Genomic DNA, 56,948 nt, shown 5'->3' with positions numbered 1-56,948 from the left:
ACCTACGGCTAGTAGCCTGCCCGGTGGGCCGCCGGTCCACCGGCGTCGCCCACGAGCGGCCGATCGTCGCAGAGATCTCCCGGCAGCTATCCACGGCTCTCAGATGGTGGATTGATTCGAGTTCTTCGCTCTGTGAGCAAGTCAGGGGTGTCCTTGCCCCACTTCTGCGACGGGGGACCAGTAGAATCAAGTGAGGGTACGGCCGATGCGCTCGCAACATGCGCCGCCAGGCGCGGGCGTCGGCACGCACCGGGTGCGACACCGACAGCTGAGTCGCCCCGAAGTGGTCTGCGGTGCGGCACCGGGAGCGTTCGAACCGGCACCAACCGATCACCCTGACAGCACAGTCGGCTCAAGGAGAAATCGAGGCCCCGTGGCACCGAAGAAGAGCGATTACAACGCGTCATCCATCACCGTTCTCGAGGGCCTTGAGGCCGTCCGCAAGCGTCCGGGCATGTACATCGGATCGACCGGGGAACGCGGTCTGCACCACCTGGTGTGGGAAGTCGTGGACAACTCCGTCGACGAAGCGATGGCCGGGTACGCATCCAAGGTGGAGGTCACCCTGCTCGCCGACGGCGGCGTGCGCGTCGTCGACGACGGCCGAGGCATCCCGGTCGACATGCACCCGGTGGAGAAGAAACCCACCCTCGAAGTCGTCCTGACCGTGCTGCACGCGGGTGGGAAGTTCGGCGGCGAGGCATACGCAGTCTCCGGTGGTCTGCACGGCGTCGGCGTCTCGGTCGTCAACGCGCTTTCCTCGGCGCTGGAGGCCGAGATCCACTACAACGGCTACGTGTGGCGGCAGCGCTACGAGGACTCCAAGCCGGTCGCCGACGTCGAGCGCGGCGAACGCACCAACAAGACCGGCACCACCATCACCTTTTGGGCCGACCCGAAGGTCTTCGAGACCACCCGCTACAACGCCGAGACCGTTTCCCGCCGCCTGCAGGAAATGGCGTTCCTGAACAAAGGCCTGACGATCGTGCTCCGCGACGAGCGCGCGGCCGAAGAGGACGAGGCCGGTGAGGACGCCAGCGGCACCGCCGCACGCGCCACCGAACGCACCTTCCACTACCCGGGAGGTCTGGAGGACTTCGTCCGGCACATCAACGCCACCAAGGAACCGATCCACAAGAAGGTGGTGTCCTTCAGCGCGTCCGGCAAGGGCCACGAGCTGGAGATCGCGATGCAGTGGAACTCCGGCTACAACCAGTCGGTGTACACCTTCGCCAACACCATCAACACCCACGAGGGCGGCACCCACGAGGAAGGCTTCCGGTCCGCGCTGACCCGCGTGGTCAACGTCTACGCCAAGGACAAGAAGCTGATCAAGGACAAGGACGGCAGCCTCACCGGCGACGACGTCCGCGAGGGCCTGGCCGCGATCGTGTCGGTGAAGGTCTCCGAGCCGCAGTTCGAGGGGCAGACCAAGACCAAGCTGGGCAACACCGAGGTCAAGTCGTTCGTGCAGACCACCGCGTTCGAGTGGCTCACCGACTGGTTCGAGCGCAACCCCGCCGAGGCCAAGGTGATCGTCAACAAGGCGGTGTCCTCGGCGCAGGCCCGAGTGGCCGCGCGCAAGGCCAAGGAGCTGGTGCGCCGCAAGAGCGCGATGGACATCGGCGGCTTGCCGGGCAAGCTCAAGGACTGCCAGTCCAACAACCCGGACGAATGCGAGCTCTACGTCGTGGAGGGCGACTCCGCGGGCGGCTCGGCCAAGGAAGGCCGCGAGTCGCGGTTCCAGGCGATCCTGCCGCTGCGCGGCAAGATCATCAACGTGGAGAAGTCGCGGATCGACAAGGTCCTCAAGAACAACGAGGTCCAGGCGATCATCACCGCCCTGGGCACCGGCATCCACGACGAGTTCGACCTGTCGAAGCTCCGTTACCACAAGATCGTGCTGATGGCCGACGCCGACGTCGACGGTCAGCACATCCGCACCCTGCTGCTGACCCTGCTGTTCCGGTTCATGCGACCGCTGATCGAGAACGGCCACGTCTTCCTCGCGCAGCCACCGCTGTACAAGATCAAGTGGCCGCGTTCCGAGCCGGAGTACGCCTACAGCGACCGGGAGCGCGACGCGCTGCTGGAGCAGGGGGCCGCGGCCGGTCGCAAGCTGCCCAAGGACGACGGCATCCAGCGCTACAAGGGTCTCGGCGAGATGAACGCCGACGAGCTGTGGGAAACCACGATGAACCCGGAGTCCCGACTGCTGTTGCAGGTCTCGCTGGACGACGCGGCCACCGCGGACGAGTTGTTCAGCGTGCTGATGGGCGAGGACGTCGAGGCCCGCCGCTCGTTCATCACCCGCAACGCCAAGGGCGTCCGGTTCCTCGACGTGTGATCGCGACTAACCCACCGAACTTCTCCAGTCCCGAAAGCGAAGGAAGAGCATGACGGACATCCTGCCGCCGGAACACGGCCGGATCGAACCGGTCGACATCCAGCAGGAGATGCAGAACTCCTACATCGACTACGCGATGAGCGTCATCGTCGCGCGGGCGCTGCCGGACGTGCGCGACGGCCTCAAGCCGGTGCACCGACGCGTGATGTACGCGATGTACGACTCGGGCTTCCGCCCGGATCGCGGCTACGTGAAGTGCTCCCGCGTGGTCGGCGACGTGATGGGCAACTACCACCCGCACGGCGACTCGGCGATCTACGACGCCCTGGTCCGCCTGGCCCAACCGTGGTCGATGCGCCACCCCCTGATCGACGGCCAAGGCAACTTCGGCTCCCCGGGCAACGACCCAGCAGCCGCTATGCGCTACACCGAGTCGCGGTTGGATCCGTTGGCGATGCACATGCTCGCCGACATCGAAGAGGACACCGTCGACTTCGCCGACAACTACGACGGCCGCACCCAGGAACCCACCGTGCTGCCGTCGCGGTTCCCGAACCTGTTGGTCAACGGTGGTGGCGGGATCGCGGTCGGGATGGCCACCAACATCCCGCCGCACAACCTGCGCGAAGTTTCCGAAGGCGTCGTCTGGGCGTTGGAGAACCCGGAGTGCACCGACGAGGAACTGCTCGACGCGCTGGTGGCGCGGATCAAGGGTCCGGACTTCCCGACCCACGGGCTCATCCTCGGCACCAACGCGATCGCGGACGCCTACCGCACCGGCCGCGGCTCCATCAAGATGCGGGCCGTCGTCACCATCGAAGAAGACACCAAGGGCCGCACCACGCTGGTCGTCACCGAGCTGCCCTACCAGGTCAACCCGGACAACCTGATCGAGAACATCGCCGCGATGCACCGGGAGGGCAAGCTCACCGGCATCTCGGACATCGCGGACGAGTCCAACAGCCGACGCGGCATGCGGATCGTGGTCACGCTGAAGCGCGACGCGATCCCGAAGGTGGTGCTGAACAACCTCTACAAGCACACGCAGCTGCAGACCACCTTCGGCGTGAACATGCTGGCGCTGGTCGACGGGGTGCCGCGCACCCTGCGGCTGGACCAGGTGATCCGGTACTACGTCAAGCACCAGATCGAGGTCATCGTCCGGCGGACCAGGTACCGGCTGCGCAAGGCCGAGGAGCGCGCCCACATCCTGCGCGGTCTGGTCAAGGCACTGGACATGCTCGACGAGGTCATCGCGCTGATCCGGCGCTCGCCCACGGTGGACGACGCGCGCACCGGTCTGATCGAGCTGCTCGACGTCGACGAGATCCAGGCCAACGCGATCCTGGAGATGCAGCTGCGCCGGTTGGCCGCCCTGGAGCGGCAGAAGATCATCGACCAGTTGGCCGAGATCGAGCGGGAGATCGAGGACCTCAAGGACATCCTCGACAAGCCGGAGCGGCAGCGGCAGATCATCCGCGACGAGCTGATGGAGATCGTCGACAAGTACGGTGACGACCGGCGCACCAAGATCATCCCGTTCGAGGGCGAGGTCTCCATGGAAGACCTCATCGCCGACGAGGACGTGGTCGTCACGATCACCCGCACCGGCTACGCCAAGCGGACCCGCACCGATCTGTACCGGGCGCAGAAGCGCGGCGGCAAGGGCGTGCAGGGCGCGCAGTTGAAGCAGGACGACATCGTGTCGCACTTCTTCGTGTGCTCCACGCACGACTGGATCCTGTTCTTCACCAACAAGGGGCGCGTCTACCGCGCCAAGGCGTACGAGCTGCCGGAGGCCAACCGCACCGCGCGCGGTCAGCACGTGGCGAACCTGCTGGCGTTCCAGCCGGACGAGCAGATCGCCCAGGTCATGCAGATCAAGGACTACACCGCGGCGCCGTACCTGGTGCTGGCGACTCGCAACGGGCTGGTCAAGAAGTCCCGGCTGACCGACTTCGATTCCAACCGATCGGGTGGTTTGATCGGGATCAACCTGAAGGACAGCGACGAGCTGGTCGGGGCGGTGCTGTGCTCCGCCGAGGACGATCTGCTGCTGGTGTCCGCGGAGGGCCAGTCGATCCGGTTCCACGCCACCGACGACGCGCTGCGGCCGATGGGCCGGGCCACCTCGGGTGTGCTGGGCATGCGGTTCAACGACGGTGACGAACTGCTGGCGATGGGCGTCGTCCGGCCCGACCGGTACGTGCTGGTCGCCACCGATGGCGGCTACGCCAAGCGCACCCCGATCGATGACTATCCGGTGCAGGGCCGGGGCGGAAAGGGAGTGCTGACTCTTCAGTACGACAACAGGCGTGGCAGGCTGGTGGGGGCGCTCATCGTCGAGCTCGACGACGAGCTCTACGCGATCACCTCGACCGGTGGGGTCATCCGGACCACCGCCAAGGAGGTGCGCAAGGCCGGTCGGCAGACGAAGGGGGTTCGTCTGATGAACCTCGACGAGGGGTCCACGCTGGTGGCCATCGCGCGCAATGCGGACGAGGCCGCCGACCCGGACGCTGCGGGGCCGGAGCAGCAGAAGTAAAACCGTGGGAGACCACGCCGCACACCGCCGACGATCATCGAAGGATCGCTCGTGACACCTTCCGAGAAGCCGGAGCAGTCGGGCCCGCAGCAGGATGCGGACCGGGCTTCGGTCAGCACCCAGACAGTCGACGACAGCGCCGGGACCACCGGCACCGAGTCCGGCTCGGAACCGACGCAGCCCGCCGACGGCGGCAGCGGGGATGCGCTGCACGGGACAGACGCGCCGCCCCCGTGGCAGCGTGCCTCGGCGACCGCGCCGGACACGCCGGTCGTACCGGCCGCCGTGGACCCGGAGGCCGATGACACCCAGAACATCCCGAAGCACGTGCAGGACCAGGAGACGGTGCGCACCAAGGTGCCGCAGGCCGCGCGGACGACCGTGTCGTTCACCGGCGGTGGCGCCACTGGAGTCGGCGCTGGTCGCACCACGCCGTCGGCGTCCGCCCGGCGGCCGAGCCGAGGGCCGCGGCGGGCCAGCCTGCAGGTCAAGCGGCTGGACCCGTGGTCGGTGCTGAAGCTCGCGCTGGTGTTGAGCGTGGCGTTGTTCTTCGTGTGGATGATCGCGGTCGCGGTGCTGTACGGCGTGCTCGACGGGATGGGCGTGTGGAACCAGCTCAACGGCACGTTCACCGAGCTGACCCAGCCCGACGACGCGGCCAGCGAACCGCTGATCAGCGCTGGCCGGGTGTTCGGGGTCGCCTCGATCATCGGTGCGATCAACATCGTGCTGGTGACCGCGCTGGCGACGGTTGCCGCGTTCATCTACAACGTGGCGGCCGACTTCGCCGGTGGCGTCGAGGTCACGCTGTCCGAGCGGGAGTGAGTCGCTGACGTGGCGATTCCGGATCGTGCGCCGGGATCGCCACGTCCACTCCGTCCCAACGACACCCCCTGTTCCGGGCGTTGGACGGTGTCCTGTAGTGTTTGAAGCACACCAAGGGCCTATAGCTCAGGCGGTTAGAGCGCTTCGCTGATAACGAAGAGGTCGAAGGTTCAAGTCCTTCTAGGCCCACTGGTCAATTTTTCTGTCAGATCCGAGAACTTCTCGGGCTGCACGCCGTGCTAGGAGGCGACCGGAAGTGAAGAAGCTGCTCGCACTCGCCGCAGTTGCTGGAGTCGTGCTGTTCGTCATCCGTCGCAACCGGGCAGCCAAGGCCGAAGCCGACCTGTGGCGCGAAGCCACCGCTGAGGTCTGATCGTTTTTCCAGGCGCTTGATTCCGGCTCGCTGAGCCGGTAGTCGTTGTGAGCGTCACCGGTCGGTAGACCTGCGTGGGGCTGCGACAGTCGGGGACGTAGCTCAATTGGCAGAGCACCGCCTTTGCAAGGCGGGGGTTAGGGGTTCGATTCCCCTCGTCTCCACACGAAGAGTGGGAGAGGTGTGTCCGCGGAAAGCGCGGACCTGGCTCTTCGCGTCATCACATGGGGGGCCGAGCCCCCCAAGCCCCCCACGGTGCGGTGGTCACTTTTCGCGGGCTCCCTGGTATTCGTGGGCTTCCGGGCCTGCTCATTGACCAGCATTTCGGTGGAGTTCCGTCGTCGGACCTGTGGTCAGTTTGCCCATCGAATTGGGTATTGCCCGGTATATCGGGGCTGCGCTGGTTGTTTGGGTGTTGTTCTGGTCGTTGGGTTCTGGGTGGGGAGTCGCTTCGTGTCCTGCCTTTGCTTCTCGCGGGTTTGGCGGGTTGGGTTTCGTTCAGTGGAAGGCTTTTTGTTCGGTCAGGTTCTTTGAAAGGGCAACATTTCCGGCATTCCGGTTCTGCGACGGGGCAGTGGAGGTGGCATGTCGGGTCGTTGGGTGTTGTCTTTGTGTTGGACGGCCGTGCTGTTGGACGGGTTCGACCTGGTTGTGCTCGGCACCGTGCTGCCGGTGCTGCTCGATACCGGGGAATGGGGACTCACCGCGGGCAGTGCTTCCGTGGTGTCCACCATCGGGTTGGTCGGCATGACCATCGGTGCGCTGGTCATCGGGACCGTCACGGACGTTGTTGGGCGTCGCAAGGCGCTGATCTTCTCCGTCGCGAGTTTCTCCTTGTTCACCTTGCTGTGTGCGGTCGCTCCTTCGGCTTTCGTTTTCGGACTGTTGCGCTTCCTCGCCGGGTTGGGCCTCGGCGGGTGCTTGCCCACCGCCATCGCGTTGGTCACCGAGTACGCCCGCGCGGGCAAGAGCGGTAGCGCTACCACCACGATCATGACCGGCTACCACGTCGGCGCTGTGCTCACCGCGTTGCTCGGCATCTTGGTGCTGCCGACGTTGGGGTGGCGCGCGATGTTCGTCATCGGCGCCGCGCCAGCTCTGGTGCTCGTTCCGCTGATGTTGCGCCACCTGCCCGAATCGGCCTCGTTCCTGCGCAACGCCGCCCCGGAACGGAAGCTCAGCGGCGGTGCGAGCGCGGTGGCTTCGTTGTTCCGAGGTGGGTTCGGTCGAGCCAGCATCGCTTTTTGGGTGACGTCGTTCATGGGTTTGCTGCTGGTTTACGGGCTCAACACCTGGTTGCCGCAGATCATGAAGACCGCCGGATACCCGCTGGGTGCCGCCTTGGGGTTGTTGTTGACCCTGAACATCGGCGCGGTGGTCGGGCTGGTCATCGCTGGTGCGGTGGCTGATCGAATCGGTCCGCGGTTGTCGACGATCGGTTGGTTCGTCGCCTCGGCGGTGTTCCTCGCCGCGTTGAGCATCCGGCTGCCGGGTATCGGTGTTTACGTCGCGGTCTTCCTGGCCGGTTGTTTCGTGTTCAGCTCGCAGGTGCTCGTCTACGCCTACATCGGCCGCGTGTACCCGGCGGTGAACCGAGCCACCGGGCTCGGCTGGTCGGCCGGGATCGGACGCATCGGGGCGATCTGCGGTCCGCTGCTCGGTGGGGCGTTGCTCACCGCCGGGCTGGCCTACCCGTGGGGCTTCTACGCGTTCGCGCTGGTCGGTGCGCTGGGCGCGGTCGGCGCCTCCGTCGTCCGGCGCCCGGCCGACGAGGCCCAAGCTGCACAACCCCAAGGAAGCGCGTCCTCGTAGGTCATGCCGCGTTGCGCATGGCTGCGCGCACGGTTTGGTAGGTCAGGCCGTGTGTTTCCAGTAGTTCCGCGGCGATTCCGTTGCCGTGCAGGAAGGCGAGCAGCAGGTGTTCGTTGCTGAGGTGGCGGTCGCGGAGCTCGATGGCTTCGCGCAGGGTCGCTTCCAGCAGGCGCTTTCCGGCCGCGCTGAACGGGGTGTGCGATTTGAAGAAGCGCCGCCGCTTTCGGGGTTGTTCGGCGAGCGCGTCCACACCGAGGGAGCGCTCGACGTTGGCGACGACGCTGTGCAGGTCGATGCCGAGTTCGCGGAGCATCTTCGCGTCGGATTCGCTCAGGCCGCCGAGTCGCCGGGCGCGTTCGTAGGCCGCCGTGACCGCGTCGCGGTGCACGTCGTGCTCGGACAGCAGGCGCCCCGCCGTGGTGGCTGGGTCGTCGACGAGCGCGAGCAGCAGGTGTTCTTCGGTGACCTCCGGGGCTTCGCGCTGCTCGGCTTCGCGAACCGCGCGGATCACCGCCTGCCGGGTCGCCGCGGTGAACTTCTCGAACATGATCACGACCTCCCGTGTTTCTTGTGCACGGCTTGCCTGGACACGCCGAGTTCGGTGGCGATCTCCTGCCACGACCAGCCCTGGTTGCGGGCGTTGCGGATCTGGACGGCTTCCAGCTGCTCAAGCAGCTTCCGCAGGGCCGCCACGGCGCGCAGGCCGACGCGTGGATCGCGGCTGCTCGCCGCCGAGGCGAGTTCCGTCGCTTCTGCCATGCTGTCAATCTAAGTTGACATCAGCAACTATGTCAACCCTGGTTGACATAGTGGAACCGTCCAGCACAGCCTCCGGTCAGTTCAAGGGGTCAGCGGGATCGTTCCGCCTCCACGGGGCTCTGCTGGCCGTCGGACTGCGCTGGCACGTCGGGGCGGTTCGCGCGGTGCCGAGCCTGGGTGTCGCGCCGGTTGAAGTCGCCGTTGGCGTCCGCGACCGGCATTTCCTCCGGGCGGCGGGAGAACGCCACCGCCGCGGCCGCCACCAGACCGGCCAGCGCCAGCAGCACCCACGGCCACTTGCGCCGCTTGGGCTTGCCCGGTTCGATGCGCGCGGCCAGCTCCTTGCGAGCCGCGATGGTGTTCTTGGCCAGCTGCTTGCGGGACTGCGCGGTCTTCTTCTCCCACTGCTTGCGTGCCTTGCGGCCGCGTTTGGCCAGTTCCTTGCGGGACATGCCGGTGGCCCGCTGGGCGATGCGCTCCTGCAGTTCGTCGGTGGAGATACCGCGGTTGGCGAGCTCCTGCTCGGCACGGGCTGCTGCATGTTTGGACAGCGCCATGCCCACCTCGCTGGCGCGTTTCGCGCCGTGGCGGGCGGACTTGAAGCCCGTCCCGACCGCTCTGCCCACGCTTTCGCCAGCTCGGGCCATCGCCTTCACCTCGTCCATCGTGTGCCTCCTTGGCCCGGCGTTCGCCGGTCGACCTCATCCGCCCACGCGCACCGCGTGGACACCGCCCGGCAGGCGGCGATCCGCCCATGGTGCACCCAGACACCTGGTTCGGCCTCTTCGATGGCAGGATGGTCGGGTGGCTGAAGACAACGGATCGCTCGTTGGGACGACGGTGACCGCGACCCTGCACACTTCGCAGGGCGACATCCGGATCAACCTGTTCCCCAACCAGGCGCCCAAGACCGTGGCCAATTTCGTGGGCCTCGCCGAAGGAACCAAGGAGTACACCCAACCGAACGCGAAGGGTGAGCGCTCCGGGCCGTTCTACGATGGGGTGATCTTCCACCGCATCATCGACGGCTTCATGATCCAGACCGGGGACCCGACCGGCACCGGACGAGGCGGCCCCGGCTACCAGTTCGGCGACGAGTTCCACCCCGAGCTGCAGTTCACCGAGCCCTACCTGCTGGCGATGGCCAACGCCGGGCCGAACACCAACGGCTCGCAGTTCTTCGTCACGGTGGCGGCCACGACCTGGCTGAACTACAAGCACACCATCTTCGGTGAGGTCGCCGACCAGGCGTCGCGTGATGTGGTCGACTCGATCGCACACGCCCCGACCGGCAAGAACGACCGCCCGGTCACCGACATCGTCATCGAGAAGGTCTCGATCGAACACGGCTGAAGAACCGGCCGACTAGCTGAAGAGCAGGTCCTGACGTGACTGTTCCGCCCGGATCCCAGCCTGGGGCGGACGGGGCGCCGCCGCAGCTGCCGACCTGCGTCCGGCACCCGGACCGCCCCACCGGGCTGCGTTGCACCCGGTGTGAGCGCCCGGCGTGTCCGGCGTGCCTGCGCGACGCCGCCGTCGGCCAGCAGTGCGTCGACTGCGTCGCGCAGGGACAGCGCAACTTCCGGAGGCCGGTGACGGTCGCGGGTGCGCGGCTGTCCGACAAGCCGATCTTGGTGCCGGTGCTGGTCGCGGCCAACGTGGCCATCTTCGTGCTCACCGCCGTGCAGGCGGGCAGCATCGGCGCCAACTACCAGTCGGCGTGGTTCGACGAGTTGGCGCTGTGGCCGATCCTGGTCGCAGGTGGCCAGTGGTGGCGGCTGATCACTTCGGGATTCCTGCACTTCGGCCTGCTCCACCTGCTGATGAACATGATCGCGTTGTGGGTGATCGGCCGGGACCTGGAGTTGGTGCTGGGACGGCTGCGCTTCGGCGCGGTGTACCTGCTGTCGCTGCTCGGCGGCAGTACCGCGGTGTTCCTGTTCGGCGACGAGGTCACCGCGGTGGCCGGTGCGTCCGGCGCGGTGTACGGGCTGATGGGCGGCATCGCGATCGCCGCGCTGCGGCTGAAGGTGAGCTTGCGGCCGGTGCTGGTGGTGATCGCGCTCAACATCGCGGCCAGCGTGCTGATCCCGGGGATCTCGCTGCTCGGGCACCTCGGTGGACTCGTGCTCGGCGTGGCCGCGACCGGTGCGCTGGTCTACGCGCCGCGCGACCGGCGGACGCTGGTCCAGGGGGCTGCACTGGCCGCTCTGCTGGTGGTGCTGATCGCGCTCTTGGTCACTCGCGACGTGCAGTTCGGCAACGTGGTGTGCATCGGCTCCGGGGCGAACACGCGCTGCGGGCTGGGCTCGTGAGTTCGCAGCCGCTGGCAGGAGGTCCTAGGGGCGCAGCGCGCTGAGCGCGTCCGCGACGTCCTGCGGGTCCGCGCCCAGGTCGAGCTTGGTCAGCACGACCAGGTCCGCCTCGGTGTCGAGTTCGAGTGTCTGCACCGAGCGGCCGAATCGGCGGTCGTGCCGGACTCGGACCGTTACCGCAGGCCAGGGCCAGTGTTGTGGACCGCGCAGGCCGCGCACGGTGATGCCGTCGCGGTTGGCCTGCAGCCGTGGTCGACAGATGCTCGCGTGCGCCGATACCGCGACGAGCGCCAGCAGGAGGACACCGATGAACAGGCGATCGACCGCGGCATCGGCGACCAGCCACCAGAGGGCTGCTGCGGCGGCGAGGACCCACCCGCACGTGACCAACCCGATCGGCGTTGTCCAGTGCTGGGAGCCGTTCGGTACATCCACCGTTATCCACTCGCTACGGATGAGTTATCCACAGGAGTTATCCCCACTGGGGATGAGTTACACCTGTGTCGTTCGCTGACCCAATGTCAAGACGTCAATGGGATGAGTGAGGCCCGAAGGGATTGACTCCTTCGGACCTCGACCACCAACCGCGTTCGTGGTATTGGCGGTCAGCGCCACTTCATCGTCATCAACAAGCCGATGATCATGAACCCGAAGCCGACGGCGAAGTTCCACCCGCCCAGGTCGGCCATGAACGGGATCTTGTCGCTCGCCAGGTAGTTGACCACCAGCCACAGCAGTCCGATCAGCATCATCGCCAACATCACGATTACGTAGATCGGGTGCGACGGACCGAGCGCCTTCGCCTTCACCGGCGTGCGGCGATCGGTCACCGGGGTGGAGGAGTCCTTCTTGCGGACCTTGGACTTCGGCATGGTGTCCTCGCCAGGTGGTGCGGCATCGTGCGCCGCGTGCTCGGGCGGTCGCCGTCCCGCAGGTCCCGGCCTCGCGGGACCGATGGCGACACGGCGTGTTTTCTACCTACCACGTTAACGTAATCACGGTGTCGATCTAGAGGCCGTCCTCGAAGTCGGTCGGGCGGAGCTGCCGCGCAACGTGCGAGGGGCGGCGAAAAGGAGATGCCGATCCGCGTACGCTGGCGGAATGCGCGTACTCGTCGTCGACAACTACGACAGCTTCGTCTACAACCTCGTGCAGTACCTCGCGCAGCTGGGCGCGGACTGCGTCGTGCGTCGCAACGACGTCGTCACCGACGACGAAGTGGCCGACGCCGACGGCGTGCTGCTCAGCCCCGGTCCGGGCACACCGGATCGCGCCGGGCGCTCGATGGAACTCATCGAGCAGTGCGCGGCGGAGCGCAAGCCGGTGTTCGGGGTGTGCCTCGGGCACCAGGCCATCGGCGCGGTGTGGGGCGGGATCGTCGAACGGGCACCGGAATTGCTGCACGGCAAGGTCAGCGAGATCCACCACGCCGGGGCCGGGGTGTTCGCCGGGCTGCCGGAGCCGTTCATCGCGACCCGCTACCACTCGCTGATCGTCCGCGCGAACACCATCCCGGACGATTTCGAGATCACCGCGCGGACCGCGTCGGGCATCGTGATGGGCATGCGGCACCGGGAGCTGCCGGTGGAGGGCGTGCAGTTCCACCCCGAGTCGGTGCTCACCGACGGCGGGCACCGGATGCTGGCGAACTGGATGGCCTCGGCCGGTCACCCGGTGGACGAGCACCTGGTCACCGAACTCGAACGCGGCATGCGCGAGGTCGCCGCGGCCGCCCACCGCTAGCCGAACGGTGGTATGAGGCCACCGTTCGACGGGGTGCTGGTGGGTGGGTTCCGGTCGTAGTCGCCGATGTACAGCGTCACCTGCTGGTCCTTGCCGACCTTCTGCCCCGCGCTCGGTGACGAGCCGACCACCCTGTCGCTCTGGCTCTGATCCGTGGTGGGCTGCGGGACCTCGACGATTTCGCCGTCCCAGCCGCGGGCCCGCAACGCCTGCTCGGCCTGGCTGGCCGACATGCCGACCAGCGACGGCACGGTGATCTGCTGTCCGTCGGAGACCACCAGGGTGATCTGGGAGCCCGGCCGGACCTTGCTCCCAGCGGCCGGGGTCTGGTCGATCACGTTTTCCGCTGGCTGGTCGGATGCGCGCACCTGCCGGTTGACCTTGAACCCGCCGCCTTCCAGGAACGCCTTCGCGGTTTCGTAGGGCTGGTTGCGGACGTCGGGGACCGGGACGGTCTCGACTTCCTTGCCGACCACCACGTTGATCGTGGTCCCCTGGGAAACGGTCTCGCCCCTGCTGTCCCATTCCATGACCTTGTCGAACGACCTGGGATCGTCGGTCTCCTGGACCTGGCTCTGCCCCAGCTTGAGCCCGACTTCCCCCAGCCGCTGCGCCGCCTCGCTGAGGGTCAGCCCGGACAGGTCCGGCACCTGCACGCTCGCCGGACCAGTTCCGGTGCAGAGCTCGATGTTCTGCTCCTCCTTGACGATCTGCCGCCCGGCCTGCGGGTTCTGCCCAACGACCCGGTCGACGTCGTCAGGGGAGGATGGGCACAACTTCCAGGAGACCTGCCACTGCTCGGCGGCGGCCTTGGACTGCGCCGCCGCACGGGTCATGCCGCGGAAGTCCGGCGCCGCCATCGTGCTCGGGTCGCTGTTGACCAAGCTGGTGACCAGCCACGCGGCGAGCGCGAAAACGGCCACGCAGGCCGTGGTGACGAGCGCGACCGCCCAGTGCTTGCGGCGCTTGCGCTCCTGCTCCGGGTTGGCCTGCTCCGGCTCCCGGTCCACCGACCGGTGGCGGCCCGGCGGAAGCAGCTCGGTCGACGAGGACTGCGTGAGCATCGCGGTCCGCTCGGCCTCCGACATGATCATCGGGGCCTTCGGGCGCTGCCCGGACAGCACCCGCACCAGGTCGGCGCGCATCTCCGCGGCCGACTGGTAGCGGTTCGCCGGGTTCTTGCTCAACGCCTTGAGCACCACCGCGTCCAGCGAGGCGGGCACCGTCGGGTTGACGTCGGAGGGCTTGCGCGGTTCCTCCCGGACGTGCTGGTAGGCCACCGCGACCGGCGAATCCCCGGTGAACGGCGGCTCCCCGGTGAGCAGCTCGAACAGCACGCAGCCGGAGGCGTAGACGTCGCTTCGCGCGTCCACCGCCTCGCCGCGCGCCTGCTCCGGCGAGAGGTACTGCGCGGTACCGATCACCGCGGCGGTCTGCGTCACCGCGGCCTGCCCGTCGGCCAGCGCGCGGGCGATGCCGAAGTCCATCACCTTCACCGCGCCGGAGCGGGTGATCATGATGTTCGCGGGCTTCACGTCCCGGTGCACGATGCCGTGCCGGTGGCTGAAGTCCAGCGCGGCCGACGCGTCCGCCATCACCTCCATGGCGCGGCGCGGCGGCAGCGGCCCCTCGGTCTTGACGATGTCGCGCAGCGTCCGGCCGTCGACGTACTCCATCACGATGTAGGGCAGCGGCCCGTTCTCGGACTCGGTCTCGCCGGTGTCGTAGACGGCCACGATGGCCGGGTGGTTCAACGCGGCCGCGTTCTGCGCCTCGCGGCGGAACCGCAGCTGGAACGTCGGGTCGCGGGCGAGGTCAGCGCGCAGGATCTTCACCGCGACGTCCCGGCTCAAGCGGGTGTCGCGACCCCGGTGCACCTCGGACATACCGCCGTAGCCGAGAGTCTCACCGAGCTCGTAGCGGTTGGACAGAAGTCGAGGTGAACTCATCGAAGCGTCGTTCCGATCCTTGTCAACGATCGTCCCATCATGCCGATTCGCCCCGTTCGGTCGGCGCCTGCGGGGCGACGTGCGGAATTCCCCCGACTGCGGTGTCCGGCCAACCCGCGAGGCTCGCCCCGATCATGGGCGCGTGCCGTAGCGAAGTTTGTCGTAAAGCCGCCGCGGAATCCAGATTTTGCGTTGGTGCGAGGCCGGATTCGCCCAAACCTTGATCGCGGTTGACGACCCAGTACGTGGTCAAGGCGATAACGACCAGCAAGGCTACCGCGAGCACGGCCAGCAGCACCCAGATGATCACCTTGTTGTTGCGCGGCCCCATCGACGGCTGCGGTGGCAGCTGCGGGGCCGGTGCCTGCGGCGGGATCAGCCCCGGCGGGTAGGTGTTGCTCATCGGCGGCAGCTGTCCGGGCATCTGGTGCACCCCGGTGCTCGACACGCTGACGTTCAGCTGCCGCTGCGGCGGCACGACCAGTGCGGACGGCGTCGGCAACGGCATGCCCGCGCGGACCGCCGCGACGGCGTTGGCGAACTCGCCACCGTCGGCGTAGCGCCGCCGCGGGTCCTTCGCCAGCGTCGCCTCGATCAGCGCCCGCACGCCCGGCGGCACGTCCGGCGGCAGCGGTGGCGCGATCTCGCGGATGTGCATCATCGCGACCGTCACCGCGTTCTCGGACAGGAACGGGCGGTGCCCCATCAGGCATTCGTAGCCGACCACCGCCAGCGAGTACACGTCGCTGGACGGTGTCGCGTCGTTGCCCAGCGCCTGCTCCGGGGCGATGTAGTGCGCGGTACCCATCACCATTCCAGAGCGGGTCACCGGCGCCGCGTCGGCCGCCTTCGCGATGCCGAAGTCGGTCAGCTTCACCTTGCCCTCGGGAGTGATCAGGATGTTGCCCGGCTTGACGTCGCGGTGCACCAAGCCCCGCTCGTGCGCGGCCTGCAACGCGCGCCCGGCCTGCTCCAGCATGTCCAGCGTGTGATCGGTGTTGATCCGGCCCTCGCGGGCCAGGATCGCGGCCAGCGGCTCGCCTTCGACCAGTTCCATCACCAGGTACGCGGTGTCCTCCGGCCCGTCCGGGATGGCAGCCGTCTCGCCGTAGTCGTGCACGGCGGCGATCCCCGGGTGGTTCAGCGATGCCGTGGTCCGGGCCTCGGTGCGGAAGCGGTGCAGGAACTCCGCGTCACCGCACAGCTCCGCCTTCAGCACCTTGATCGCCACGGTCCGGTCCAGCCGGACGTCCACCGCCTGCCACACCTCGCCCATCCCGCCAACGGCGATGCGCTGGCCGAGCCGGTAGCGGTCGGCGAGTAACTGGCCGGAGGTCAGCACGGATCAGCCACCCCCCTGCAGACCGGCACGGATGACCTCCCGGCCGATCGGGGCGGCGATCGAGCCACCGGTGGCCTCGGCGCCCTCGTCGCCACCGTTCTCCACGATCACCGCGACCGCGATGGTCGGGTTCTCCGCCGGGGCGAACGCGACGTACCAGCCGTGCGGCTGGTCCTTGGCGTCACCGTGCTGGGCGGTGCCGGTCTTCGAGGCGATCTCGATGCCGGAGATCTTGCCGGTGCCCTTGGTGTTCTTCTCCGACTGGATCATCATGTCGCGGATCATCCGCGCGATCTCCGGCGAGACGGCCTGGTTCAGCTCCTCCGGCCGGAAGGAATCCAGCTCGGCCATGTCCGGTGCGCGGGTCGCCTTCACCAACTGCGGCTTCATCAGCTTGCCGTCATTGGCGATCGCCGCGGCCACCATCGCGTTCTCCATCGGGGTGACCCGCACATCGCGCTGCCCGATGCCGCTCTGGTACAGCGACGCCGCGTCGGCCATCGGACCGAGGTCCGCCTTGGCGACGGTCATCGGGATCTCCACGTCCTGCCCGAAACCGAACGCGGCGGCGGTGTCCCGCAGCTTGTCCGGCCCGAGCTGCCCGGCGATCTCGGCGAACGCGGTGTTGCAGGAGTGCGCCAGCGCCTGCGTCAGGGTGTTGCCCGCGCACTGCGTGCTGCCGTAGTTCGGCAGTTGGGTGGTGGTGTTGGGCAGCGTGATCGTGGCGGCGTCCTGCACCCTGCTGTTCGGGTTGTAGCCGTTCTCCAAGGCGGCGGCCGCGGTGATCAGCTTGAACGTCGAACCCGGCGGGTACAGCTCGGACACCGAGCGGTTGGCCATCGGCTGGCGGGCGTCTTCGTTCAGCTTGTTCCACTGCTCGGCCACCGCGTTGTTGTCCACCGCGGCCAGCGGGTTCGGGTCGTAGGACGGCGCGTTGACCATGGCCAGGATCTCGCCGGTCGACGGGTTCAGCGCAACCACCGAACCCTGGAAGCCCTTGCTGGTCAGCTGGTCGTAGGCGACCTGCTGCATGGCCGGGTTGATGGTCAGCTCCACGCTGCCGCCGCGCGGCTCGCGACCGGTGACCATGTCGGAGAGCCGACCGAAGGCCATGCTGTCGTCGGTTCCGTTGAGGATCTTGTCCTCGGCGCGCTCGACGCCGTTGGAGCCGTAGTAGAAGGAGTAGAACCCGGTAACCGGCGCGTACAGCGGCCCGTTCGGGTAGGTGCGCAGGAACTTGTAGCGGTCGTCGTTGGTGGGCGTCGAACTCGCCAGCGATTGGCCACCGGCGATGATCTGCCCGCGCTCCCGGGCGAACTCCTCGTACATCGTCCGCTTGTTGAGCGGGTGCTCCCGGAGCTCGTCCGCCCGGATGACCTGGACGTAGGTCGCGTTGCCCATCAGCAGCACGACCATCACCATCATCGCCAGCGCCACTCGGCGCAGTGGCTTGTTCATCTGGGACGCTCCACCAACTCGGTATGTGCTTCCGCGATCGGCGCCTGCTGCTGCTTCGGCTTCGCGGGTGCTTGCGGACGACGTGCGGCATCGGAGATCCGCAGCAGCAGTGCGACCAGCACGTAGTTGGCCAGCATCGAAGAACCACCGGCGGCCAGGAACGGGGCGGTCAGACCGGTCATCGGGATCAGTCCGGTGACGCCGCCCGCGACCACGAACAGCTGCAGCGCGATGGTGAACGACAGACCGCCCGCGAACAGCTTGCCGAACGAGTCGCGCACCGCCAACGCGCTGCGCAGCCCGCGCATCATCAGCAGCAGGTACACCATCAGCAGCGCCATCAACCCGACCAGGCCGAGCTCCTCACCGATCGCGGAGATGATGAAGTCGCTGACCGCCCACGAGGTCAGGTTCGGCATGCCCGAACCCAGCCCGGAGCCGCCGATCCCGCCGTTGGCCATGCCGAACAGACCGGTGCGGAGCTGGTCGTTCTGCGAGCCCTCGGCCAACGGGTCCAGCCAGGTGTTCACCCGAGCCTGGACGTGCGAGAACAGGTTGAACGCCAGGACGCAGCCGAGCGCGAACATGGACAGGCCGAGGAACACCCACACCGCCCGCTCGGTGGCGATGTAGATCATCACCAGCACGATGCCGAAGAACAGCAGCGAGGTGCCCAGGTCCTTCTCCAGCACCACGATGCCGATGGACAGCAGCCAGGCCACGAGCACCGGTGCCAGGTCCCGCGGGCGCGGCCAGTCCACGCCGAGGAACCGCTTGCCCGCGGTGGTGAACAGCTCCCGCTTGGACACCAGGAACGATGCGAAGAAGACCAGCAGCAGGATCTTGGCGAACTCGCCCGGCTGGATGGACAGGAAGCCCAGGTTGATCCACAGCTTCGCGCCGTTGGCCTCGGAGATGCTCGACGGCAGCAGACCGGGCAGCGCCAGCAGCGCCAACCCGATGAAACCGCAGGTGTAGCCGTACTGGGCCAGCGTCCGGTGGTCCTTGACGAACGCCAGCACCAGGATGAACAGCACCACGCCCGCCGTGGTGAAGACGATCTGCTTGCCGGTGAACGGCGCGCCGACCACCGGGGCCAGGTCGAGCCGGTGCAGCATCACCAGGCCCAACCCGTTGATCAACGACACCAGCGGCAGGATCAGCGGGTCGGCGTACGGCGCCCACCGGCGCACCCCGAAGTGCGCCGCACCGTAGAGCGCCAGGAACGCCACCCCGTAGTAGAACAACTCCCGGGTGATCGTCTGCTCCTGCGACAGCTCCACGATGACCAGCGCGAACGTGACGATCACCGCCGAGCAGACCAGCATGAACAGCTCGGTGCCCCGCCGAGTGGCGATTCGGGGGGCCCTGCTGGCAGATCCGGTCGTGGTGGCCGGCTGTGCCATCAACTCACCATCCGGCAGGTCACGCCCGGTTTCTGCTCCTCCGTCTGCAGCGGGGTGGCGTCCGGCGTGGACTCGGGCGGTGGCGGCACGACCGAACCCGGGGGCGGGTTCAGGTTGGGAGTCGGCGTTGGTGTCGGCGTCGGCTCGGGCTGCTGGCATTCCGGCAGCAGCGCGGTCATCCGCAGCCGTCGCATCGCCTCGCGGGCTTCCTGCAGCCCGTTGACCTCGGTGATGCCGTTGCGCACGTCCGGCCGCTGGGCCTCTTGCAGATCAGCCAGCTTGATCGGCTTGCAGTCCGGTGCCGAACCACTCGGGCAGGACGTCTCGACCTGCCAGTTCAGCGAGACGCTGAGCACGCTGCCCTGCACGCCTTGGAAGATCACCACCTCGTCGGCGCCGTTCGCGCCGATGTAGTACTGGTTGAGCACCCACCAACGCCCGACCAGTGCAGCTCCAGCCAACACGATGAGCACGCCGCACGTCACCAGCAGCGGACGCAGCCAGCGGCGCTTGCGCGGCTGCTCCGGTGGGGGTGAGGTGGGCTCGAAACGCTGCGGCTGCGGCCGCGGCATGGTCACCGCGGACGCGCGCGCCGCCGACGAATCGGGTTGCGGGTGCTCATCGCCATTTCCCGCCGCGCCCCCGACTATCGGGGCGTCGTCGCCGAACTCGACGTCGACGACGTCGGCGATGATCACAGTCACGTTGTCCGGACCGCCGCCCTTGAGGGCGAGCTCGATCATCCGGTCCGCGCACTGCTGCGGGTCCGGGATGCGCAACGCCTCCGCCATCGTCTCGATGCTCACCGGCCCGGTCAGGCCGTCCGAGCAAAGCAGGTAGCGGTCACCGGCGCGGGCCTCCCGGATCGCCAGGCTCGGTTCCACCTCGTGGCCGGTCAACGCGTGCAGCAGCAGCGAGCGCTGCGGGTGGTTGGCGGCCTCCTCCTCGGTGATCCGGCCTTCGTCGATCAGCGACTGCACGAAGGTGTCGTCATGGGTTATCTGGGTCAGCTCGCCGTCGCGGACCAGATAGGCCCTGGAGTCACCGATGTGCACCAAACCCAGCTTGCTGCCCGCGAACAGCACAGCGGTGAGTGTGGTGCCCATCCCTTCCAGGTCCGGGTCGTTGGCCACCAGCTCAGCGATGGCGCCGTTGCCGGCCAGCACCGCGTTGCGGAGCTGACCCAACAGGTCGTCGCTGGGTTCGTCGTCGTCCAACGGCGCCAACGCCGCGATGACGACCTTGCTGGCGACCTCCCCGGCGGCATGTCCACCCATGCCGTCCGCGAGGGCGAGTAGTCGTGGGCCGGCATAGACCGAGTCCTGGTTGTTGGAGCGCACCAGGCCGCGGTCGCTGCGGGCTGCGTAGTGAAGGACGAGGGTCATGAGCGCAGCTCGATCACCGTCTTGCCGATTCTGATCGGAACGCCGAGCGGGACCTTCGTCGGTCCCGTGACCTTCGCCCGATCGAGGTATGTGCCGTTAGTGGAGCCTAGATCCTCCACGTACCAATCGGAGCCGCGAAGCGACAACCGCGCGTGCCGTGTCGACGCGTAGTCGTCATCGAGGACCAACGTGGAGTCGTCGGCGCGTCCGATCAGGATCGGACGGCCGTCCAGGGAGATTCGCGTACCGGCCAGAGCGCCGTGCGTCACCACCATCTGGCGGGGTGACTTGCTCTTGCCCCGGGACTTCTTGCCCGGGAGCCGACTCGCGCCTGGCATCGAGACCCGCATCCCGGACGCCGAGTAGAGGTCCGAGCGAACCACGCGAAGCGCAACCAGCACGAACAACCAGAGCAGGGCGAGAAACCCTGCTCTGGTCAGCTGCATCACCAGCTCTGGCACTTGTTGTGAACGCTCCTACTCGTGTCCGGACGCGGTTTCCGTCAGCTCAGCCCTGCTGAGCGCGGAAGATCAGGGACGAATGGCCGACCCTGATCACGTCGCCGTCTGCCAACTGCCAAGTTTGCACCGGCGTGCCGTTCACCGTGGTGCCATTCGTCGAACCGAGATCAGCCAACATCGCGCTCTGGCCGTCCCAGGTGATCTCGATGTGCTTGCGCGACACACCCGTGTCGGGCAGCCGGAACTGCCCCTCCTGGCCGCGGCCGATGATGTTCGAGCCGTGCTGCAACGTGTACGAGCGGTTCGAACCGTCGTCGAGGTGCAGCGTCGCGGTGAGCTGGCCGCGCGGACCGCCCGCGGGGTAACCACCGGGCGCGCTCTGCGGGTAAGCGCCGCCAGGTTGGCCGTAACCCTGGTCCGGGAAACCGCCGGACTGCGGGTACGCCCCGCCCGGCTGGCCGTAGCCCTGGTCATAACCGGGTTGCGGCTGGCCGTAGCCCTGGTCATAACCAGGCTGCGGCTGGCCATAGCCCTGGTCATAGCCCGGCTGCGGCTGGCCGTAACCCTGGTCATAACCGGCGGGGGGCTGGCCATAGCCCTGGTCATAGCCCGGCTGCGGCTGGCCGTAACCCTGGTCATAACCGGCGGGGGGCTGGCCATAGCCCTGGTCGTAACCGGGTTGCGGTTGGCCGTAACCGCCCTGCTGGTCGTAGCCGGGTTGCTGCTGACCGTAACCCTGGTCGTAGCCCGGCTGCGGCTGGCCGTAGCCCTGGTCGTAACCAGGCTGCTGACCGTAGCCGCCCTGCTGGTCGTAACCTGGCTGCTGGCCGTAGCCGCCCTGCTGGTCGTAGCCGGGTTGCTGCTGACCATAGCCGTAGTTGGGGTCTTGGCCTTGGCCGTAACCCTGGTCGTAGCCGTACTGACCCTGCTGGTTGTACGGGTCTCCCTGGGGGTAGTGGCCTGGTGGCTGGCTCATGGGTCGGTCTCCTGCGGTACGCGGTTGTGCCGGCCGTCGAGTCACGTCGGGGTCGACGGTCGAGCTGATTCGAAACTGTCCCGTGTGCAGCGTCTCAGAGCGCTCCAGGGAGACTACGACGTCACCATATGTGTCCCACCCCTGCTCGGTGAGATGCTCCTGAACGCAGTCGGCGAGGAGGTCGGTCACCCGGGCCTCATCACCGGTGAGCCGATCGTGATCGGACGGGCTCAGTTGCACAATGTAGTGGTTACAAGCGAGCAACCGTCCCCCGGCGAGCTCCCGGACCTGCAGCTCAGCTTCCCGCTGCAGAGCCTGGGCGACCTCCTGTGGGACGACCTTTCCGCCGAAAACGCGCGCAAAGCTGTTACCGACGATGCCTTCGAGTCGGCGCTCAAAGCGCTGCACGAGGCCCACGGCAAATTCCCTCCACGCGTACGACTCCTCCGGACCATCGTATCTGGGCCAACGGGTCAAGACACCGCCCAGTTCCCAACTGGCCCAACCCCCTGCCGAAGCCGCTCGTCAGCCCGTGCTAATCTGCTTCCGCCAACAAGGCAGCGGGAAAGTGCGAACGACCCCGCCGCCAACGGTTGGAAGCGAGCAAGATAAGCTTCTGACCAGCCACGGGCGAGTGGCGGAATGGCAGACGCGCACGGTTCAGGTCCGTGTGTCCGAAAGGACGTGAGGGTTCAACTCCCTCCTCGCCCACCGAGAAGAGTGGGAGAGCCCTGTCGACGGAGTGCGTCGACGGGGCTCTTCTCGTTATTGCGTTGGGGGGCCGAGCCCCCCAAGCCCCCCACGGTGCGGTGGTTGCCTTTCGTTGGCTCCTTGCTTTGGGGAGAGTTCCCGGCCTGTGCGCGAACCAGCTTCCTGGCTTCTGTCTGCTTCCTGGGTTTGCGGCTCTTGGTTGGTGTTTCTTCCTCTTTCGCTTGTCCGGCAACGGTTATTTCGGCGTGGCGGTCGCTTGGCGCTGGGGCTCTCGGTCCGTCCTTGTGTCGGTTCGGGGTGGTTTGGGGGGTTTGGTGGTTCGGGTTTGGATTTTTGTGGTTGGTTGTCCTTGTTCGTGCGCTTGCTCGGGTTTTGCGGTGGTTGTCGCTTCGGGTTGGTGGGGAGGGCGGCTTCGTGGTTGTTGGGGTGTTGATTGCTGCCGTTGTTTTCGCTGGGTTGATGGGTGGGTTGTTCGCCGGTTTCAGTTACGCCGTGATGCCTGGGCTTCGGGGCGTTGGGGATCAGGCTTTCGTCGCCGTCATGCAGCGGATCAACGTGGCCATCGTCAACTGGTTCTTCCTGCTGCTTTACCTCGGTGGGTTGGCTCTCAGCGCGCTGGCCGTCGGGTTGCTCTGGTTCGGCTCCGGCGGTGCGGCGTTGTTCTGGGCCATCGGCGGGTTCGTGCTCTACGTGGTGGTGTTCGTCGTCACCGCCGTGGTGAACGTCCCGTTGAACGACGAGCTCGCGGCTGCTGAGGACGTCGAGCAGATCGTCGACACCTCGGCGGTGCGGCGGCGGTTCGAGGATCCCTGGGTCCGGTGGAACCTCGTTCGGGCGTTCGCGTCCACCGGCGCCTTCGGATGCCTGGTGTTGGCCCTGGCCGTGGCCGTTCGGTGACGCCGGGCTTCGGGTTCTTGCTGGTATCGGTTGTGGCCGGAAGTTGTACGGTTCGGGTGTGATGGTTCGGGTGCTGGGGCTCGACGAGGTCGCGTCGCTTGCTGCGCGGGTTCATGGCCGCCAGGTCGACAAGGCCGGGCGGCCCTACGTCGAGCATCTCGCCGCCGTCGCTGATGGGGTGCGTGCTCGCGGCGGCAGTGCCGCCCAGATCAGCGCGGCCTGGTTGCACGATGCCGTCGAGGACGGGGCGGTGTCCGAGGAGTGGCTGCTCGGCGCCCCGCTACCGGCCGGAACCACGGACATCGTGCTCGCCGTGACCAAGCGGGTCGGTGAGCAACCCGCTGACTACGCCGCCCGGATCTTGGGGACTCCGGGGGCGTTGCTGGTCAAGGAGGCCGATCTGGCGCACAACGCTGATCCGGTGCGGTTGGGCGCCTTGGACGCGGCGACGCGGGAGCGGTTGGCTGGCAAGTACGCGCGGATGCGGGCGCTGCTCGGGTTGCCCGCCGATTAGCCGACCTGTGGAGGGCTTTTTTGAGTCGGTGGCAGGATTTCGGGTTGGAGTGGCACGAGTCCGGACACCCCGAGGCTCCGGTTCTGGTGCTGTCCAACGCGCTCGGCTGCACCTGGGAGATGTGGGATCCGCAGATCGACGCGCTCAACGCGGTTTACCGGGTGATCCGGTACAACCAGCCCGGACATGGCGGTTCGCCGGTGTTGCCCGGCCCCTACACGCTGGCAGGGCTTTCCGCCGTCGTTCTCGCCCTGCTGGACCACCTGGGTGTGCAGCGGGCGTCCGTCATGGGGTCTTCGCTGGGCGGGATGATCGGCCTGTGGTTGGGCGCGCATGCCGGTGGGCGCATCGACGGGCTGACCATCTGCTGCAGCTCCGCCTGCCTGGGGCAGGAGCAGGTCGAACTCGACCGGGCTGCGGCAGCTCGCGAGCACGGCACCAACGAATTGGTTTCGCCGACCATCGAGCGCTGGTTCACCCCGCACTTCCGGGAGTGGCACGCCGAGACCGCGGTGTACGCAGCGATGATCGCCAGCACCGACGACGAGGCGTACGCCTTGTGCTCGGAGCTGATCGGGCGCGTTGATCTGCGCCCCGACCTGCCCGCCATCACCGCGCCGACGCTGGTCGTCGCTGGTGCTGACGATCCCGCGACGCCGCCGGAGCACAGCGCGGCGATCGTTGCCGGGATCGGGGCAAATGCCCGGTTGGCGGTGCTGCCGCACGCCGCGCACCTGGCCAACGTCGAGCAGGCCGCGGAGTTCAACGAACTGCTCGGTCTCGACTAGCCAGAACTTCGGTCTTGGCGGAAGCGGTCGGCTGTGCTGGGCTTGGGCATCGTTCGGGTGAACACTGGAGGCGGCATGGGCGACAATTTCCGCTGCCTGTGCTGCCGACCGGGTGCGGGTGTCCCGCACGACACTGGAGGCGGCATGAGCGATCCCCGCTCCTGCCTTCGACCGGCATCCCGCGGTTTTGGACCGCGGTACGGGAGGCGACGATGGCGGGTAACAGCCGGGATCCTGGCCGATCGGTCACGGCACGGGCGCTCAGCGTCCTGACCGCCTTCGACATCGATCACGTCCGGCTCACGCTGACCGCCATCGCGCGCCGCGCGGAGATCCCGCTGGCCACCGCGCACCGGCTGGTCCGCGAGTTGGAGATGTGGGGTGCGCTGGAGCGCGACAGCGAGGGCCGCTACGCGATCGGCTTGCGGTTGTGGGAGATCGGCCTGCTGGCCCCGGTGAACAGCCGACTGCGCGAGGTCGCGCTGCCGTTCATGCAGGAGCTCTGCCAGAGCACCCACGACAACGTCCACCTTGCCGTGCGCGACGGGATGGAAGTGGTTTACGTCGAGAAGCTCACCACGCCGCGCGCTGTGCCGATCATCTCGCGCAGCGGCGGCCGACTGCCGCTGCACTCGACCGGGGTCGGCAAGGTGCTCCTCGCGCACGCACCGGCCGTGGTGATGCACCAGTACTGCGAGTGCGGGCTGTCCCGGTACACGCCCTACACGATCACCGAGCCGGGCCGCCTCGGCCGCGAGCTGCAGAGCGTGCGCAGCCGCGGCTTCGCCCAGGCCAACGAGGAGATGACGCTCGGGAACTGCTCTGTCGCGGTGCCGGTGCACGATGCGCACGGTGTCGTCGTCGCGGCTCTCGGGGTCGTGGCGCACAGCGTTCGCGCCGAGGTTTCGAAACTGGTCAAGCCGCTGTTACCGGCCGCCGAGGGGATCCGCCACCGGCTCGTCGAGCAGGAGCGGATCAACCTCGGGCTGCTGTCGCACTGATCCTGCCGCGCGGCAGGCACCCGCGGTGGTATTCGCGCCGGTCAGCCGCCTGGCTGGCGGCGCTTCCGGTGTCGTCGTCGCCGGCGCCGCAGCGGGATCACCTGAATGGCCGCATCGCTGGACTGAAGTCCTGTTGTCGTTCGTCGACCAGTCACCGACCGTTGCCCGCCGCCGGTCGCAGCACCCCCTGTTGAGCAGCGCGAGACCTGCGCGGACCTGTTTTAGTCAACGGTGGCGCCGCTGTGGGTGGCCGTGGAGTGCAAAGCGCAGTGCATGAGGGAGGCGGAACGCCGTGACCGGAATTCCGGGACGTGCCTGGACCGAGGAAGAGCTCCGAGCCTGCTCGACGACGCAGCTTCGGTCCCCGCTGGGGCTCGCCGACTCCATGGGACGGCTTGCCCAGCAGGCGGTGGACACGTTGGGTTGGGCGGGTAGCGTGCTGCCCCCGGTGAAACTGCTCGGGCGGCAGATCATCGCGATCGCCGAACTGCTCCCGGACGCGCACGCCGAGCGGCTGTGCTTCAGCAGCGGCCCGGTGCTCGACCGCGCCGAGATCGCCACCTGGGTGTGGCCCGAGATGGACGGTCGGGTGCCGCCGCCCGCCGCGCGGATCACCGGCGTGCTCGCTCCGGCCCGGCACTGGCGCAGCGCGCTGACCGCCGCCGTGCCGTTCTCCCGGTTCGCCAGCGCGGCGATCGTGGTGCCGCGCGACATCGCGGTGGCCCCCGATTTCACCTCGACGTGCCTGATCCGCGCTCGCCAGTTCGGCATCGCGGTGCTCAGCGCGGACGGCGACAACGTGCAGGTGGAGCTGGACGGGCGGTGTTTCGACGACGCGCCACCGGTGGAGCACACCGCGGTCTCGCGTTGGGTGAACGAGGTCGTCTACCAGCAGTTGCTCGCCACCGAAGCCCCGGCTCCGTCCCGCAGCTGATCCACGAGCCAGCCCCTGGGGATGGGTCGTGAGTGCGCAAGTGGGCTCCAACCCAACTACGCACTCACGACCGTATTTATTAGAGGGTGCACGGGTTGGTTTGCGTGGTGGTGCTGGTAGCGGTACCCCTGCGGGAGTTACTGCGGCTTTCTCGTCTCCGGGATCCCCGACATCATGTATGTACACCACGTCGGGGCTGTCCCCGCGGGGAGAACCCCAGGAGGGGTGGGCCACCGTGAACCTGCGGCGGTGCAAGCTGCGAGGGTGGGAGGAAGCGGCTCACGCCGCTTGCCTGACGATCCCCTCGCCACACCATCCGCGTATGTACTTATCCACAGGATTTGTGTAGTTGTCCACAGGTAGCGCGAGCGGCTGGGTGTCGCTGGGTGTCCTAGGTTTGACGGCATGCGAATCGTGATTGCCGGGGCCCACGGGAAGATCGCGCGGCAGCTCGGGGCGATGCTGGTCCAGCGCGGTGACTCCGCGCTCGGTCTGATCCGGAATCCGGACCACGCCGCGGACCTCCGGGCCGACGGCGTCGAGCCGCAGCTGGCCGACCTGGAGGACATCGACGTCGCCGTGCTCGCCGCGCTGTTGTCCGATGTGGATGCCGCGGTCTTCGCCGCCGGAGCGGGGCCGGGCAGCGGTGCGGCGCGGAAGGACACTGTGGACCGAGCGGCCTCGGCGTTGTTCGCGGATGCCTGCGAGCGGACCGGAATTCACCGCTTCGTGCAAGTCAGTTCGATGGGGACGACGCGGCCGAATCCGCCCGATGTGGACCCGGTGTTCGGCGCGTACCTGGACGCCAAGCGGGCCGCCGAGGAGGACCTGCGGCGGCGTGCGCTGGACTGGACGATCTTGCGTCCGGGGCGGCTGACCGACGATCCGCCGACCGGCCGCGTCACGCTCGCCGAGTCGGTCGGCCGGGCCGACGTCACCCGCGCCGACGTCGCGGCGGTGCTGCTCGCCTTGCTGGACGAACCCGCCTCGGCAGGGCGTGCGCTGGAGCTCGTCAACGGCGAAACGCCGATCCCCGAGGCACTCCGCGCCGCCCTCGGCTGAGCTTCGGCCGCCCCGAGTTATCCACAGGCACCGAGGACGCGATCGAGGTAGGCGTTGCGGAAGACGCCGTCCGGGTCGACGGCGGCGCGTACTCGGCGGAAGTCGTCGAATCGCGGGTAGCGCTCGCGCAGCGCCTCGGCGTCGAGCCGGTGCATCTTGCCCCAGTGCGGCCGACCGCCGACCGCACCGACGATGTCCTCGAAGGTGCCGAACCAGCGCCGGTACGGCATCCCCTGGAACTGGTGGATCGCGATGTAGGCGGTCGGCCGCTGGTAGGCGGTCGACAGCCACACGTCGTCGGCGGCCGCGACCCGGACCTCGATCGGGAACATCACCGGCTCGTCGAGCCGTCCCACCGCGACTCGCAGCTCGCCGAGCACGTCCCGCAACTCCTCCCGCGGGATGGCGTACTCGCTTTCGACGAACCGGACGTCGCGCGGTGTCGTGAACACCCGGTGCGAGCGGTCGCTGTACGAACGCGCGGACCAGGTCGCGCCGCAGAGCCGGTTCAGCGGCCGCACCAACGCCGGTGCCGCGCGCCCGAGTCGGCAGACCGCGCCGAACAACCGGTTCTCCAGCACCGAGTATTCGAGGAAGTGCCGGAGCGGGTGCAGCGGTCGCGGCGCTTGTCCGGCCGGAAGCCGGTTGTTCCGCTTTACCAGCGTGTTCGAGGCGTGCGGGAACCAGTAGAACTCGACGTGGTCGTTGTCGGCGGCGAGCTGGTCGAAGCGCTCCAGCACGTCGTCCAGCGGAGCCGGACGTTCGTCGGCGACCAGCGCGAACGCGGGTACGCAGCGCAGCGTTACGGTGGTGATCACGCCGAGCGCGCCCAGCCCGACCCGAGCGGCGGCGAACAGCTCCGGGTTCTCGGTGGCCGAACACCGCTTCTCGGTGCCGTCCGCGAGCAGCAGCTCCAGCTGCTCGACCTGGGTCGCCAGGCCGCCGAGCCCCGCGCCGGTGCCGTGGGTTCCGGTGGAGATCGCCCCGGCGATGGTCTGCTGGTCGATGTCCCCGAGGTTGGCCATCGCCAGGCCCAGTCCGTCGAGTTCGGCGTTGAGCCGGTGCAAGGGCGTTCCGGCGCGCACCTCGACCAGCCCGCTGTCCGGATCGGCTCGCACGATGCCGGACCAGTGCGAGAGGTCGAGCGCGCAGCCGCTGTCCGGCGAGCCGATGCCGGTGAAGGAGTGGCCGGTGCCCAACGGCCGGACCGTTCGCCCGTTGCGCGCGGCGGCGCGGATCGCGTCCGCGGCCTCGGCCGTGTCGCGCGGCGCCTCCAAGGTGCTCGGAGCGGCGGTCGCGGTGCCTGCCCAGTTGGTCCAGCGCTGCATGGCCCCTCCTTCGAGTGGATCTCGGAAAATTATGTGAATTCGATTCACGTAACAAGGGTTTTCGGCCTACCGTTATCGGCGTGCGCCGGTTCGATGAGATCACCCGCGACCTCGACCCACCGTTCGCGGTGGTCGACCTCGACGCGTTCGACCACAACGCCGCCGATCTGGCGCGCCGGGCGGCCGGGCGGCCGATCCGGGTGGCGACCAAATCGGTGCGCTGCCGCGACCTGCTGCACCGGGTGCTGCGCACCACCGGCTTCGCCGGGCTGATGTGCTACAGCCTCGCCGAAGCGCTCTGGCTGCACCGCGAAGGACTCAGCGACGACATCCTGGTCGCGTACCCGACCGCCGACCGCGCAGCGCTGCGCGAACTCGCGGCCGACCCAGCCGCCGCCGCGGCGATCGCGCTGATGGTCGACTCCGTCGAGCACCTCGACCTCGTCGACGCCGCGGTCGGCACCGACCGACCCGACATTCGGCTCTGCCTCGAAATCGATGCGGCCTGGCGACCGCTGCCCGGCCTGCACATCGGCACCCGACGCTCCCCGGTGCACACCGTTGCCCAGGCCCGCCAGTTGACTGAAGCCGTGTTGCGCCGCAACGGGTTCCACCTCGCCGGGTTGATGGCCTACGAAGGCCAGATCGCTGGTGTCGGTGACGCGCCGACCGGGCAGCGGCTGAAATCCGCTGCGGTGCGGTGGATGCAGCGCCGGTCGGCCGCCGAACTGGCCGACCGCCGGGCCGCGGTTGTGCACGCGGTGCGGGCACTGGCGCCGGTGGAGTTCGTCAACGGTGGTGGCACCGGAAGTCTGGAGCGCACCGCCGCCGAACCGGCCGTCACCGAGGTCGCCGCGGGCTCCGGGCTGATCGGCCCGACGCTGTTCGACGGCTACCGCGCATTCCGGCCGCAGCCCGCGGTCTTCTTCGCGCTACCGGTCGTGCACCGCCCGGCCCGGCGGATCGCGACGTTGTTCGGCGGTGGTTACCTCGCCTCCGGGCCGGTCGGCGCGGACCGGGTGCCCGCGCCGTTCCGGCCCGCAGGCTTGCGGCTGATCGCGATGGAGGGCGCTGGCGAGGTGCAGACGCCAGTCGTCGGCGACGAGGCTCGGCGGCTCCGGCTCGGCGACCGGGTTTGGTTCCGGCACGCCAAGGCCGGTGAGCTCGCCGAGCGGTTCGCCGACTACCACCTGGTGACCGGCGACCGGCTCGCCGCCACCGTGCCGACCTACCGCGGCGAGGGCAGGTCCTTCGGATAACCGCTGGGCATCCGGTTGGACAGGTAGCCGCGGATCAGTTCCTTGGCCTCCGCGACCAGCGTCGGATCGCCGAGCGGATCGCGCCGGAAAGCCAGGTGCAGCACCGCGTCCGCCGCTTCCACCGCGACCGCCAGGGGCAGCATCAGTTCGGCCGGATCGAGCCCGAACCCCTCGGCGATCAGCCCGGTGAGCTTCTCCGCGATCACCGCGTTGTTGTCCTTGCTCGGATCCAGCAGCCGCAGGTCCACCACGTCGCCGAAGTGCAACCGGCTGAACGCCGGGACCTCGCGGTGCATCGTCAGGTACACGTCGAAGACCGCGTCCACCGCGTCCCACCAGTGGTCCAGCTCCAACTGGTCGAACCGGGCGGATACGGTGCGCACGAAGCGCTCCAGGTTGCGCAGCGTCAGCTCCTGCACCACCGCGCGCTTGTCCGGGAAGAACTGGTACAGCGATCCGACCGCGACGCCAGCCCGTTCGGCTATGAGGGTCGTCGTTAAACCGTCATAGCCCACCTCGTCGATCAGTTCGGCGCAGGCGGAGAGCATTTTCTCCACGCGTTGAGCACTGCGCTGCTGGACCGGTTTGCGGCGCAATGGGGCTACTTCGGCAGGCAAGGCGACTCCTTGATCATGTTTACTGACCATCTTGCCGACCACGACCGTGCTTCTCATTCAGGGGAGCCCTGGGGGAGACGGTGCCGAGTTCGACCCGGCGGTCTGGTTCACCGGCGGCTTTGCGAGGATTGCCCTCAGTTCCGGTGATGTCCACAGTTTCCCGGCCCGGGGCCGGTCGTGCGCTCCGGACATGCCGTGGACCGTATCAGTCGATTGGGTGAATTAGCGGGCGATGTCTTGACCCGGCCCCGGTGCCCGGTCCCTGGCCCGCCGGGAGAGGTCGGGCTGACCTGCGGTTCCCGCGCGTTACATGGTTGGCATATGCATTGAGTCATGTTGTCAGCACTCAAGGTCGCTATCTAGTGTGGTCGCGTCGTCATTCTCCGTGACAGAAAGGTCATCGTGGGTTACTGCGCGGCTGCCTCTCGTTTTCTCGCCATGCCACGTGCTGTGCTCTGCAGGTGGACACCGAACGGGGGGACTGGCATCCGTGCCGCTGGTACCCATGCTTGTTCGGCTGCTTCGCGCGCGACGCGCACCGCGGCGCCGTGACCGCGCGACTGACCTCGCAGCTGTCCACGCCAGCAGGGCGGTCCCGCGCTGCTGGCGAAGCAGACGAACCGCGGCCCGCACCAGGGCTGTGGCATCCGTTGACCATCCCCGACGCCAACGCCCTGCTCGCCGACGGCGGCTACGGGCTGTGGGTCGAGCAGTCCGCGCACGGCGCGCTGCGGCTCAGCGGAGCCGGTACCGGTGCCGGGTTGCCGCTGGGCGTCCAACCGAACTGGGCTGATCTCTACCGCGCCCTGATCCGACTGCGCCGCACCCGCCGGATTTTCAACTCGACATGGCTGCACCGGCTGACCCGCTCGTTGGGCACGGACGGCGGCACTGGCAGTTCCGTGCCGCTGCCGGTGGACCGCGTGCACCTGATGGCTTCCGAGCAGCGGCAGCTGGCCGAGGACTGCCTGGCGGCGGTGACCGGTCCGAACCGCAGCGTGCCGTTCCCCGCGGAGCGGATCACCGTCAGCGGGCCGGAGCGCACCGTCCAGTTGCAGGCCGCTGGGCCTCGGGAGCAAGCGCTTTGCCAGCTGCGCGGTTGGGAGCGGCTTTCGTCCATTGTGGAGTCCGATCCGAACCTGCGGATGCACTGCGCGACCCAGCCGGTGCCCGCCGCGGTGGTGGACACCGCCACCGGTTCGGCCGCGCTGACCCGCATCGCCGAGCCCGCACCGGCGCATCCGACGCACCCCGGCGGCACCATCGCCGCGAACCTGTCCACGCTGCTGCGGCCGGTCGGCGACGGCACGCCGGGAGTGCTGCGCGTGGTGCTGGACAACCGCTTCGAGCGGCGGGAGGACGAGCTGGAGTACTTCCTGGAGCACTTCGTCCGCCCCTTGCTGCGCGCGTTCCGGCTCGCCCTCGACACGCACCGGATCGGCCTGTTCTCGCTGGACGACACCGGTGTCGCCTTCGAGCTGTCGCCGGAGTTGCAGGCCACCGGCCGGATCGTGCTCACCGACTACATGCGGGTGAGCCACGAGCCGACTCGCGCCGAGGTCGCGACCGGCGTGCGCGCGCTGGTCGCGACGCTGGACGAGCTCAGCGCCGGGTTCAGCCGCCTCGAAGCCGGGCGGCGGGAAAGCCGGGTACGGCGCGCGGTGGACCGGGTGATCGCCGAGGAACTGCGCTACCTGGCGCCGCACACCGCGGAACTGCTCTCCGGTGAACAGCCACTGCAGTGCTACGCGCACACCGTGCCTGAGTCGCAGGACGTGGTGCTCAAGTCGGTGCTGGACCGGGTCCAGCACCGCAACCAGCAGCGCCGCTGGAACGACCGGCTGCCGCAGCCGACCGTGGTCGTCGACATCGACCTGTGCGGACTCGTGCCGCTGCAACGGATCCTGGACGCCGCGCGCTCGATCTCCGGCCCGCGACCGGGAGCCCCGGAGGGCATCCTCGAACTGGCCGGTCCCGGCACGCTGCCGGTGCTGCCCACCCACACCGCCGCCACCTGGCACAACTTCGTCGAGCTCAGCGGCTTGGGCGAGCGCTACCCGTCGGTCGACTGGACTGCGGTGCACACCGACTTCGTGCGCGCTTTCCTTTCCCGGTCGCGGGAAAGGCTGCGCACCGACAGCGTGAACGCGGGACTGGCCCGGTTCGTCTGGGACGTGCAGGACGCGGGCGGGCGGGTGGTGTTCTGCACCGGCCGCCGGGAGCGGTTCCGGGAGCACACCGAAGAGGTGCTCGCCGCGGCCGGAGTGCCGGATGCGACGCTGCTCTGCCTGCCCGAAGACGGCAGCCGTCCTCGGGCCGAGCTCAAGGTCGAGAAGCTGCGCGAACTCGGTGAACTCGACGTGGTCGCGATCTTCGACGACGAACTGGCCAACCGGATCGCGGTGACCAAGGAGTTCAGCGCAGCGCTGGCGGTCGCGGTCGAGATCCCCGGTCTGGCCGCCGAACGCCGACCGGGGCAACCGGTGGCCGACTCCGCCGCCATGATCGCCACCTTCGAGACCACGCCGCGCCCCGGTACGAGCGTGGGCCCCCGGCTGTCCAACACGCACTCGCTGGAGGAACTGCAGATCGGTGCGCTGCGCAAGAACCGCCTGGCGCAGCACTGGGCCGTGCACCTCACCGAGCAGGAGTCGCACTCCATTGTGGACGCGATGCTGGTCGACGTGGACCGGGCGGCGGCGCGGACCGGCCGGGGTGCGGTCGCGAAGTTCGGCCTCGACGAGCGCAGCGGAACGGATCAAGTGCTGGCGGCGCTGCACCACGTGCTCACCCGCAAGCAGTTCATCAAGGGCTCGCGGGCCAATTACCAGCCGAGTGACCTGCGGCGGGACGCCGAACCCTTCGTGCGCCGGGGCGAACCCATCGACGTGGTGCTGCTGGGCTTCCCGGTCAAGCAGTGCCTGAACCGGCTCAAGGCGGGTGGTCCGCTGCCCGACCTCGCCGAACTGGGCAGCATGGCCCGGCTGCGGGAGCTGCACCGGGCGGTCAGCGCGGTGTACCCGCCCGGCCTGCACTTCAACATCCTCACCGACGGTCGGCACTTCCGCAGCCGCCCGTCGGCGATCACCGAGGCGTACCGCAAGAAGCTGCGCGAGTACGTCGAGCTGGTCGGCATCGGTGACCGCACCACCGTCGAGGAGATCGACGCGGTGGCCGAGCAGCGGTTGGGACCGGGGCTCCAGGCGCGCCGCGCGGTCCGGATCGCCCGCTACCGCCAACTGCTCAGCGATTCGCTGCGGCACTTTGACATCACCGACAACCCGCTGCGCACCTTGGAACGCGTGCACCAGCGCACCGCCTCGATAGCGGAGTTCCAGCCGCACATCATCGGGTTGTTCCGGGAAATCCTGATGTCGCTGGTGTACTCGGTGCCGGTCGTGGTGCCACCCGGCACCGACCGGCTCGAATGGTCCACCGCGGTCTACGCGGACATCTACAACCTCACCGATCAAGGAGTGTCAGCCGAGGTGCGGCAGGCGCGCTGCGCGGTGCTGCGCCGCGCCTGGCACACGGTGCTCCGCTACCTGGCGACCATGCAGGTCGACGAGGAGTTCGGCTACGAGCGGATGTTCCCGAACCGCATCCGGCTGACGCTCAGCGCAGTCCGCGAGGGCTGCCTCGGCTTCACCTACCTCGGCGGATCCGGTCTGCTGCCCTGGCAGGGCACCGGGGTGCTGGACGGCCGCGGCAACGTGGCGGTGGACTTCGCCATCTCGTTGCTCGACCAGGGCTTCGTCCCGGTGTACTCGCCGCTGCTCGGCCCGCGCCAACCCTGGCTGATGGTGCCAGCCCAGCGCACCCACCTGATCGGATCGCCCGCGACGGCGGTGCCGACCCAACGAGGCACGTCCCCACCACCGGGCATCCGCCTGGACCCGGACTTCGCCACCCGAGCCCGACTCCGCCGCAAGTAACTCGGGCGAACCCGGCTGAGCACCCGAGGATCGGATAATCCGGCTCCACGGAAAGCAAGTTGGCGTCAGGCAAGCGGCGAAGCCGCTTCCGCTTTTCACCACGCACGCGACTTGCACCGCCGCGGGTTCTCAGACTGTGCCCACGGGCGTTCTCTGGGAGGACCTACCTCGACGTGGTGTACTGGTCATACCTGATGTCGGGGATCCCGGACCGAGACGGCGTCTGAGGTTCCGCTACTTGCACCGCTTCGCAAAATGACTTTGGAATCCCTGAAGGCATGGAAAGGCCCTGGGGCTCGGTCGGGGATTCGAGCACCAGGGCCTTTCCAGACTCCGGGCCGTCCGGGGAAACGGTTTGTCCGGAGTGGTTGGACTCCGCGGACCGGCACCGGTCGGGGGGAGGGGAGTGCGTCAGCACCAGCCCGCGGAAATCTGGGGTGACCGCCGGATGGCGGTCCACTGTGGAGTTTTATTTGTGGCGACCGATGAACCCTCAGTCGAGGTCGGGGAATCACGACTGGTCGTTCACCGGCCGCCACCAGGCGGTTGCTCGGAGCCCGGGTCGGGGAGGAGGTCTTGCTGTCCGGGACCGAGTCCGCCAGCTTTACGGCACCGACGCCGCCGGGCGCAGCGCGTGCGCCGGGCGAAGGTGCCGAGCGGGACGGGGTGCCAAGGCCCCTGCCACCAAGTGGTCGTAAGCCGAGCGCCACACCGAGCACGGTGCTTTCTGCGGGCGCCAGCGGCTGGAGCACTCGGGGCAGTTGCCCTTCGCGTCGGCGTCGTGAGCGGCGAGCAGCGTCCGCCACCCCTCGGTGAGTCGAGGGAGTTCGGAACGCGCCACGGAGAGCAGGGAAGGGGCGTCCGCGCGGTTCGCGAGCTCGGTCAACACATCGAGCCGCTCCCGGACCGCGTTGCGCAGCACCTGCCCCAGAATCTCATCCACTGAAACGTCACCGTCACCTTCTCGCCTGCACGGCGGCATCCCGCAGTGCTACGGACAACTGGCTCATGCCGTTGGCCGACAGCGCTGCGGCGTGGCCGGGCGGTCCGACGAGCACCACCCTGTCCCGGTTGACCAGCACGTCCAGAAAACGCCGCGAGTTCGCCACATCCCGGCAGTCCACTCGCCACCACCGACGGCGGTCCGCGGGCGCGGTAGCGGATTCGGCCGATCGGCCGTCCTCGCCGTGTGCTGCCCGCATCGCCATCCCGTTCCTGTTCGTGCTCGGTTGCCTGTAGTGACTAGATTGGAGCTTGTTGACCCGGTTCGCCTAGAGGCAGGCGATAACCGGGCTGACGGCAACGACGAGCGGTCGACGGACTTCACCCCCGCCGATCACCTCTACCGATACGCACTTCACCGGGTTGCCGCAGTGCCCTTACTCTGCGACCAACGCCCGTGCAGAGCGTGAGGGGGTCTAAATGAACATCATCGGTTCTGGCGGCTCTCCCGTTACACCCGACGTTTGGAACGATCGGGAAATGCGGGATGCGCTGGCACGACGGGACGTCAGCGAGATCTACCGGCAACTGCGTCGGCACGGCGTCTCGCAGCGTCAGATCGCGGCCTCCACGGGGCAGTCGCAGTCCGAGGTGTCCGAGATCCTCAAGGGGCGGCAGGTCATGGCCTATGACGTGCTGGCCCGGATCGCCGACGGGTTGGGAATTCCGCGGGGCTACATGGGCCTCGCATACGACGGGGCAACCGCGATGCGGGTCGCCAAGGCGGCGGCCAACGCCCCCGATGCTGAGGAGGACGAGTCGGTGAAGCGTCGGAAGTTCTTGTCCCACGCGGCGGCGGTGACCATGGGTGCTGCCGTCTTTGGCGCGGAGGACAGCTCCTGGGTGCCCGCCAGCGCCCAGACACCGGCACCGGTACGCATCGGCATGACCGATGTGCAGCAGATCCAGGCCGCCACCAAGGCGTTGCGCGATCTGGACTACCGGTACGGCGGCGGGACCTGCCGCGACGCCGTGGTCGCCCAGCTGTCCTGGGCGCAGCAGCTGCTGGAGTCCACGGCCGCCGATCCGGTGCGCAAGCAGCTCTTCGTGGCCCTGGCGGACATGCACAGCCTGGCCGGTTGGACCTCGTTCGACATCGGTCTGCTCGACCCGGCTCGCGGCCACTTCGGCAAGGCGCTGGAGTTCGCCAAGCAGGCCGACGACGACAGCCTGGTGGCCAGCGTGCTCTACCGGATGGGTCGGGTCTACCTGCACTACCAGGAGCCCAATGAGGCGCTGAAGCTGTTCCAGCTGGGCCAGATCGCCGCGCAGGAGTCCGGTTCCGCGCTGACCGTCGCGGTGCTGTGCGCCAACGAGGCGTGGGCTTACGGCATGCTGAACAAGCCGGACCAGGTGCAGAAGATGGTGGGTCGCACCAAGGACGAGTTCGCCCGCTCCAAGGTGGACGAAGCGCCGGACTGGGTGCGGTTCTTCAACGAGAACGACCTGCACGGCATGATCGGTTCGGCGCACGACGCGCTGGCCAACTTCGACCCGAAGCGGCACGCGTCCATCGCGGTGGCCGAGACCATCAAGTGCAACGAGGCGTACGGCGCGGACATGCAGCGCACCCACGTGTTCGGGTTGAGCTTGCAGGCGACCAACCACTTCCGGGCCGGTGATCTGCAGGAAGGCATCAAGGTCGGGCGGCAGGCGCTGCAGTTCGGCGAGCGGGTCAAGTCCGCTCGGGTGGCCGACCGGCTCAAACCGTTGGAGTTGGAAGCGGGCAAGCACCGGATGAATTCCGACGTCCGGGACCTGTTCGAGGAAGTCCGGCGGTTCCGTCAGGTGTGAGACCTGCCGACCGGTTCGGTCCGGTCCGCCCGCGGTCGTTTGAGAACATGAGTATGAAGACATACCAGGTGGAAGAGGGTCGGTGCGTCCCGCCGGAGCTGGAGACCGCGCTGACCGAGATCTGCGCGTCCGTCGGCTTGGACTCGCGTGGCGCGCGCCTGATCCGATTCGTCAACAACGGGGTTTTCCTGCTGCGTGCGCAGCCCGTCATCGTCCGCATCGTGCTCTCCCCGTCTTTTACCTATCGAGCTTTCAACGCGGTCGAAGCCGCGCGATGGCTGGCCATCCACGACGTGCCCGCGGTGCGCCTGCTGCCCGGCCTGGAACAACCCGTGCAGGTGGGCGAGCACCTCGCCACGCTCTGGCAGTACGTGCCGGAGATCGGCCCGGTGCCCAGCGGCTGTGACCTCGGTGCGCTGCTGCGCCGCATGCATTCGATGCCGTTGGCGCCGAATTTCCTGGACTGGCAGCCGATGGCCGATCTGCGGCGTCGGCTCGCCGATGCGGTGGACATCGACCCGGCCGACCACTGCTTCCTGGAACAGCGTTTCGACTACCTCGAAGAACAGCTGAATTCGCTGCGTTTTCCGCTGCCGCAGAGCGTCATCCACGCCGACGCGCACCTGGGCAACGTGATCGGCGGTGCCGATGGTCCGCTGTTGTGCGATCTGGATTCGCTGTGCATCGGCCCGCCGGAGTGGGACCTGACGCCGATCGCCGTGGGGCGGCTGCGGATGGGGCACCCACCCGATTGGCACAACGAGTTGGCCCGCGCCTACGGCTTCGACATCACCGCCTGGGAAGGTTTTCCCGTGCTGCGCGAGCTGCGCGAACTCAAGATCACCACCGGTGTGCTGCCCATCCTGCGCAGCAATCCGGGAGTTCGCGAGCAGCTGCACCGGCGACTGCGCACGATCCGCGAAGGCGATCTCGTCACGCAGTGGGCGCCGTACAGCTAGCTTCGCTGTGGTTTCGCTGCGGTTCGCCTCAAGGCGCCGCCGCTGATCGAGCAGAGCCCTGCTTTCGACCGGCTGGATCGTCCGATCGGGCGATATTGCGCCAGACACCGAACGTCTTTGGTCATTCTTGGTGACGTGCTGCGGTCCGTCCGGGTAAATCATACGAGCGGATTGGGTGCATCGGTCGCGTAGCTACTGGATGGGCTGTCGATGAGGATCGCGAACTGGACGCCGCGGAAGCTGATCCCGAGCTGGCGCCGGGCACGGGCACGGCGCTATGCCCAGGTGCTCGACGAAGTGGTGAACTCCCAGCTGGAGTTGTTGCCGCGGCTGCCTGCCTACCTGCGGCAGCGCTGCGCCGACCATTTGGCCGAGTTGGTGTTGCTCGGTCAGGCATACCGGCATTTCGCGGCTGGCTGGATTTCCCACCGCGAGTTGGAACATCGCGGCCGAGCGACCTTGCACCGCTTGGCCGAGCCGGGTTGCGTCCCGGTGGTGCAACTCGCCGACGGCGAATGACCACTCGGCGACTAGGCCGGTTTCTCCCGTCACGGCCCCGTTCGGGCTGATTCGTGCCGGTCTGGCATGCGGCGAACTGGGACTTCGGTAACCGGTTGCGCAGGAGTTCGGTCCGGGCTAATTCATGGATTTCGCAACGACTTCAGTTCCGGCCGCCTTTCGAAGCGCTGGTGTGAAGCCTTGTCGCAGCACCGGAAACGACTCCTGATGAAGATCAACTAGACTGCCGCCGTCCAGCGGACCAGCGCTGCACGGACGTGCGGTTCGCCGGTTGCGAGAACAGGTGTCGAGTCGGTTCGGCAGGTGTACCGATTTCCAGCAACGTGCAAGGTCTGATCGCCCAGGACGATCTGCTGTCGCTGTATTGCGGACCATCCGGGGCGTCGTCCGGCGAGCAGCGGTTCGTGCTGCCGTTGGGCGAGTTGGTCGCCGGGAAGCTGCGGCGGGTGCTCGACGGTCGGCCGTTCGGATGGGCGGAACTGGACTACTTGGTCGAGTTCGTCGTTCGGCCGATCGTGGTGACCACGCGCGGCCTGCTCGTCGAGGGATTCCGCCCGGCCGGTGGTTTCGCCGTCGAGCTGGCCGCAGAGTTCGTCGCGACCGGCCGAGCGGTCCCGGCCGGTGTGCTGCCGGTGGACGCGGCGGGCGGCTCGGTGTCGGAGTCGATTTCCGCGCTGCACCGGGAGTTGGAGTCGTTGGCGACGGCATTCGCGCACGTCGCAGCATCCGATCGGGCTGCGGTGCGGGCCGCGTTCGAGCGGATCACCGCGCAGGAGTTGCGGTACCTCGCCGCCGAAACCGCAGCGCTGCTGGCCGGTGATCACCCGTGGCGGCACCACGTGCACAGCGTTCCCACCGGGCAGCACGAACTGCTCAGCGGTGTGATCCGGCGGGTCAAGCAGCGCAACATCGATCGCCGCCGCGATCGGAGCCTGCCGAGACCGGTCGTCGCGGTGGATCTCGACTTCTGCGCGCTATTGCCCCGGCAACGAGTTCGCGCGGCGTTGTCGCACCTCGGCAGGGCGCACGGGATCGAAAAGCTCGCGGCGGCGCACCGACTGGCCGTCCTCCCCGGCTTGTACCCGGCAGGGTGGCCGCTGTTCCTGGCCCACAACCGGTTGCGCGAAGACCACCCGGATGTCGACTGGGACGCGGTGTACGCGGAGTTCCGGAAAACCCTGTCGTGGAGCCACGATGCGCTGCTGACCGACGAGCCCGCACCGGGTTTGATCCGGTTCGTCCGAGCCGTCGAGCACGCCGGTGGACGGGTGGTCTGGGCGACCGGCCGACGGCCGCGCATGCGACCCGCCACCGGAGAACTGCTCGTCCGGCACGGCCTCGGGCAGTTGGACCTGCACACCACCCCCGATGAGCGGTCGGACGTCGGCGCGCACAAGGTCGAGGCGCTGCGCGAGCTGCCCGACGCCGAGGTGGTCGCGGCCTTCGACGACCTGGAATCCAACCGCGCGGAGCTGCGCGCGGCTTTCCCGGACGCGACGGTGGTCGCAGTGCGACCGACCGGGTTCAGCACCGAACCTCGGATCGATCCGGGCATCGCGACGTTCGAATTCCTCCCGCACCCGACACCGCTCGGCCGCGGTCACGCCAGTCGGCAGCAGCGGGCGAAACCCGAGTTGTCGCACGCCACGTCGATCGCGGAACTGCCGGTCGGCGAATTCAGCACCCGTCCGACGATCTGGGGTCGCGGTGTGCGGCTCACCGCCGAGCAGCAGGTCCGGATCATCGAGCTGCTGTGCGCCAATGCTGTCCGAAGTGGACGCATTTTGGGCCGTCGGGCGCGCGACGAGCTGGGGCGTTGCACCGATCCGGCGGCCATCGCCCGAGCCGTGCGGAAAGTGCTGATGGCGAAGCCGTTCGGCGCGGCGAGGTCGGTGTACCCGCCGGAGACCGCGGTTTCGGACATGACCGCCGCGATCGCCGCGGGCGAGCGCATCACCTTCGTCATGCTGGGACCGCCGGTCAAGCAGGACGGCTCGCGGCTGAAAGCACTGGGCGGTGCGCCGGATCTCGCGGAAGTCGCTGTGCTGGCCCGGCTCCGGCAACTCGAAGCGGCCGTCCAGCAGGTATACCCACCGGGCATCGAGGTGCTCGCGCTCGCCGACCCCAGCCACTTCCGGGCGCGGGATCCGCAGCGCTGCGCGGACTACCACGACGAGTTCGGGAAACTGCTGGAGCAGACCGGCGCGCGCCGCGCGGTGACGCTCGTGGACATCGACGATGCCGCTGACGCACATCCGAACTGCGGCGATCGGGCGCAGCGACCGGAGCTGCTGGCCAAGCACCGCGACCGGTACGCCACCGCGTTCGCCGGGCTGGACGTCCGGCGCGATCCGCTGCCGGTCCTCGCCGAAGCCGCCGAACGCGACCCGCGGGAGCCCGGCCAGCCGCGTTTCGTCGAGATGTTCCGCTCGGTCCTGCACGCGATCGACGTGCCGCACCAGGGCGGCGATCCGTTCGCCTGGTCGCAGCAGCTCTACGCGGATCCGTACGAGTTGGTCAACCCGGCGGTGCCAGCCCGGGTGCGGACCGCCCGTGCCGATCTGCTCGCCGCGACGTGGCGGGAAACGATCACCTACCTCGCGAACAAGCACGTCGACCACGAGCTGAACTACCAAGCGCTGTGGCGGGACCGGGTGCGGATGAGCCTGTCGATCCGACCGGCCGAGGGCCGCTTCCGCTTCCTCCCGATCGGCGGCTCCGGGGTGATGCCCTGGCACGGCACCGCGGCGCTGAACAACCAGCGCGAAGTGTCGGTGGACTACGCGATCTCCCTGGTCCACCAGGGCTTCGTGCCGGTCTACGCCCCGAACACCCAGCAGACCGAGAACGGCGTCCAACAACCCTGGTTCATGCTCCCGGCCAGCGAGGTGCACAACGACCTGGACTCAGCGGTGCTAAACCAGATCCGCCTCCGCAACAGGTGAGAAAGGTCGTGAGTGCACAACCGGGTAGGAGCCCGGCCGCGCACTCACGACCAGTGTTCGGTCTCAGTTTTTGATCTTGTTCTTTGAAGCGGCGAAGCCGCTTAGCCCACGTACGCCACTTGCACCGCCGCGGGTTCTCAGCGGTGCCATGCGGGGACACCCCGCACCCTGAGCTATCTCGGGAGGACAGCCTCGACGTGGTGTTGGGCATACATGATGTCGGGGATCCCGGACCGAGAAGGCTTCTGAGGTTCCGCCACCCGCACCGCCGAGCAAGACGAGTTCGGAGACATCTCATATGGGCGTGTCGGGGCTGGTCAGTCGGGGTAGTCGGAGCTTGCCGAACTGGAGGAGGCTCAGATGGTTCAAGTCGCAACCGAGCCGGTGATCGTCAAAGCACCCAAGGGAGACCTGGAAGGGGATCTCGTCGTGCCACCGCCTGCCCGTGCGGTGGTTTTGTTTGCGCACGGTTCCGGGAGTTCCCGGCACAGCCCCCGAAACCGCGCGGTCGCGGAGTCGTTGCAGAATGCCGGATTCGGCACCCTGCTGCTGGATCTGCTCACCCCGGAGGAGGCGAAGTTCGACCAACGCACCCACGAACTGCGCTTCGACATCGACCTGCTGGCCGAACGGCTGCTGCTCGCGATCGACGACCTGGCCGGGTGGTCGACAACGCGAAACATGCCGATCGGGCTGTTCGGGGCCAGCACCGGAGCCGCCGCGGCGCTGAAGGCCGCCGCTCGGCGATCGGACCGCGTCACCGCCGTGGTGTCGCGCGGTGGGCGCCCGGACCTCGGCGGCGAGGGGTTGGCTTCGGTGCAGGCGCCGACGCTGCTGATCGTCGGCGGCGACGACCGCGAGGTGCTCAACCTCAACCGGCAGGCGGCCAAGCTGCTCACCTCGTTGCCGCTGACCGACATCAAGATCGAGATCGTGCCGCACGCCGGTCATCTCTTCGAAGAACCTGGGGCGCTGGACCGGGTGGCGGAACTGGCCGCGGACTGGTTCCGCACCTACCTCGGTGCTGGCGTCGATCACCCGACCGGACCGGACGGCGGGCACTGGAAGCCGCCGGAACCCCGTCGACGGCCCCCGACGTAGTCCCGCACACCTGAACAACCAGGGACATCCGCTGCCACTCGACGGCCAGCGAGCACCTGAACCTGCTGGTGGAGCGCAGGCAGGGGCGGCACGGCACCGGTACGTGCGGCTGACGAACTCGCAGGCCGCGGACCTGCTGGAGGTGTTCACCAGCCGCCTCGGACCGAGCCGGGAACAGCCGACGGGCTGCGTACACCTGCTACGACCACCCCGCCGGACGGCTTGGCGTCGCCATCGCCGATGGTATGACCAGCGCCGGGCGGACCTCAGCGTGGCATGCGGCGCCAGATGGGTTGCGGGAGCAGGCGCATCGCCGCGAACACCCAGCGCAGGATCGGGGGCACCCACACCACGCGCCGCCCGCGCACCAGGGCCTTGACCGTCGCGTCCGCGACCTGGTCGGGCGTGCTGGACCACGGTGCGGGACTCATCCCCTGGGTCATCCGACCGATGACGAAACCGGGCCGCACGATCGACAACCGCACCCCGCTACCCACCAGCGCATCGGCGAGTCCGCTGGCGAACCCGTCGAGCCCGGCCTTCGCCGACCCGTAGACGTAATTCGCCCGGCGCACCCGCACGCCCGCGACGGAGGAGAACACGACGATCTTGCCGCTGCCCTGCTCCCGCAACAGGTTCGCCAGGTGTGTCAGCACGCTGATGTGCGCGACGTAGTCGGTGTGCACGATGTCGACGGCATGCGCGGCGTCCTGCTCGGCCCGCTGCTGGTCGCCGAGCACTCCGAAGGCGGTCACCGCGACTTCGATGGGCCCATGCCGGTCCACGACGCTGCGCAGCAGCTCCGCGTGGCTGGCGACGTCCGCCGCGTCGAACTCGACCCGCACCACGTCCGAGGCGCCGACCGCGCGGAGGGCGGCCTCCTCGGCATCCAGCTCCGCCGACCGCCGCGCCGCCAGGACCACCGTGCCGTGGCCACGCTTGACCAGGCGTTCCGCCACCGCGATGCCGATCTCGCTGCGGCCCCCGAGGACCAGTACCGCTCCGCTCATCGCGGCAAGTCTGCCATCGACGCCGCGCGGCACCGCACCGAACCCGACCGCACCGAGGATCCACCCAAATCGGACATCAAGACGATCATGCAAGACGACTGCGGACTACTTCGGTTGACCGGATCGGAGGCCGCCGACTACGACGTCCGGATCAATCCGCTCAATGCGTGACGGCTGTTTACCTGGCGCGAATCCGCGAATACGCTGCTCGTGATCGTTTCTACCCCGGACCGAGCGGATCTTCCCCATGGCAAGCGTTGACAGGCCGCACATCGACACGACCAAACCCAGCATCGCGCGGGTGTACGACGCATTCGTCGGCGGCAAGGACAACTTCGAGGTGGATCGCGAGGTCCTCCAGCAGATCCAGAAGATCGCCCCGGAAGCAGTGCAGGTCGGCAGACAGTGCCGCGCATGGCTGATCCGCGTGGTCCGATTCCTGGCCGGGCAGGCTGGCATCGAGCAGTTCCTCGACCTGGGCTCCGGACTGCCCACCGCGGAGAACACCCACCAGGCGGCGCAGCGGATCAACGCCGAAGCGCGGGTGGTCTACATCGACAACGACCCGTCGGTCGCGGCGCACGGCCGCGCGCTGTTGGAGGAGAACGAGTACACCCACTTCGCGGTCGGGGATCTGCGCAGGCCCGCGGAAATCCTGGCGAACCCGTCGGTCAGCAAATACCTGGACCTGAGCCAGCCGATCGCGTTGATCCAGTGCAACACCCTGCACCACGTCACCAACGACGAGGACCCGCTCGGCATCATGTCGACCTACGTCGACGCCCTGGCTTCCGGCTCCTACCTGGCGATCTCGCACCTGCACAACCCCGACGACGGCAGCTCGCGGGCCAAGCTCGCGGTCGAGTCCGAGGCGCGGTTCAACGAGATGATGGGCAGCTGCTACTACCGCAAGCGGGACGAGATCGCCGCGCTGTTCCGGGGCATGGGGATGGTCGAGCCAGGTCTGTCGTACCTGTTCGACTGGTGGCCCGACGGCCCGCGCCTCGTCGAACCGTCCGACGGCGAGTACAACCTGCTCGGTGGAGTCGCCCGCAAGCCTTGAGTCGTGGGGGGGGGAGAGGGGGGGGGGCCCCGGGGGGGCGCCCCCCCCCCCCCCCCCCCACGACCCTGTTCACCCGCGATGGTGGCTTACGCGTGCTGCGCCCGTTCGTAGAGCGGGAGCGTGATCGCGGGCGTGAACTGCGGGCCGCCCAGGTTCCGGGTGCACTGCGACAGGTCGCTGTCCAGCTCGCACCCCTTCCCGGCATCGTCGAGGTACCAGGACCGGGTGTTGACCCCGGCCACCGCACCGGTGTCGCCGTCGAAGCCCGCGATGCGCGGTCCGCCGCTGGAACCACCGCCCATGTCGCACGCGACACCGAACTGCCCCTTCGGCACCGGCCACGACGGCGTACCCGGATTCTCCCGCGCGATGCCCCAGCACCAGGCGAGTCGCTGTCCGGTGAACTCCGGCCGCCCCTGGTGACCGGGCTGGTTGGCGGCGCGCGGATAACCGAACTCGGCGACCTCCCGGTCACCGGGCAGGTCGAACGCGATGTCCTGGCTAGCGCCAACAACATCCGCGGCCGCCCGCCCGTCCGGCGCCGGGTTCAGCACCAGGAAAGCCTGGTCGTAGACGATCTGCTGGTCGTCGTCCACCCAGCTCCGATCTGCAATGGCCAGTCGAGGCACGAATCCGCCGAAAGGCATTGCGCCGTCCCGGAATCCGGGCACGAAGTAAAGATTGGTCGTCCACTGCGGATCCTGACCGAGCAGGTCGAAACCATGCACGCAATGCCCGGCGGTGACCGCGACGCTGCGGTTCGCGCTCCGCACGATCGTCGCCGTGCAACTCGCGTCCTCCCCGCGCTCGGTGAAGAACAATCGCCCCACCGTCCGGTCGATGGCCCCACCCCCGGACCACCCGGCGCCATCGGGCCCGTCAACCGGAGGCTGGGGCTGCTCCGGAACCGGCCCGGTGGGCATGGCGGCGATCCGCTCGGGCGTCCAGTAATCCCGAATGGCCTGCTGCTCCTGTGCACTGGCGGCGACCTGGTGGACAACAACATCACCGTCCACCGAGTCGGCGGCGGACGCGGCCGCCGGTGCCAGTCCCACGATCGTTGCCACGCCCAAGCCGGACACCACGGCCCGAAACCGCTGCCTTGTCGTTGGCATAACCAGGTTCTCCTCGATAGGCGTTCGGATGAACACCCGAATCCTGGCCAGCCGTTGTGAAAAACCCGTTCAGATCAAGTCATGATCCAATACATCTCGCAGCTCACCGAGCAGGTTCGACTTCGGCCGGATGTCCATTGTCGACTGTTCGACGGGACAACGGCGGACCTCGGTGCTGGCTGGGCCTTGTGCTTCGGAGAGCTGCCGTTGTCAAGCCGCCGTGTGCGCCAGCCAGTGGTCGGCCAGGGCGCGGTCCCCGGTGATCGTGACGTGGTCGGCTGGCAGCCGTCGGGTGAGCACCAGCAGCAGTTTCCCGACCGGACCAGCCACCGTGGCAGCTGCGGCCCTGGTCGCGGTCGCCCATCGCACGCCGTCGGGAGTGCGGGTGATCAGCCAGCCCAGGCCGGTATCGGGGCGGATCTGGAGGGTCTGGCCGGTACCGCGCAGTTCGGCGAAGGCCGGTTTGAGCGTCGGCGTGACCGGGTCGGACAGCACCTCCAGCCACTCGGTGATCGCGTCGGCCGCGAGGTCCGGCGCCACCTCGAACGCGGTGCCCGTGGTACCCGCCGCGTCCGCGTGGTGCACGATCGTGTCGTGGAGCATCCGGCGCAGCCAGAACGTCGCTGACCGCGGGCCGAAGAACGTCCACACCGGACTCCCACCGGCGGCCAGAACCGCTTCGGTCAGATCCGCAGCGCCCTCGTGCAGCCAGTCGGACCACTCCCCCGGATCGCCGGGGTCGGCGTCGAACGGGTCCGGCACTGAAGTCGGCCCGGACCGGACGATGTCCGCCGCCCAGCGGTGTGCCTGACCGATGTGTCCGACCAGCACCCGCAGCGGCCAGGCCGGGCACGTCGGCACCGGCCTGTTCGGATCCGCGTCGGCCACTGCCTTGGCGAACCCGGCGGTGTGCTCGTGCAGTCCCTCGACAAATCGTGCGACATCCATGGCCGTACCGTAGGAACTCCACTCGGCTGGAGGTTCAACCGATGGTGACCGGAGACACACTCGGGATCGGCGACCTGTCGCGGCGGACCGGCGTGCCCGTCCGCACCATCCGCTTCTACTGCGACGAAGGACTCCTGGAGACCGCGCGAAGCGCTGGCGGGCATCGCCGGTTCGACGCGGCCACGGTCGACCGGCTGAACCTGATCCGACGGCTGCGCGGGCTCGGGTTGGGCCTGCGGTCGATCACCGACGTCCTCGCCGGTCAACGATCCCTGGCCGACGCCGTGGCCGCCGAGCGGGCCGCGCTCGACCACGAAGTGGCGACGCTGGCCTGGCGACGCTCGATGCTCCGCGCGGTCGAGGAGGCGCCACCCACCGACCGCGCCGCCCGCCTTGAGCTGCTGTCCGCGGTGCAGGACGGATTCGCCGCGCACGACACCCTCGTCCGCCTCTGGCGCCCGATGACCACCGGACCGATCCCGCCGGACACGGCCAGCATGTTCCTCGACATCAGCGCGCCGCGTCCGCCGGATCTGCCGACTCCGGCGCAGGTCGTCGCGTACGCCGAGCTGGTGCTGCTCGCCGCCGACCGGGCACTCGCCACCCAACTGCGGGCCAGCACGCTCGTCAACCACGACCGGATCGCCGACCTCGGCGCCCTCCACGCCGCCGTCGGTGCGGCCTGCGAGCTGGCGTTCCCACAGGTGGCGACCGGGGCTCGGCCGCAACCTGGGCCTGCGCTCGACCGGTTCGTCGCGGCCCACGCCGCGGCGCTCGGTGCCAGCGACAACCCGGAGTTCCGGCGCGCGCTGAACAGGCGCACCGCCGCCGACCGGCACCCGCGATTGCGCCGCTACTGGCAGCTCGCTGGTGAGATCACCGGCGAATCCGCACCGGTCGGCGTCACGCACACCTGGCTGCTCGACGCCCTGGACCGCTCGGTCAGCTGAGGCTTTCCCGCCGCACCAGTGACCTGAACGACGCGACAGGACACAGCGGCGGGCTCTACGTCGACCCAGCTGTCCAACAAGGTCAGCACCCACTCGCAAGGCTGTCCTAAATGGACTCTCGAACCTTGGCGCCTGCGCGTCCCGTCGTCCGGTTTCGCGATCGACTATTGACAGGGTCTTTCGCATGGCTCATTGTCTGTTCGTCACACGCACATATGTTCGTCTGTCGCACAGGAGACAATGATGTCGATGCGGTCGCTGCTGCGCAGCGCTTTCACGTCGAAGCTCTACGTGACCGTGCTCTTCGCGATCGCGCTCGGTGCCGCACTCGGTCTCGTCGCGCCCGGCGTTGGCGCGTCGCTCGAACCCGTTGGCACCGGCTTCATCTCGTTGATCCAGATGCTCATCGCGCCGGTGGTGTTCTGCACGATCGTCACCGGCGTGGCCTCCGCAGGCGAGTTGACCTCCGTGGGACGAGTTGGGGTGAAAGCCCTGGTCTACTTCGAGGTCGTCACGACGATCGCGCTCATCGCGGGCCTGGTCGTGATGGACGTGTTCGAGCCCGGACGCGGGCTGAACGCCGATCCGAACGCGCTGCAGGTCTCGGGTTCCGCGCAGAAGTACCTGCGCAGCGGCGAGAGCCAGCACTGGTACGACTTCCTGGTCAACATCATCCCGCACAGCGTGGTCAGCGCGTTCACCGAGGGCAACGTGCTGCAGGTGTTGCTGATCGCGATCCTGTTCGCGATCGCGATCAAGGCCCTCGGGCACCGTGGCGAGCCGTTGGTGCGCGGGATCGCGCGAGTCGGCGACGCGGTGTTCGGCGTGGTCAAGCTCGTGATGTACGTGGCGCCGCTGGGGGCTTTCGGTGCGATGGCCTACACCACCAGCAAGTTCGGGATCTCAACGCTGACCAGCCTCGGCAGCGTGATCGCCCTGTTCTGGGCGACCGGCATCGTGTTCAGCCTGCTGGTGTTCGGGTTGATCGCCCGCCTGTGCGGTCTGCGGATCCTCAAGCTCTACCGGTACTTCAAGGACGAACTGCTGATCACGCTGGGAACCTCGAACTACGAAGCGGTGATGCCGCAACTGATGCGCAAGCTGGAGCACCTCGGCGCGCCGAAGCGGATCGTCGGGTTGGTGGTGCCCTCGGGGTACGCGTTCAACGGCGATGGCGTGTGCCTCTACCTCGGCTTCGCTTCGCTGTACATCGCGCAGGCGTTCAACGTCGATCTGTCGCTGTGGCAGCAGATCGGTTTGCTCGCGGTCTTCCTGATCACCTCGAAGGGCAGTGCCGGGGTCGCGGGCGCGGGCTTCGTCATCCTCGCGGCGACGCTGTCGACCACCGGTGTGGTTCCGGTCGTCGGGATCATGCTGATCCTCGGCATCGACCGATTCTTGTCAACGATGCGCGGACTGGTCAGCCTGTCCGGGCAGATCATGGGCAGTCTCGTCGTCGCCCGCTGGGAACGTTGCCTCGACGCCGATCGGGCCCGCGCGGTCCTGAACCGCGAACCGGTCGCGCCCCTGGCCGCGGACGACCCGGACTCCACTCTGCCGACCGACAGCGTTGCCACCGCGGGCAACGCCTCCTGACCCGACGAAACGAAAGGATCACAACACTGATGGCACGCCTGGACTACCGCAGCGGTGAGGGCGAGATCGCTGACCGGATCCGCGAGCGCCGCGGCGGGCATCTCACACCGTTGGATCAGACGCTGCTGCACAGCCCGCCGATCGCTGACGGTTGGAACAGCCTGCTCGGTGCGATCCGCACCCGCGCCAGCCTGCCCGCCGGCATCCGGGAACTCGCCATCCTGCGCGTCGCGGCGCTCAACGGCGCCGACTACGAATGGAACGCGCACGAACCGATCGCACGCGACGCGGGTCTGACCCGAACCGATGCGCTCCGCGTCGAAGCGCCCGCTGACGCCGCTGCGTCGCTCACCGCGCCGCAACGGGCCGCGCTCGCCTACACCGATGCGATGACTCGATCCGTCGCAGTACCCGACGAGATCTTCGACGCCCTGCGCGAACACTTCAGCGATCAGCACGTCGTGGAACTCACCGCGACGATCGGCGCCTACAACATGGTTTCCCGGTTCCTGATCGCCCTGCACGTCGGCGAGCCGAACGACCGGAACACCAGCGGTGGCATGAGTAGCCCCGTGTCAACCCCAGTCCCCGTCACCCGCACCTCAGGGGACCGTGACGCAAACCAGCCACCAGAAACCACGAAACGCGAGACTCGGCTGGACGCAACCACCACTGCAAATCGCGGAGAGGCGGGACTGTCATGAGTGGTCGGCTGGCGAGCAAGGTCGCGATCGTCACCGGCGCGGGCAGTGTCGGGCCTGGCTGGGGCAACGGCCGAGCGACCGCGGTCGTCTTCGCCCACGAGGGCGCGAAGGTGCTAGTCGTGGACCGCGATGCGGAATCGTTGGAACCGACGTTGCAGATGATCGCCGACGAGGGCGGCACGGCAGTGGCGCACACCTGCGACGTGACGGATTCCGCGGCAGTCGCGGGCGTGGTCGAGGCCGCGCGGTCCGCGTTCGGCCAGGTCGACGTGCTCGTCAACAACGTCGGCGGATCACGCCACGGCGGGCCTGTCGAGCTCGACGAGCAGACCTGGCAGGCCCAGCTCGACGCCAACCTCTCCAGCGCCTACCTGGGGTGCAAGCACGTCATCCCCGTCATGAAGGAACAGGGCGGCGGCGCGATCGTGAACATCGCCTCGACGTCCGGGCTGCGCTGGACCGGCTCGGCCCAGGTCGGCTACGCATCGGCGAAAGCGGGCGTCATCCAGCTCTCCAAGGTGGTCGCGGTGCAACACGCGCCGGACCGGATCCGGGTCAACACCGTCATCCCCGGCCAACTGCACACCCCGATGGTCGAAGCCCGGCTCGCCGGGCAGCGCACCGGCGGCGACGTCGAAGCGCTGCTCGCCCAGCGCCAAGCGCGCATCCCGCTCGGCTTCATGGGCGACGGCCGCGACACCGCCCACGCCGCGCTGTTCCTCGCCTCCGACGAGGCGCGGTTCATCACCGGCACCGAAATCGTCGTCGACGGCGGCATGACCGCCCGCTGCGACTGAGTGCCTGTCTTTTGTTCTTGTTTTGAAGCGGCGAAGCCGCTTAGCCCACCCTCGCAACTCGCACCGCCGCGGGTTCTCAGACGTCGTCTCGCGAGGACAGCCCCGACGTGGTGCATCGGACATACATGAGTCGGGGATCCCGGAGTCGAGACGGCGTCTGAGGTTCCGCCACCAGCACCGCAAAGCAAAACGAGCTTGGAAAACATGCTCTGAGCAGGAGACCGAGATGGCCACACCATCCAACCCAGGACCGCACCCCTCACCGCACGCCCCGACGATCGACCTGCCCGCCAACGCTTGCGACGCGCACTGCCACATCTTCGGGCCCACCGACCGGTTCCCCTACGCACCCGACCGCACCTTCACCCCGCCCGAGGCCCCGCTCGCCGACCTGCAGAAGCGGCACGACCTGCTGGGGTTCCGCCGGGCGGTGATCGTCCAGTCGGCCGCGCACGGCGCGGACCACGCCTCTCTGGTGGCCGCGCTGGACGAAGGCGCTGGCCGTTATCGCGGTGTTGCGCTGATCCGCCCGGAGACCTCCCCCGCCGAAGTGGCCCGGTTGCACGAAGCCGGAGTGCGGGGTGCACGGCTGCACTTCACGCCGCACCTCGGACCAGCACCTTCTCCGGAGACGATCGAGGCGATCATCGCTCTGGTCCGGCCGCACGGCTGGCACATCGCGCTGCACGTGGCTGGCGAGGGGATCGCCGAGCACGAGGACTTCGTGCGGTCGCTGCCACTACCCGTGGTGATCGACCACATGGCCCGCGTCGACCTGCGCCGAGGTCTCGAATCACCAGCGGTGACCGCGCTGCGACGCCTGCTGGACACCGGTCGCGTCTGGGTCAAGCTCAGCGGCGCTGACCGCCTCGCCACCGCACCGCCGGACATGGGTGACTCGGCCGCCCTCGCCCGGCTGCTGACGAGCAGCGCGCCCGAACGGGTCGTGTGGGGCACCGACTTCCCGCACCCCAACACCCACGGCTTCGTGCCCGACGACGGCGACCTCGTCGACCTGCTCACCGAGGTCGCCCCAACGGCCGCGCAACGCCACCGGTTGCTGGTCGACAACCCCACGGAATGCTTCGACTTCCCAGGCTGAAGTCCGCCTGCGGCCGCACGTCGCGACGCGCGGGTAGATTTGTTCCTGTTCCGCGCGCGCGGCGTCGCGGGATGCAAGACGACCAACGGAGAGTGCCAGGCGTGTCACGCGAAGACCCGGATTTCATCGATTCCGTCGACAAGGCATTCCAGGTCATGATGGTCTTCTCCGCTCAGCACCCGGAGTTGAGCATCAGCCAGGTCGCCGAACTCACCGGCCTGACCAGGGCCACCGCGCGACGCGTGCTGCTCACCTTCACCCGGATCGGTTTCGCCACGCAGCAGGACCGCCGATTCCGGTTGACCTCGAAGGTGATGCGCCTGGGCTACGGATACCTGTCCGCCTCCCCCTGGTGGGAACACGCCGAGCCGCACATGCGCAGCCTGTCGAACTCCACCCAGGAATCGTCCTCGCTGGCGACCCTGGACGGCACCGAAATCGTCTACCTGGCAAGGGTTCCGAGTCCGCGAAGCGTGTCGATCACGCTCAACATCGGCTCCCGGCTCCCGGCCTACCCGACCTCGCTCGGCCGGGTCCTGCTCGCCGCGCTGCCGGACGCCGAACTGGACACCTACCTCCGGGAAGTCGACCTCAAGCCGCTGACCCCGCACACCATCACGGACCCCGGTGAGCTGCGAGAGGCCCTGATGGCCGTTCGCGAGGACGGCTTCGCGCTGATCGATGGAGAACGCGAAGAGGGCGTCCGGTCGGTAGCGGCTGCGGTCCGGGACCGCGACGGAGTCATCGCCGCTCTCAACATCTCAGTCAACGCCGCACGCATATCGGCCGCGGAACTCCGCGATCGATGCGCTCCCCTGGTGCGCGAGCACGCGGACGCCATCACGGCCGAGATCACCCACACGTAGCGCTCCACCCCCTTCCGCAAGACCGGCACCGCAGGGAGAACCGATGGCCGAAGGCATGCTGTTCGTACTGTCCGAACCCGCACCCGGCCAGGAATCCGCTTTCCACGACTGGTACGACACCGAACACGCACCGGCCCGGATGGGCATTCCCGGCATCCGCACCGCACGCCGTTACCGCGCCGCGGACGGGCAAGCACCCGGCTGGCTGGCCACCTACGACCTGGACCTAGAAGCCCTGGAGACAGAGCAGTACCGGCGGCTGCGCGCCGAACGAAGCGAGCGGGAACGCGCGATCCTCGCCACCCTGTCTACTTTGGACAGACGCAGCTACGAGCTGCTGACGGACCACGGCCAGCGAACCCCGGAACCCGCGCCCACGATCGTCGCGGTCGCCATCACCGTGCCGACCGACTACGAGACCGAGCTGACCCGGTGGTACGAGCAGGAACACATCCCCCTGCTGCTGGCGACGCCGGGGTGGAACCGGATCCGGCGCTACCGCAGAACCACCGGAGCAGGACCGGTGTTCCTCGCGCTGCACGAGCTCACCGGCCCGGAAGCGTTCGCCACCGAGGAATACCGAACCGCGACCAACACCCCGTGGCGCAGCGAGATCTTCCAGCACACAACCGAGATGGAGCGCCGAACCTTCACCTTCCACAAGGAATTCCACCAACGCGCGACGACATGAACCACCCCGCCACCACCGCATCGCGGTCTCCCCGATGCGACGGGTTGCCGTTAAGGTGATCATCGAGGAACAGATGGAGGGCGCCGTCATGGAGCAGCAGGACGACTCCGGCTTGTCATCGGTCGACATGAACCGGCCGAGCGTCGCGCGGATGTACGACTACTACCTGGGCGGCAAGGACAACTACCAGGTCGACCGCGACGCCGTCGACCGCGTGGCGCAGGCCATGCCGGAGATTCGCGAGCTCGCCCAGGAGAATCGGGCGTTCCTGCGGCGGGCGGTGCGGTACATGGCCCGCCAGGGCATCCGGCAGTTCATCGACATCGGCTCGGGTCTGCCCACCGTCGGCAACACCCACGAGATCGCGCAGGCAGTCAACCCGGATGCCCGCGTGGTCTACGTCGACAACGATCCGATCGTGCTCGCCCACGGTCGCGCGCTGCTGGCCTCCGACGACAACACCACCGTGGTCACCGCCGACATGCGCCGTCCGGCCGAGGTGCTCGAACACCCCCAGACGAACGCGCTGATCGACTTCGACGAGCCGGTCGCGGTGCTGATGATCGCCATGGTGCACTTCCTGACGGCCGAGGAGCGGCCCGCGGTCATGGGTCAGCTTCGGGACGCCCTAGCTCCCGGCAGCCACATCACCGCTACCCACGTCACCACGGATCACAAATCGCCGGACGCGGTCGCCCAGATCGAGTCGATCTACGCGACCACCCCGACCCCCATCTACTTCCGCGACCACGCCGAAATCGCCCGCTTCTTCGACGGCTTCGACTTCGTCGACCCAGGTCTGGTCACCATCGACGACTGGCACCCCGACCGGGACGACCCAGCTCCAGAAGCCACCGGCTGGCTCTACGGAGCCGTCGGCCGGAAGAACTGAGCGAGGACCTACCGGTTCGGGCGGTCACGCGGTTGGATGCGACCAATTCCGCTGGGCGATCGACACCGCGAACTGTGACGATCGCCACCCGAAGAATGTGGTCGGATCCCGCCCGTGGGGGAACCTCGATCCATTTCCGGGGAATTGGTCCTCAATCGCCCGGGACTTTCGACCCGCCATTCGCGAACCGCGCGCCAAGAAATTGTCAGCGGACGGTTTCCGGTGCGACTTCACGGGAATACCTCGCTTGTCCTGGCGCGTTGCCGAGGCGGATATCGGGGGAGCCCGCTTTCCCCGCCTCGGACGAGGACCAGGGCTCGTATCGGTATCTCTGCAACATTTTCAAGACGGGGGAATAGTTCCATGCGCACAGTTACACGAGCAGCAGTCGCATTGGCACTGGCGGCGCCGCTAGCGCTGGGAATCGGGGGTGCGAGTTCGGCCACCGCGGTAGCGGCTCCAGCGACGCTGCTGGCGGACCACCCGGACCACGACCACGGTAGTCACGGCTCGCACAGCCACGCCCACCACCACGACCGTTCGGGCTCCAACACCGACAGCGCGGACGGCGCCAGCGGAGCATCCTGATCTGCTGGAACACACCAAGACGTCGCCGGGTCGCACCCGGTTCCGATGTCCGCATCCCCATGCCCCACGGGGTATGGGGATGCCCTTTTGGGCAAGCACCACGCCTACTGCCCGCGGCAGGGCTGCCATTGTCCGACCAATTCGCCGCGCGGTTGCCGACGAATGAGCTGCCTGCGCTGAATGGCTGCCCCTGGAAACAGCTCTGGCGCGAGCCCTGCTTCGCAACGGGTTCAACTTCCCCGCATCCGCGCCAACGGATGAGCTATGTCGCTTTTCCGAGGTTCAATCGACGTGGCCTGGCCACCAAACCAGTTCGGTCACGACCGCGGAATTCGATATCTGCCGCCCGGAGCCGACGGTTTGAGCATTCGACAACGATTCTTTTACTTCGCGATGGCGTTGTCGCCAATCCCACGCCTACCGCGGCAGCGGATTCGCAAGCACTCGACGTGAAACCGCGCAAACAACCTGAATCTCAGACAAACCACGCAGCAGCACGGCGTTGCGCGATTCCAATGCGGTGCGCAGCCACCGGCGCTGGCACCAACATCCAGTAATCTTCCGGCTGGCCCCGCAACGGCGCCTTTGCCACAGCCTGCGCCGTGGCCGGACCAGCCGACCCTTCGGCAGCACTTGGCACATCGCGGCTTACGAGGAGACAGCACCGCTCATGAACGCCGTACGCGGAACATCGGTGGACATCCCCACCCCGGATGGCGTCGCCGACGCCTACCTGGTCCACTCCGACGCCCCAGGTCCCCATCCAGCAGTCCTGCTCTACATGGACGCCTTCGGCCTGCGCCCCCACTTGAACGCGATGGCCGACCGGCTCGCCTCGGCTGGCTACACCGTCGTGGTGCCCAACGTCCTCTACCGGCACGGGCGCACACCGGTGGTCGATCTGCCCGAGTTCATCGATCCCAGCCAGCGCCCCGAGATCTTCCAGAAGATCGGCCCGCTCATCCAGTCGCTGACCCCCGAGCTCGCGATGCGCGACGCCGGTGCCTACCTCGACTGGCTCGCCAACCGCCCCGAGGCCACCAACGGGCCGGTGGGCATCACCGGCTACTGCATGGGAGCAGTACTCGCGCTGCGCACCGCTGGCACCTATCCCGAGCGCGTCGCTGCCGCGGGAGGCTTCCACGGAGGCAATCTGGCCACCGAAGCCCCCGACAGCCCACACCTCGTCGCTGACCGCGTCACGGCGGAGCTCTACTTCGGACACGCCGACCAGGACCCGTCGCTGCCCACCGCCCAGATCGACCGCCTCGAAGAAGCGCTCACGGCTGCGGGTGTCCGCCACCGCTGCGAGGTCTACCCAGGCGCTCACCACGGGTACACCCAAGCCGACACAGCTGCCTACAACCCCGAAGCAGCCGAACGCCACTGGACTGCGCTCCTCGACCTGTTCGACCGCACCCTCCGCGCCACCGCGTAACCGGTCGTGGGGGGGGGGGCCGCGGGGGGGGCGCGGGGGGGGGGGGCCGGGGGGGCGCCCCCCGCGCAGACCCCCCGCCGGGAGATAACAAACAGCCACCCACCCCCCCCCCCCAGTTAGATGTGG

Annotated in this window: 51 protein-coding genes, 3 tRNA genes and 1 pseudogene (1 of these 55 running past the window's edge); 36 read left to right on the top strand and 19 right to left on the bottom strand. The window is 68.2% G+C overall.

Going from position 1 to position 56,948, the window contains the following annotated elements:
* The 8 genes and pseudogenes from MOQ72_RS33295 to MOQ72_RS33260 form a co-directional block, all read left to right on the top strand.
* A protein-coding gene (locus tag MOQ72_RS33295; protein ID WP_242189740.1) for a DciA family protein crosses the window boundary here: on the top strand, positions 1-12 show its 3' portion. The gene continues 537 nt to the left of window position 1, outside the view; only the last 12 of its 549 coding nucleotides appear in the window; its start codon lies off the left edge, out of view; the stop codon is at positions 10-12.
* Positions 13-373: 361 nt separating this feature from the next.
* Positions 374-2,347, top strand: coding sequence for a DNA topoisomerase (ATP-hydrolyzing) subunit B (gyrB, locus tag MOQ72_RS33290; RefSeq protein WP_242189734.1), 1,974 nt, complete (start codon positions 374-376; stop codon positions 2,345-2,347).
* A gap of 49 nt (positions 2,348-2,396) precedes the next feature.
* A complete protein-coding gene (gyrA, locus tag MOQ72_RS33285; protein WP_242189733.1) occupies positions 2,397-4,892 on the top strand; it encodes a DNA gyrase subunit A in 2,496 nt (831 codons plus the stop codon).
* Between the two features lie 51 nt (positions 4,893-4,943).
* The gene (locus MOQ72_RS33280; protein ID WP_242189732.1) at positions 4,944-5,717 is read left to right on the top strand and encodes a DUF3566 domain-containing protein; all 774 of its coding nucleotides are present in this window, start codon (positions 4,944-4,946) and stop codon (positions 5,715-5,717) included.
* Positions 5,718-5,832: 115 nt separating this feature from the next.
* Positions 5,833-5,906: transfer RNA gene (locus tag MOQ72_RS33275), tRNA-Ile, on the top strand.
* Positions 5,907-5,973: 67 nt separating this feature from the next.
* Positions 5,974-6,081, top strand: a pseudogene (locus MOQ72_RS33270) (DLW-39 family protein); the annotation flags it as partial.
* Between the two features lie 100 nt (positions 6,082-6,181).
* Positions 6,182-6,254 (top strand) — tRNA-Ala (locus MOQ72_RS33265).
* A 421-nt stretch (positions 6,255-6,675) separates the two neighbouring features.
* Positions 6,676-7,902: an MFS transporter gene (locus MOQ72_RS33260; protein ID WP_242189730.1), complete on the top strand. Its 1,227-nt coding sequence runs from the start codon at positions 6,676-6,678 to the stop codon at positions 7,900-7,902.
* Position 7,903: 1 nt separating this feature from the next.
* On the opposite strand, the gene MOQ72_RS33255 is transcribed toward MOQ72_RS33260, so the two are convergent.
* From MOQ72_RS33255 to MOQ72_RS33245, 3 genes are all read right to left on the bottom strand, one after another.
* On the bottom strand, positions 7,904-8,449 hold the full coding sequence (locus tag MOQ72_RS33255; RefSeq protein WP_242189729.1) for a Clp protease N-terminal domain-containing protein: 546 nt from the start codon (positions 8,447-8,449) through the stop codon (positions 7,904-7,906).
* A gap of 2 nt (positions 8,450-8,451) precedes the next feature.
* Complete coding sequence (locus tag MOQ72_RS33250) at positions 8,452-8,661, bottom strand: HTH domain-containing protein (protein WP_242189728.1); 210 nt, start codon at positions 8,659-8,661, stop codon at positions 8,452-8,454.
* An 89-nt stretch (positions 8,662-8,750) separates the two neighbouring features.
* Entirely contained in the window at positions 8,751-9,326 is a 576-nt protein-coding gene (locus tag MOQ72_RS33245; protein WP_242189727.1) for a hypothetical protein, read from the bottom strand.
* A gap of 139 nt (positions 9,327-9,465) precedes the next feature.
* Here MOQ72_RS33245 and MOQ72_RS33240 point away from each other — a divergent pair, with 139 nt between their 5' ends.
* Both MOQ72_RS33240 and MOQ72_RS33235 read left to right on the top strand, forming a co-directional pair.
* A complete protein-coding gene (locus MOQ72_RS33240; RefSeq protein ID WP_242189726.1) occupies positions 9,466-10,014 on the top strand; it encodes a peptidylprolyl isomerase in 549 nt (182 codons plus the stop codon).
* Between the two features lie 35 nt (positions 10,015-10,049).
* Entirely contained in the window at positions 10,050-10,976 is a 927-nt protein-coding gene (locus tag MOQ72_RS33235) for a rhomboid family intramembrane serine protease (protein ID WP_242189725.1), read from the top strand.
* A 24-nt stretch (positions 10,977-11,000) separates the two neighbouring features.
* Here MOQ72_RS33235 and MOQ72_RS33230 read toward each other — a convergent pair whose 3' ends face one another.
* Together MOQ72_RS33230 and crgA are read right to left on the bottom strand one after the other, a co-directional pair.
* Positions 11,001-11,411, bottom strand: a complete 411-nt coding sequence (locus MOQ72_RS33230) for a PH domain-containing protein (RefSeq protein WP_242189724.1) — start codon at positions 11,409-11,411, stop codon at positions 11,001-11,003.
* Between the two features lie 170 nt (positions 11,412-11,581).
* On the bottom strand, positions 11,582-11,848 hold the full coding sequence (gene crgA / locus MOQ72_RS33225) for a cell division protein CrgA (protein ID WP_242189723.1): 267 nt from the start codon (positions 11,846-11,848) through the stop codon (positions 11,582-11,584).
* 229 nt (positions 11,849-12,077) lie between these two features.
* Between crgA and MOQ72_RS33220 the strand changes: the two genes are divergently transcribed.
* Positions 12,078-12,719, top strand: a complete 642-nt coding sequence (locus tag MOQ72_RS33220; protein WP_242189722.1) for an aminodeoxychorismate/anthranilate synthase component II — start codon at positions 12,078-12,080, stop codon at positions 12,717-12,719.
* Here MOQ72_RS33220 and pknB read toward each other — a convergent pair.
* The 7 genes from pknB to MOQ72_RS33185 are packed head-to-tail and all read right to left on the bottom strand — an operon-like array spanning position 12,716 to position 22,113.
* Positions 12,716-14,668 (bottom strand): Stk1 family PASTA domain-containing Ser/Thr kinase, encoded by a 1,953-nt coding sequence (pknB, locus tag MOQ72_RS33215; protein WP_242189721.1) that lies wholly within the window; start codon positions 14,666-14,668, stop codon positions 12,716-12,718. The two genes, MOQ72_RS33220 and pknB, sit on opposite strands and share 4 nt — an antisense overlap.
* Before the next feature lie 37 nt (positions 14,669-14,705).
* Positions 14,706-16,010 (bottom strand): serine/threonine-protein kinase, encoded by a 1,305-nt coding sequence (locus MOQ72_RS33210; RefSeq protein WP_242189720.1) that lies wholly within the window; start codon positions 16,008-16,010, stop codon positions 14,706-14,708.
* Positions 16,011-16,013: 3 nt separating this feature from the next.
* On the bottom strand, positions 16,014-17,468 hold the full coding sequence (locus tag MOQ72_RS33205) for a peptidoglycan D,D-transpeptidase FtsI family protein (protein ID WP_242189719.1): 1,455 nt from the start codon (positions 17,466-17,468) through the stop codon (positions 16,014-16,016).
* Positions 17,465-18,874: an FtsW/RodA/SpoVE family cell cycle protein gene (locus MOQ72_RS33200; RefSeq protein ID WP_242189718.1), complete on the bottom strand. Its 1,410-nt coding sequence runs from the start codon at positions 18,872-18,874 to the stop codon at positions 17,465-17,467. Before MOQ72_RS33200 ends, MOQ72_RS33205 begins: the two co-directional genes overlap by 4 nt.
* On the bottom strand, positions 18,874-20,259 hold the full coding sequence (locus MOQ72_RS33195) for a PP2C family protein-serine/threonine phosphatase (RefSeq protein ID WP_242189717.1): 1,386 nt from the start codon (positions 20,257-20,259) through the stop codon (positions 18,874-18,876). Before MOQ72_RS33195 ends, MOQ72_RS33200 begins: the two co-directional genes overlap by 1 nt.
* The gene (locus tag MOQ72_RS33190; RefSeq protein WP_242189716.1) at positions 20,256-20,720 is read right to left on the bottom strand and encodes an FHA domain-containing protein FhaB/FipA; all 465 of its coding nucleotides are present in this window, start codon (positions 20,718-20,720) and stop codon (positions 20,256-20,258) included. Before MOQ72_RS33190 ends, MOQ72_RS33195 begins: the two co-directional genes overlap by 4 nt.
* Before the next feature lie 46 nt (positions 20,721-20,766).
* On the bottom strand, positions 20,767-22,113 hold the full coding sequence (locus MOQ72_RS33185; protein ID WP_242189715.1) for an FhaA domain-containing protein: 1,347 nt from the start codon (positions 22,111-22,113) through the stop codon (positions 20,767-20,769).
* A 211-nt stretch (positions 22,114-22,324) separates the two neighbouring features.
* On the opposite strand from MOQ72_RS33185, the gene MOQ72_RS33180 reads away from it, so the two are divergent.
* The 7 genes from MOQ72_RS33180 (at position 22,325) to MOQ72_RS33150 (ending at position 27,603) form a co-directional block, all read left to right on the top strand.
* Positions 22,325-22,407, top strand: a tRNA-Leu gene (locus MOQ72_RS33180).
* 459 nt (positions 22,408-22,866) lie between these two features.
* Entirely contained in the window at positions 22,867-23,304 is a 438-nt protein-coding gene (locus MOQ72_RS33175) for an anthrone oxygenase family protein (RefSeq protein ID WP_242189714.1), read from the top strand.
* A 61-nt stretch (positions 23,305-23,365) separates the two neighbouring features.
* A complete protein-coding gene (locus MOQ72_RS33170) occupies positions 23,366-23,818 on the top strand; it encodes an HD domain-containing protein (RefSeq protein WP_242189739.1) in 453 nt (150 codons plus the stop codon).
* A gap of 20 nt (positions 23,819-23,838) precedes the next feature.
* Entirely contained in the window at positions 23,839-24,606 is a 768-nt protein-coding gene (locus MOQ72_RS33165; protein ID WP_242189713.1) for an alpha/beta fold hydrolase, read from the top strand.
* Between the two features lie 212 nt (positions 24,607-24,818).
* The gene (locus tag MOQ72_RS33160) at positions 24,819-25,607 is read left to right on the top strand and encodes an IclR family transcriptional regulator (protein WP_242189712.1); all 789 of its coding nucleotides are present in this window, start codon (positions 24,819-24,821) and stop codon (positions 25,605-25,607) included.
* Between the two features lie 292 nt (positions 25,608-25,899).
* The gene (locus MOQ72_RS33155) at positions 25,900-26,541 is read left to right on the top strand and encodes a hypothetical protein (RefSeq protein ID WP_242189711.1); all 642 of its coding nucleotides are present in this window, start codon (positions 25,900-25,902) and stop codon (positions 26,539-26,541) included.
* 405 nt (positions 26,542-26,946) lie between these two features.
* Positions 26,947-27,603 (top strand): SDR family oxidoreductase, encoded by a 657-nt coding sequence (locus tag MOQ72_RS33150; RefSeq protein ID WP_242189710.1) that lies wholly within the window; start codon positions 26,947-26,949, stop codon positions 27,601-27,603.
* 17 nt (positions 27,604-27,620) lie between these two features.
* Here MOQ72_RS33150 and MOQ72_RS33145 read toward each other — a convergent pair whose 3' ends face one another.
* Positions 27,621-28,931, bottom strand: a complete 1,311-nt coding sequence (locus MOQ72_RS33145; protein ID WP_242189709.1) for a D-arabinono-1,4-lactone oxidase — start codon at positions 28,929-28,931, stop codon at positions 27,621-27,623.
* Between the two features lie 74 nt (positions 28,932-29,005).
* Here MOQ72_RS33145 and MOQ72_RS33140 point away from each other — a divergent pair, with 74 nt between their 5' ends.
* Positions 29,006-30,190, top strand: a complete 1,185-nt coding sequence (locus MOQ72_RS33140) for an amino acid deaminase/aldolase (protein ID WP_242189738.1) — start codon at positions 29,006-29,008, stop codon at positions 30,188-30,190.
* Here the strand turns inward: MOQ72_RS33140 and MOQ72_RS33135 are convergent.
* Positions 30,160-30,837 (bottom strand): TetR/AcrR family transcriptional regulator, encoded by a 678-nt coding sequence (locus MOQ72_RS33135; protein ID WP_242189737.1) that lies wholly within the window; start codon positions 30,835-30,837, stop codon positions 30,160-30,162. The two genes, MOQ72_RS33140 and MOQ72_RS33135, sit on opposite strands and share 31 nt — an antisense overlap.
* A gap of 518 nt (positions 30,838-31,355) precedes the next feature.
* On the opposite strand from MOQ72_RS33135, the gene MOQ72_RS33130 reads away from it, so the two are divergent.
* Positions 31,356-34,742 (top strand): L-tyrosine/L-tryptophan isonitrile synthase family protein, encoded by a 3,387-nt coding sequence (locus MOQ72_RS33130; RefSeq protein WP_242189708.1) that lies wholly within the window; start codon positions 31,356-31,358, stop codon positions 34,740-34,742.
* 604 nt (positions 34,743-35,346) lie between these two features.
* Here the strand turns inward: MOQ72_RS33130 and MOQ72_RS33125 are convergent.
* Positions 35,347-35,685: a hypothetical protein gene (locus MOQ72_RS33125; RefSeq protein WP_242189707.1), complete on the bottom strand. Its 339-nt coding sequence runs from the start codon at positions 35,683-35,685 to the stop codon at positions 35,347-35,349.
* Between the two features lie 13 nt (positions 35,686-35,698).
* Entirely contained in the window at positions 35,699-35,944 is a 246-nt protein-coding gene (locus MOQ72_RS33120) for a hypothetical protein (protein WP_242189706.1), read from the bottom strand.
* A gap of 220 nt (positions 35,945-36,164) precedes the next feature.
* Between MOQ72_RS33120 and MOQ72_RS33115 the strand changes: the two genes are divergently transcribed.
* From MOQ72_RS33115 to MOQ72_RS33095, 5 genes are all read left to right on the top strand, one after another.
* Entirely contained in the window at positions 36,165-37,538 is a 1,374-nt protein-coding gene (locus MOQ72_RS33115; RefSeq protein ID WP_504981364.1) for a helix-turn-helix domain-containing protein, read from the top strand.
* 47 nt (positions 37,539-37,585) lie between these two features.
* The gene (locus MOQ72_RS33110; protein WP_372495604.1) at positions 37,586-38,497 is read left to right on the top strand and encodes a phosphotransferase enzyme family protein; all 912 of its coding nucleotides are present in this window, start codon (positions 37,586-37,588) and stop codon (positions 38,495-38,497) included.
* A gap of 210 nt (positions 38,498-38,707) precedes the next feature.
* Complete coding sequence (locus MOQ72_RS33105) at positions 38,708-39,016, top strand: hypothetical protein (protein ID WP_242189704.1); 309 nt, start codon at positions 38,708-38,710, stop codon at positions 39,014-39,016.
* Between the two features lie 323 nt (positions 39,017-39,339).
* Complete coding sequence (locus MOQ72_RS33100; protein ID WP_242189703.1) at positions 39,340-41,961, top strand: L-tyrosine/L-tryptophan isonitrile synthase family protein; 2,622 nt, start codon at positions 39,340-39,342, stop codon at positions 41,959-41,961.
* 360 nt (positions 41,962-42,321) lie between these two features.
* On the top strand, positions 42,322-43,062 hold the full coding sequence (locus tag MOQ72_RS33095) for a dienelactone hydrolase family protein (protein WP_242189702.1): 741 nt from the start codon (positions 42,322-42,324) through the stop codon (positions 43,060-43,062).
* A 266-nt stretch (positions 43,063-43,328) separates the two neighbouring features.
* Here MOQ72_RS33095 and dprE2 read toward each other — a convergent pair whose 3' ends face one another.
* Complete coding sequence (gene dprE2, locus MOQ72_RS33090; RefSeq protein WP_242189701.1) at positions 43,329-44,072, bottom strand: decaprenylphospho-beta-D-erythro-pentofuranosid-2-ulose 2-reductase; 744 nt, start codon at positions 44,070-44,072, stop codon at positions 43,329-43,331.
* Positions 44,073-44,319: 247 nt separating this feature from the next.
* Between dprE2 and MOQ72_RS33085 the strand changes: the two genes are divergently transcribed.
* Positions 44,320-45,135, top strand: coding sequence for an SAM-dependent methyltransferase (locus tag MOQ72_RS33085; RefSeq protein WP_242189700.1), 816 nt, complete (start codon positions 44,320-44,322; stop codon positions 45,133-45,135).
* A gap of 86 nt (positions 45,136-45,221) precedes the next feature.
* Here the strand turns inward: MOQ72_RS33085 and MOQ72_RS33080 are convergent, their stop codons facing one another.
* Positions 45,222-46,250: a trypsin-like serine peptidase gene (locus MOQ72_RS33080; RefSeq protein ID WP_242189699.1), complete on the bottom strand. Its 1,029-nt coding sequence runs from the start codon at positions 46,248-46,250 to the stop codon at positions 45,222-45,224.
* A 210-nt stretch (positions 46,251-46,460) separates the two neighbouring features.
* Positions 46,461-47,198 (bottom strand): maleylpyruvate isomerase family mycothiol-dependent enzyme, encoded by a 738-nt coding sequence (locus MOQ72_RS33075; RefSeq protein WP_242189698.1) that lies wholly within the window; start codon positions 47,196-47,198, stop codon positions 46,461-46,463.
* A gap of 41 nt (positions 47,199-47,239) precedes the next feature.
* On the opposite strand from MOQ72_RS33075, the gene MOQ72_RS33070 reads away from it, so the two are divergent.
* The 10 genes from MOQ72_RS33070 to MOQ72_RS33025 all read left to right on the top strand — a co-directional run bounded on the left by MOQ72_RS33070 (position 47,240) and on the right by MOQ72_RS33025 (position 56,822).
* Positions 47,240-48,148: a MerR family transcriptional regulator gene (locus tag MOQ72_RS33070; RefSeq protein ID WP_242189697.1), complete on the top strand. Its 909-nt coding sequence runs from the start codon at positions 47,240-47,242 to the stop codon at positions 48,146-48,148.
* 243 nt (positions 48,149-48,391) lie between these two features.
* Positions 48,392-49,744, top strand: coding sequence for a cation:dicarboxylate symporter family transporter (locus MOQ72_RS33065; RefSeq protein WP_242189696.1), 1,353 nt, complete (start codon positions 48,392-48,394; stop codon positions 49,742-49,744).
* Positions 49,745-49,773: 29 nt separating this feature from the next.
* Positions 49,774-50,448 carry a carboxymuconolactone decarboxylase family protein gene (locus tag MOQ72_RS33060; RefSeq protein WP_242189695.1) on the top strand — a complete coding sequence of 225 codons (675 nt, stop codon included), beginning with the start codon at positions 49,774-49,776 and terminating at the stop codon, positions 50,446-50,448.
* Positions 50,445-51,245, top strand: a complete 801-nt coding sequence (locus MOQ72_RS33055; protein ID WP_242189694.1) for an SDR family NAD(P)-dependent oxidoreductase — start codon at positions 50,445-50,447, stop codon at positions 51,243-51,245. Before MOQ72_RS33060 ends, MOQ72_RS33055 begins: the two co-directional genes overlap by 4 nt.
* A 226-nt stretch (positions 51,246-51,471) precedes the next feature.
* Positions 51,472-52,347 carry an amidohydrolase family protein gene (locus tag MOQ72_RS33050; protein WP_242189693.1) on the top strand — a complete coding sequence of 292 codons (876 nt, stop codon included), beginning with the start codon at positions 51,472-51,474 and terminating at the stop codon, positions 52,345-52,347.
* Positions 52,348-52,448: 101 nt separating this feature from the next.
* The gene (locus tag MOQ72_RS33045; RefSeq protein WP_242189692.1) at positions 52,449-53,213 is read left to right on the top strand and encodes an IclR family transcriptional regulator domain-containing protein; all 765 of its coding nucleotides are present in this window, start codon (positions 52,449-52,451) and stop codon (positions 53,211-53,213) included.
* A gap of 43 nt (positions 53,214-53,256) precedes the next feature.
* Positions 53,257-53,904 carry a DUF4286 family protein gene (locus MOQ72_RS33040; RefSeq protein ID WP_242189691.1) on the top strand — a complete coding sequence of 216 codons (648 nt, stop codon included), beginning with the start codon at positions 53,257-53,259 and terminating at the stop codon, positions 53,902-53,904.
* A gap of 55 nt (positions 53,905-53,959) precedes the next feature.
* On the top strand, positions 53,960-54,796 hold the full coding sequence (locus MOQ72_RS33035; protein WP_242189690.1) for an SAM-dependent methyltransferase: 837 nt from the start codon (positions 53,960-53,962) through the stop codon (positions 54,794-54,796).
* A gap of 363 nt (positions 54,797-55,159) precedes the next feature.
* The gene (locus tag MOQ72_RS33030; RefSeq protein WP_242189689.1) at positions 55,160-55,384 is read left to right on the top strand and encodes a hypothetical protein; all 225 of its coding nucleotides are present in this window, start codon (positions 55,160-55,162) and stop codon (positions 55,382-55,384) included.
* A 670-nt stretch (positions 55,385-56,054) separates the two neighbouring features.
* On the top strand, positions 56,055-56,822 hold the full coding sequence (locus tag MOQ72_RS33025) for a dienelactone hydrolase family protein (RefSeq protein WP_242189688.1): 768 nt from the start codon (positions 56,055-56,057) through the stop codon (positions 56,820-56,822).
* The last annotated feature ends 126 nt before the right edge of the window (positions 56,823-56,948 follow it).

The organism is Saccharopolyspora soli (genome assembly GCF_022678645.1).
Lineage (GTDB): Bacteria > Actinomycetota > Actinomycetes > Mycobacteriales > Pseudonocardiaceae > Saccharopolyspora > Saccharopolyspora soli.
This window is presented reverse-complemented; position numbering and strand designations above follow the sequence as displayed.

Excerpts from the sequence above, each read along its gene's own strand:
- MOQ72_RS33120 (WP_242189706.1), bottom strand. The coding sequence starts at position 35,944 with ATGCGGGCAGCACACGGCGAGGACGGCCGATCGGCCGAATCCGCTACC.
- MOQ72_RS33085 (WP_242189700.1), top strand. The coding sequence starts at position 44,320 with ATGGCAAGCGTTGACAGGCCGCACATCGACACGACCAAACCCAGCATC.
- MOQ72_RS33260 (WP_242189730.1), top strand. The coding sequence starts at position 6,676 with ATGTCGGGTCGTTGGGTGTTGTCTTTGTGTTGGACGGCCGTGCTGTTG.
- MOQ72_RS33065 (WP_242189696.1), top strand. The coding sequence starts at position 48,392 with ATGTCGATGCGGTCGCTGCTGCGCAGCGCTTTCACGTCGAAGCTCTAC.
- MOQ72_RS33040 (WP_242189691.1), top strand. The coding sequence starts at position 53,257 with ATGGCCGAAGGCATGCTGTTCGTACTGTCCGAACCCGCACCCGGCCAG.
- MOQ72_RS33105 (WP_242189704.1), top strand. The coding sequence starts at position 38,708 with ATGAGGATCGCGAACTGGACGCCGCGGAAGCTGATCCCGAGCTGGCGC.
- dprE2 (WP_242189701.1), bottom strand. The coding sequence starts at position 44,072 with ATGAGCGGAGCGGTACTGGTCCTCGGGGGCCGCAGCGAGATCGGCATC.
- MOQ72_RS33150 (WP_242189710.1), top strand. The coding sequence starts at position 26,947 with ATGCGAATCGTGATTGCCGGGGCCCACGGGAAGATCGCGCGGCAGCTC.
- pknB (WP_242189721.1), bottom strand. The coding sequence starts at position 14,668 with ATGAGTTCACCTCGACTTCTGTCCAACCGCTACGAGCTCGGTGAGACT.
- MOQ72_RS33195 (WP_242189717.1), bottom strand. The coding sequence starts at position 20,259 with ATGACCCTCGTCCTTCACTACGCAGCCCGCAGCGACCGCGGCCTGGTG.
- MOQ72_RS33095 (WP_242189702.1), top strand. The coding sequence starts at position 42,322 with ATGGTTCAAGTCGCAACCGAGCCGGTGATCGTCAAAGCACCCAAGGGA.
- MOQ72_RS33175 (WP_242189714.1), top strand. The coding sequence starts at position 22,867 with ATGGGTGGGTTGTTCGCCGGTTTCAGTTACGCCGTGATGCCTGGGCTT.
- MOQ72_RS33050 (WP_242189693.1), top strand. The coding sequence starts at position 51,472 with ATGGCCACACCATCCAACCCAGGACCGCACCCCTCACCGCACGCCCCG.
- MOQ72_RS33255 (WP_242189729.1), bottom strand. The coding sequence starts at position 8,449 with ATGTTCGAGAAGTTCACCGCGGCGACCCGGCAGGCGGTGATCCGCGCG.
- MOQ72_RS33070 (WP_242189697.1), top strand. The coding sequence starts at position 47,240 with ATGGTGACCGGAGACACACTCGGGATCGGCGACCTGTCGCGGCGGACC.
- MOQ72_RS33160 (WP_242189712.1), top strand. The coding sequence starts at position 24,819 with ATGGCGGGTAACAGCCGGGATCCTGGCCGATCGGTCACGGCACGGGCG.
- MOQ72_RS33075 (WP_242189698.1), bottom strand. The coding sequence starts at position 47,198 with ATGGATGTCGCACGATTTGTCGAGGGACTGCACGAGCACACCGCCGGG.
- MOQ72_RS33055 (WP_242189694.1), top strand. The coding sequence starts at position 50,445 with ATGAGTGGTCGGCTGGCGAGCAAGGTCGCGATCGTCACCGGCGCGGGC.
- MOQ72_RS33205 (WP_242189719.1), bottom strand. The coding sequence starts at position 17,468 with ATGAACAAGCCACTGCGCCGAGTGGCGCTGGCGATGATGGTGATGGTC.
- MOQ72_RS33135 (WP_242189737.1), bottom strand. The coding sequence starts at position 30,837 with ATGGTCAGTAAACATGATCAAGGAGTCGCCTTGCCTGCCGAAGTAGCC.
- MOQ72_RS33245 (WP_242189727.1), bottom strand. The coding sequence starts at position 9,326 with ATGGACGAGGTGAAGGCGATGGCCCGAGCTGGCGAAAGCGTGGGCAGA.
- crgA (WP_242189723.1), bottom strand. The coding sequence starts at position 11,848 with ATGCCGAAGTCCAAGGTCCGCAAGAAGGACTCCTCCACCCCGGTGACC.
- MOQ72_RS33250 (WP_242189728.1), bottom strand. The coding sequence starts at position 8,661 with ATGGCAGAAGCGACGGAACTCGCCTCGGCGGCGAGCAGCCGCGATCCA.
- MOQ72_RS33060 (WP_242189695.1), top strand. The coding sequence starts at position 49,774 with ATGGCACGCCTGGACTACCGCAGCGGTGAGGGCGAGATCGCTGACCGG.
- MOQ72_RS33080 (WP_242189699.1), bottom strand. The coding sequence starts at position 46,250 with ATGCCAACGACAAGGCAGCGGTTTCGGGCCGTGGTGTCCGGCTTGGGC.
- MOQ72_RS33145 (WP_242189709.1), bottom strand. The coding sequence starts at position 28,931 with ATGCAGCGCTGGACCAACTGGGCAGGCACCGCGACCGCCGCTCCGAGC.
- MOQ72_RS33025 (WP_242189688.1), top strand. The coding sequence starts at position 56,055 with ATGAACGCCGTACGCGGAACATCGGTGGACATCCCCACCCCGGATGGC.
- MOQ72_RS33170 (WP_242189739.1), top strand. The coding sequence starts at position 23,366 with ATGGTTCGGGTGCTGGGGCTCGACGAGGTCGCGTCGCTTGCTGCGCGG.
- MOQ72_RS33110 (WP_372495604.1), top strand. The coding sequence starts at position 37,586 with ATGAGTATGAAGACATACCAGGTGGAAGAGGGTCGGTGCGTCCCGCCG.
- MOQ72_RS33200 (WP_242189718.1), bottom strand. The coding sequence starts at position 18,874 with ATGGCACAGCCGGCCACCACGACCGGATCTGCCAGCAGGGCCCCCCGA.
- gyrA (WP_242189733.1), top strand. The coding sequence starts at position 2,397 with ATGACGGACATCCTGCCGCCGGAACACGGCCGGATCGAACCGGTCGAC.
- MOQ72_RS33115 (WP_504981364.1), top strand. The coding sequence starts at position 36,165 with ATGAACATCATCGGTTCTGGCGGCTCTCCCGTTACACCCGACGTTTGG.
- MOQ72_RS33220 (WP_242189722.1), top strand. The coding sequence starts at position 12,078 with ATGCGCGTACTCGTCGTCGACAACTACGACAGCTTCGTCTACAACCTC.
- MOQ72_RS33030 (WP_242189689.1), top strand. The coding sequence starts at position 55,160 with ATGCGCACAGTTACACGAGCAGCAGTCGCATTGGCACTGGCGGCGCCG.